Source organism: Nonomuraea sp. NPDC050643, from assembly GCF_040654715.1.
Classification (GTDB): domain Bacteria; phylum Actinomycetota; class Actinomycetes; order Streptosporangiales; family Streptosporangiaceae; genus Nonomuraea.
On record NZ_JBFAIM010000091.1, the window covers coordinates 1 to 52018 of the forward strand.

The following is a 52018-nucleotide window of genomic DNA, read 5'->3' on the forward strand; positions in this document are numbered from 1 at the left end:
AGTGGCGGCGCGAGGGCGAGCCGCACCTGTTCAACCCCGAGACGGTCTTCAAGCTCCAGCACGCCACCAGGACCCGCCGCTACGAGATCTTCAAGAGGCTTCGCCGCGGGCGGCCTCGCGCTCGGGGGCGCCGTCTCCGGTGGCCTGACCGGCCAGATCGACGCGCCACAGATCGTGGACATGGTCGCCCGGGTGGGCGGCGAGGGCGCCAGGCCCGTCGACTTCTTCGTCAACTTCCTGCTGTCCATGCTGGCCTGGATCGTCGCGGCGTACGGCATGGTGGCGGCGCTGCGGCTGCGCTCGGAGGAGTCGTCCGGGCGCGCCGACCTGGTGCTCGTGACCCCGGTGAGCCGCGCCCGCTGGGCGCTCGGCCATCTGGTCATCGCCGCCGCGGGCTCTGCGGTCGTCCTGGCCGCGCTCGGCGCGGCCACCGGCGTGGGGTACGCCCTGAGCACCGGCGATCTGGGCGGTCTCCCGCGGGTCCTCGGAGGAGCGCTGGCCTACCTGCCCGCCGTGTGGGTGATGACCGGGATCGCGGCGGCCCTGGCCGGCCTGCTGCCCCGCCTCGCGATCGCGGCCTGGGGCGTCTGGACGGTGTTCATCCTGCTCGACGTGTTCGGCATGCTCGGGCAGGTCGACGAGACGCTGCTGAACGTCATCCCGTTCGTGCACGTGCCCTGGGTCGTGCTGGGGCAGACGGCGGCGGTCCCCCTGGCGGGGCTGACCGCCGTCGCGGCCGCGCTGGCCGCGCTCGGTGTCGCCGGGCTGCGCCGGCGCGACCTCGTCATCTGATCAGCCGCCGCTGGCGGACGCGTCCGCCTCCTGGAGTGGTCAGCCGTCGTTGGCGGGCGCGTCCGGCTCCGGGAGCGGTCAGCCGTCCTTCGAGGGCGCGTTCAGTTCCTGCCACTTGTGCATCAGCCGCGGCACCTCGTCGCGCAGGAAGGCGAAGAAGCGCTCGATCTCCTCCAGCCGCGCGCCGGCCGGCGTCTCGGGGCCGAACACCGCCAGCCCGTCGTGCGCGCCCTCCTCGAAGCGGCGGTACACCTCATCGCTCGACAGGGCGGCCTTGTACCAGGCGGCCTGGTCGACGCGGTAGTGGTCGCGGCGCCGGCCCGGATCCCGCTCGCGGGTGATCATTCCGACCCGCATCAGGTATTTCACCGCCCCGGAGATCGCCGGAGGCCCGACCCGCAGTTGCTCGACCAGCTCGGTGGCGGTGCGCCTGCCCTCCTCGGAGACCAGGATCGCGGCGAACACCCGGGCCGCCATCCGGGGATAGCCGGAATCCGACATGATCATGGCGAAGCGCTCCAGGAACCGCGTGGCCGCGCTCTCCTGATCTCCCCCGGTCTCGACTGTCTCCGCCATCTCCGCCCTCTCCGCGCCCGCCGTTCGGTCCGATCGAGTTTACACAGTATCCATAGTTCACAAATTTCATGAATAATAAAAAACTGCTCGCTTGTGAGGAAAAATACATGGTCACCGGCCGGAGCGGTGGTGATGATCGGAGCGCCGGAAACTCCGAACGCGGCTGGAGGTGTCGTGTCCTGGCGTCCGCTCACCCTGACCGCGGTCCTGCTCCTGGCGCTGTCCGTGCCGGGCGTCGCCGCCGCCGGCCCGCCGCCCGAGGTGGAACCGCGAGCGGGTACGCAGGCGCCCGCCCAGGTCAGCGGCCTGTCGGAGCCCGCGCAGTCGGGTGATCCCGTCGCGGCGGCCAAGGCGCACCTGGCCCACCCGCGTTACCACCTCGACCCGGCGGACCTCGTCCCGCGGCGGACGGTCGTGGACGGGCGGGACGAGACGGTCAGGTTCGCCCAGCGCCACCGGGGGCTGCCCGCCTTCGGCGCTCAATACCTCGTGCGCTTCCGGGACAACGGCGGCCGTCGCGAGGTCGTCGGCGCGGGCGGTCGCTTCCCGACCGGGCTGAGCGTCGGCACCGCCCCCGCCGTCAGCAAGGAGATGGCCGAGACGATCGCCCGCGTCCGGGCGCCGGGCGACCGCCTCACGCGCGAGCGGGCCACGGCGCGGGCGGGCTGGTCGTGGCGCCACCGCCACGTGCTGGTCGGCGACATCACCGACCCGGGCGCGGTCCCGGACATGGCCGGCGACCGGTACGTGGTGTCCGACTCCACGCCCGACGGCGCCACGCCGCCCGCGATCATCACCGGACGACCGCACGGGGGCCGTACGGTGACGCTGTCGGAGGGCGGGCGAGCCGACCACTCGCCCGCCACGGACGGCAGGCAGGCGGTCTGGGCGTCGGCCGACCCCGCAGGCGGCTCGCGTACCTGCGGGTCCGGGACGAGGGCGGCGTGCCGCACGCCACGCCTGTCGTCCATGACCTGGCCACCGGCACCGAGGTCGTGATCCCCGAGCCGCCCGGCACGGGCACGCCGCCGCCGGAACCGCTGCCGACCAACGCCACCGCGCCCAAGCCGTTCCAGGTCACGGTCACGGGCGGCCCGTTGCGGCGCTATTCGTGCAACCGGGGCGAGCAGTCGTTCTTCGCCGCCGGGGAGGGCGCCGCCCTCGTCTGGCTCGACGGCACCGCCACCGACACCGACCTGGTCACCCGCGACGGCCCCGCCCACCCCTGCTGAACGACCGCTCGCGTGAGCGGCGCGCTCGCGAGCCGAGTGCCCGGTCAGCGGTAGGAGCCGATGAGCCGGGCGAGGTGCCTGCCGGCGATCTCCAGGGGCGCCTCGCTCTGCGACACCTGGGCGGACAGCTCCGCGCCCTCCAGCGTGTTGATCACCGTGTGGGCGAGGTCGTGCGCGACGTCCTCGGCCAGGCCCGAGCGGCGGAGCCGGTCGCGGACCACGGTGCGCCAGTTCTCGTACGCCTCCTCGGCCGCCCGCTGGATCTCCGGAGCGCGGCCCACGCTCTCCAGCGCGGTGGTGGTGACGGGGCAACCGTCCAGCCAGCCGGAGTCGCGCAGGCCCGTGGCCAGGTCGCGGGCGCAGGCGACGATCGCCGCGGCCGGGTCGTCGACGCGGTCGAACGCGGCGGTCAGGAACTCGGCGAACTCCCTGTCGCCGTGGCGGACCGCCTCGACCGCCAGCTCCCGCTTCCCGCCGGGGAAGAAGTGGTAGACCGAGCCGAGCGTGGCCTGGGCCTCCTGGGAGATCTGTTTGAGCCCCGTCGCCTCGTAGCCCTGTCGCTGCATCAGGCGGGAGGTCGCCCGGACGATCCGCTCCCGGGTGCCGATCTCGTGCTGGGTCCTCATGGCCTCAGCATATTGGATAGAGCGTTCGTTCTAGTGGTGTGCTACGGTCCTCCTCTAAATAGAGCGTTCGTTCTAGAGATGAGGAGATCGAGGATGAAGTCCGTCACCGTGATCGGGCTGGGCCCCATGGGGCAGGCCATGGCCGGCGCGTACCTGCGGGCCGGCTACGAGGTGACCGTGTGGAGCCGTACGCCCGGCAGGGCCGCGGAGCTGGAGGCGCGAGGGGCCGCGCGGGCGCGCACGGTCGAGGAGGCCCTGACCGCGAACGAGCTCGTGGTGCTGAGCCTGATCGACTACGACGCCGTGCACGCCGTCCTGGCGCAGGCCCCGGAGGGCGCCCTGGCCGGTCGCGTCGTGGCCAACCTGACCTCCGACACCCCGGACAGGGCCCGTGAGACGGCCGCGTGGCTGGCCGCGCGGGGGGCGGTGCAGATCACCGGCGGTGTGCAGGTGCCGCCCCCGGCCATCGGCACGCCCGGGGCGATGACGTACTACAGCGGTCCCCTGGACGCCGTGGAGACGCACCGCAGCGCGCTGGAGGTGCTGACCGGGATCGACCACCTCGGCGAGGACCCCGGCCTGGCGGCGCTGTACTACCAGATCGGGATCGACATGTTCTGGACGGCGCTCGCCGGCTACCTGCACGGCCAGGCCGTGGCGGAGGCCAACGGGATCTCGGCGGAGCGGTTTCTGCCCCACGCCGTGAAGACCATGGACCTGGGCTATTTCCTGGAGTTCTACGCCCCCCGCATCGCCGCCGGCGACCACCGGGGGGACGTCGACCGGCTGTCCATGGGCGTCGCCAGCCTGGAACACGTCGCGCGCACCGCGCGGGCGTCCGGCGTGGACGCCTCCCTGCCGGACGCCGTCCTGGAGGTCTTCCGGCGGGGCGTCGCCGCGGGCCACGGCCAGGACAGCCTCACGAGCCTGATCGACGTGCTGAAGCGGCCCTGATCCCGGGCTCGCGGGCCCTGACGTCCCCCGCCTTCGGGCTCCCCGCCGGTCTGTGAGGGGGGTGTAGCTACCTCCACCCCCTTGTACGCCTGGATGCATTCTCCCGCCATGCCCCCAGCTTTAGCGTCATGAGTGCACATTTCAGGACTCATCACGAGGGGATCGAGGATCAGCATGAGCGAGGTCACACGTCGCGGGCTCCTCAGCGGCGCGGCGGCGGTCGGCGGGGTGGCCGTGGCGGCAGGGCTGACGCCGGCCATGGCCGGCGCGTCCGTCCAGGCGGACGTCCCCGAGTTCGGCCCGGTCGTCGTACGGCGCGGCGACCCCCGTTACGAGGACCTGGCGGTGCGCCGGACGAACCAGCGCTTCCGCGCCGAGCCCGACTACTTCTACGTCCCGGGCTCCACGGAGCAGGTCGTGGCCGCCGTCAATGAGGCGGTCCGCGCGGGCCGTCGCATCACCGTCCGCAGCGGCGGCCACTGCTACGAGAACTTCGTCGGCGACGGCGCGCAGGTGGTGATCGACCTGTGTCAGATGTCGGAGGTCTACTACGACGACAAGCGCCGCGCGTTCGCCATCGAGCCCGGTGCCACGCTCATGCAGGCCTACCGCACCCTCTACTTCGGCTGGGGCGTGACCATCCCCGGCGGCCAATGCGGGGGCGTGGCCGCCGGGGGGCACATCGCCGGAGGCGGGTACGGGCCGCTGTCGCGGCGCGACGGGCTCACCGTGGACTACCTGGACGCGGTCGAGGTCGTGGTGGTCGATCGTGGCGGCCGGGCCCGCGCGGTGGTGGCGACCAGGAACCCGGCCGACCCGAACCACGACCTGTGGTGGGCGCACACGGGCGGCGGGGGCGGGAACTTCGGCATCGTGACGCGCTACTGGATGCGCGATCCGAACGCCCGCGGCACCGACCCCGGCAAGCTGCTGCCCCGGCCGCCGGCCACCGTCCTGTCGGGCGTGGGGATCTGGTCCTGGAACGGCATGACCAAGGAGTCGTTCCGCCGGCTGCTGCGCAACTTCGCCGAGTGGCACGAGCGCAACAGCGTCCCCGGCAGCCCGCACGCCTCCCTGTGGGGCTCCCTGCTGGTGCCCGGCCGCCAGTCCGGCGCCGATCCGGGCGGGATCATCCTGCCCGCGCAGATCGACGCGGACGTGCCCGACGCCGAGCGGGTCCTGCGCGAGCACTTCGCCGCCGTGGGCGAGGGGGTCACGCCCGAGGTGTTCGTGCCGCCACTGCAGCGGGACCCGTGGTTCCAGGCGGTCCGTACGCTGTCGCTGGGCGCGGAGTCGGAGTCGGGCCGGTACAAGGGCAAGTCGGCCTACCTGCGCGCGGCGTTGACGGACGAGCAGGCGGACGTGGCGTACGAGGCCCTGGGCACCGCCGGGGAGATCTCCTCGACCGGGCTGCTCTGGCTCCTGTCGTACGGCGGGCAGGTCAACCGGGCACGGCCGGAGGCGACCGCGACCGTGGAGCGCCAGTCCGTGCTCAAGATGCTCCAACTGGTGACCTGGACGCCGGAACAGGACGGGGCCGCGCACCTGGAGTGGGTACGCCGGCTGCACCAGCGGACGTTCGCGGCCACGGGCGGCGTGCCGGTGCCGGGCGGGAACTGCGGTGGCGCGTACATCAACTATCCGGACTCCGACCACGCCGACCCTCGGTGGAACACCTCCGGCGTGCCCTGGTCGACCATCTACTACGGGGACAACTACGCGCGGCTGCAGCGGGTGAAGGCACGCTGGGACCCGCGCGACGTCTTCCGTCACGCCCTGTCGGTACGCGCCCAGGGCTCCTGACGGTACGGGGACGGCGACGTCCTGGCCGCCGCTCCCGCACCCCCCGGAATTGTCCTAGCCCTCCGTCATGATGGCCCCGCGTGTATCCGCTCACTGATCACGAAGGAGCCGTCATGGCCGCCAACGACACCCCCGGATGGTTCGACTTCGGAGGGCACTCCTGGAAAGACCTCGCCCTCGTCCGCGCCGGGCTCGACGCGGGCATCGACCCGGACGACGGCGACCACTGCCATCTGCGCCCGCTCCACGCCGCGGCCGAGCGCGGCTCGCCGGAGGTGGTCGCCGAGCTGGCCGGCCGGGTCGCTGACGTCGACGCGGAGTGCGAGGGCCGCACCGCACTGTGGGAGGCGGTCTTCAACAACCGGCCTGAGAACGCCCGTGCCCTGGTCGCGGCCGGGGCGGACCCGTGGCGGCCGATGATGGGCGGCTGGTCGCCCGGCCGCCTCAGCCTGGCGGGCCCCACCCCCGGCCTGTTCTTCCCGTTCCCGCCGGGTCACGCAGTCCTGACCGAGGCCGAGACCGCCGCCGTCGTGGACGCCGAACGCCTGATCGGCGCGATGGACGACGTCGAGGACGACGGTTTCAGCCTGGCGTGCGTCGGCGGCATCAGCGCCGCCGAGGCGGCACGGCGCCTGGCCGCCGAGCCCGCCGATGAGGAGGAGCTGGAGGAGGTCCTCGACGACCCCGCGGACGACGCGGCCCTGCAGTTCGTCGGCTTCACCGACGTGCCCGGCGGCTGCGTCGTCAGCCAGCAGTGGGGCTACATGGCCTCGACCCCCGTCGTCATGAAGGCCCTGTCGGCGGGCACGGTCGCCTACGGCATGTACGCCAACCCCAAGAGCGGCAACCAGGGCTGCGTCTACCGCGACGGCCAGGTCGTCGAGTGGGACACCCACCCGGGCGGGGGCGACGTCTCCGCCGCCGACTCGGCCGCGGAGATCCTGCTCCAATACCTGTACGCCGGCTACCCCGAGGCCTACTGCTACGCCGGCGCGGGCCTGCGGCCGACCCACATGAGCGCGTTCACCACGGCGGACACACACCTGCGCCTCCCCGACGGGGACTACTGGCAGTGACCCGAACGCTTTTCTTCGGCCCGGCGGCGATTCCCCGATGTTCATCGCATTTTTTTCGCTGGTGCGGCGCTCTGTCCGGCTGAGCAAAATGATCGCCGACCGGCGCCGAGCGGGGGCTCCGAAGCCGCGGGCCGGCGGTTCGCCATCGCATCGGGGGCTCGTCTCAGTGCGTTTCCGGCCGAAGAAGGGTGAAGAGTGAACGGTTTGTCCCGCCTGCTGGCGGTGGTCATGGCCATGGCCGTGACCCTGGTGGTAAATGACAGCGCGCCCGCCGCGGCCGATACGGCTCTGGCCGTCAACCCCACTGCCTGGGCCTCCATCTCGTCCAAGCACCCCCATCGGTCCCACTGGGTGAAATACGACCCGGTCGGGAACGAGGATGACGACGCGTCCGTCGGCCGTACCGACGCGCCGCGCGAGATCACGCGGTCGTTCTTCGAGCTGGACCTCTCCGCCTTCACGGGCAAGCGCGTCCTGAGGGCCAACTTCGTCCTGTACGTCCGGGAGAGCGCGGCGTGCGGGCCCGCCGTCGAGATGTGGGAGACCGGCGCCGTCTCCGCCAGGACGACGTGGAAGAGGCAGCCCCGGTGGCTGCGCAAGGTCTTCACCTCCGAGGCCGGTTGCGGGCAGAAGGGATGGCTCATCTCCGAGGCGGTCAAGGACGCGGTGGCCCGCGGCGACCAGGCCATCACCTTCGGCCTGAGATCCGCCGACGAGCGGACCGCCGGGCGGTTCCTGTTCCGGACCACGCCGTTCACGGGCAACATCGGGCCGAGCATGTCGGTCGCGTACAACACGGTGCCCGACGTCCCCACCGGCCTGGACGTCACGTCCGGAGACTGCTACGGCCCTGAGGCGGGGCCGTATCTCCGCACGACGACCCCGTCCCTCCGGGCCACGTTGACCGACCCCGACGGCGGGAGCGGTGAAATCCTGCGGGGCCGATTCGAGTGGGCCGACGCCGCCGGCGACACGCTCGGTGAGGCCGTGTCCGCCGAGCTGTCGTCGGGCCATCGGCACTGCGTCACCCTGCCGGAGGGGCACCTGACCGACGGCGGCTCCTACACCTGGCGGGTCCGCGCCGAGAACTCCTACCTCGTCGCAGGCCCCGACGGCTACGAGACCTTCTGGGACCTGGGCCAGTGGTCCCCTTGGGCGCCGCAGCTCCACATCGACCAGGTGCCGCCCGCCGCTCCCCCGGTCATCAGCTCCACCGACTTCCCCGAGAACCAGCCGGGCGGTCGCGTCGGACTGCCCGGCACCTTCACCCTCGCCCCGAACGGCGTGAGCGACGTCGCCTCCTACGACTACGACTTCGGTCCTGGCGTCAACCCCGTGCGGGCGGGGTCCGACGGGACGGCGACGGTGACGTTCACGCCCACCCACACGTTCCCCCAGCGGCTGACGGCCCGGTCCGTGGACCGGGCGGGCAACCGCGGCCCGGCCGTGACGTACGCCTTCCGCGCCACCGCCGCGCCTCCGCCCGACGCCACGGGAGGTGGGGCCGGATGAGTTCGTGTTCGGGACCAACGGCGTCTCGGACGCGGTCACGTTCGGCCATCAGGTGATCGGGCAGGTGATCGCGGACGGATCCGCCACGATGACCCTCGCCCCTCCCAGGCGAGGGCTCACCGGCTCAGCGTCACCATGCTGAACACGGCCGGATCGCGTCTGTCCTCGACGACGTGCAGGTTCACCGTCGGCGGCTGAACCCGCGCTCTCCTCATGGGTTCGCGCGGGGGCTCCTCAGGGCGTGGACCGGCGTGCGCGTACGACGTGGCCGGCGCGGACCTCCACCTCCAGGTAGGTCTCCTCGTCGAGGGGGCAGCGGAGCACGGCGGCGCCGTCCAGGAGGCCCTCCTGGCGCGCCCATTCCAGGCGGACCACGGCGTCGGCGGCCTGGGCGGGCGAGGTGAGGGTCCGGCCGAGCACCACCGGCGGGGCTCCCCAGGGGGCGTGGACTCCCTCGATCCGCTCCAGGTAGACGCGGTGGAGCCACGGCGGGGCGGCCAGCTCGGCGAGCACACCCAGCGCCGCCCGCTCGTCCGGGACCACCACGATCCCCTCGGGCAGGGCGGCGCCGAGAGCGCGTGCCGGAGCGCCGACCCGCACCACGATCCCGGTGCGACCGTCCTGCGCGGCAACCGCCAGCCGCCCGGAGGGACGCTCCAGGCCACCGAACAGCCCAAAGAACCCGAGCAGACCAGGCTCCCTGAACGGGCCAAACCGACCGCGCCCGCCAGGCTCGCCGAAAGAGCCAGGCCAACCGCGCCGACCTGGCCCGTCGAAAGGGCCAGGCCGACCTGGCTGGCCGGGCTCGCCGAACGGGCCAGGCCGACCGCGCCGGCCAGGCTCGTGGAAAGGGCCAAGCCAACCGGACTGGCCGGGCTCGCCGGGCTCGCCGGGCTCGTCGGGGCAGCCGAGCCTGCCGGGCTCACCGAGCTGGCCGAAGGGACCGGGCGAGCCGGGTGACGCGGCGCGGACCGCCGCGACGAGTTCGCCCAGCGTGGCGCAGACCGTTGAGCCACCGGTCGGGCGGGTGACGACCCACCCTCCGGCGGTGGTCGAGACCCGCACCGCGCCAACCGGCCGCACCCGCCCGGCGGCGGTGACCGCACTCACGGACAAGGCGCCGGCTGCGATCGCAGGTGCGGCGGAGGACACGGCGGCGCTCGCACGCGCGACGCTGGCTGCGCTGGCAGAAGCCGCAGTCGCGGAGGCCGCTGTGGTAGAGGCGGAGGAGGAGGTCGCAGGGACGGGCGCGGCGGTGGAGGCAGAGGCGGGGGTCGCAGAGGCGGGGGTCGCAGAGGCGGGGGTCGCGGTGGGGGCGGTGGGTGGGTGGGGGGTGGTGGTGGTGAGGGTGGTGCGGAGGGCGGTGGTGATCGCGGCGCGGGCGGCGGGGGTGGAAAGCCAGGGGCGCGACCAGTCGGCGCTTCCCCGCTCGCCGCAAGCACCGCACATCAGCGGCCACCTCCCCTGGCAAGGTCGCTCATGGCATGACGTCCCCCGAGTTGGGCCCCAGGGTCTGGCCGACGTACAGGTTCCCGCCGGGGTCGGCGGCGAGCAGGACGGCCGTGGGCGCGACCTCCTCGGGACGCCCGAACCGCCCCAGGGGAAGCTCGGCCCGCTTGGCGCTCTTCCAGTCCTCGGTGATCCCGGCCACCATCGGGCTCTCCACCGGGCCGGGCGCGATCGCGTTGACCAGCACGTTGTGCTCGGCGACCTCCAAGGCCAGGGACTTCGTGAACCCGATGACCCCGGCCTTGGCGGCGGCGTAGTGGCAGAGCGAGCGGCCGCCCTTGATGCCGAGCTGGGAGGCGATGTTGACGACCCGCCCCCAGCGCCGCTCGATCATCCCCGGTACGACGTACCGGCAGCTCAGGAAGACCCCTGTGAGGTCCACCGCGATCGTCTCGGACCACATCGCCGGGTCCATCTCGGCCAGCGGCGCCTCGGTGAGGATACCGGCCGAGTTGACGAGGATGTCGATCCGGCCGAGCAGGCCGGTGGCGGTGGCGACGGCGGACTGGACGGAGGCCGGGTCGCTCACGTCCAGGGCGACGTGGCCGGCGGCCCCGGGGACGGTGGCGGAAATGTCGAGGTCGGCGACGACGACCCGCGCTCCCTCCCGCAGGTACGCCTCCGCGATCGCGCGGCCGATCCCGCCGGTGCCGCCGGTGATCAGGGCGGTCCGGTTCTCCAGGGCGGGCATGGTTCCTCCAGGCAGGACGGGAGAGGCGGTCAGGCGGGCATGCGGACGGTGAGCCCGCCGTCCACGACGAGGGACTGGCCGGTGACGTATTCCGCGTCGTCCGAGGTCAGGAACCGGATGACGGAGGCCACCTCGCCGGGCTCCCCCACCCGGCCCCAGGGGATGTCGTTCCCGGCGCGGGCCAGGCCGTCGGGGCCGAGGGAGTTCACCGGGTCGGACGACTGCGGGGTGACGATGAGGCCGGGGATCACGGAGTTGACCCGGATCGCCCGGGGGGCGAGTTCGACGGCCAGGCTGCGGCACAGGCCGATGACCCCCGCCTTGGCGGCGGCGTAGTGGGCGTGCTCGCCCCAGCCGTACACGCCGCCGGCGATGGACGACACGGCCACCATGGCGCCCGCGCCGCTCATGCGTGCGGCGGCCGAGCGCAGGGTGCGCAGCACGCCGGTGAGGTCCACCTGCAGCATGTCGTCCCAGGCCGCGTCGGTGAGGTCGGCGAGCGCCGCCCGGCGCAGCACCCCGGCGTTGGCCACGGCGATGTCGAGGCGGCCCCACTCGTCGATCGCGCGCTGGGCGAACGCCTCGACCTGCGCGGCGTCGCGTACGTCCACCTCATGGACCACGCCGGTGCCGCCGGCCCGCTCGACCTGCGCGAGGGTCTCGGCGGGGTCGTGCGGGTCACCGGGGTAGGCGCCGATGACCGTGTGCACGCCGTGGGCGGCGTACGAGACGGCGAGCGCGCGCCCGATGCCGCTGGCGGCCCCCGTGATGACGGCCACCCTGCCATGAAATGTCATGAGAAATCTCCCTCAGATCAGCCGGCCAGCGCGGGCATCTTGCGCGCCCCGAACATCACGAACCCGGACAGGAACGTTCCCAGCGCCCCCACGATCAGCGCGCCCTGGCCCCAGTCCGCGCCCGCGACGAGCATCGCCGTGATGATCGCCCCGGCCGCGATGGCGCCCGGCTGGCTGATGGCGTTGATGAACGAGGTCCCCGTGGCCCGGCAGCGGGTGTCGTAGCACTCGCCCATGTAGAACAGCATCGCCGAGTACGGCCCCACCAGGAAGAACATCCCCAGCGAGTACAGCGCCACCACCGCGAAGGTCCCCTCGGCGGCCAGCAGCATGGCGGCGAAGATCACGCCCGAGGCCATCCAGCCGAACCCGATCACGTTGCGCCGCCCCCAGCGGTCCCCGGCCCAGCCGTGGAAGACGTATCCGAGGTAGCCGACCGCGTTGATCACGATGAACATCAGCAGGGAGTTGGTGAACCCGACGCCCTTGCCCTCGGTGAGCACCGTCGTCCCTAGCACGCTGAACACCTGGATGCCGAACCAGTTGACGAACCAGGCGAACCCGAGGACGAGCGTGTTGCGCAGCGCCGGCCCGCGGAAGATCTCCGCGAAGGGGGCCGCCTCGCTCTCGGACACGCCGTACTCGCGGGCGAGCCGGCCGGCCTCCTCGCGCCGCCCCTCCTTGCGCAGCCGTTCCATCCGCTGCTGCAGCTCGAACTGCGGCGTCTCGCGCAGGCCGCGCCGCAGGAGCGCGATCACGATGGCGGGGAACGTCGCCAGCAGGAAGCAGCCGCGCCAGCCGACCAACGGCAGGAAGACGGCGATGAACGCGGCGGCCAGCAGCGTCCCCAGCGGCCAGCCGCCCTGGACGAGGCTGTAGATCAGTCCTCGCCTCTTCTTGATCTTCTCGTCGTCGGTGACGGCGTAGACCTCGTTCAGGTACGTCGCGTTGACCGACTGCTCGGCGAGCCCGAGCCCGCCGATGGAGCGGACGCCGATCAGGTACGCGGCGTTCATGGTGGCGGCCGACACCGCCGAGGCCAGCGCCGTGCCCGACACCGTGATGATCATGCCCTTGCGCCGCCCCAGCCGGTCGACCAGCGGCCCCACCCCGAGCACGACGATCGCGGTCCCCACCGAGATGAGCGTGGAGTACAGCGAGGCCTCGGCCGCGCCCCAGCCGAAGTGGCCGGAGATCTCCGGGAGCAGCGTCCCGAACATGATGTAGTCGTAGACCGCGAAGATCCACGCGAACAGCGCGATCACGGTCGCCTTGCGCGTTTCCCGCACCCCGAAGCGCGGCAGGCGCCCGGTGCCGGCACCGCTTCCCGGGACGTTCGGCGAGGTCGTTGTCATGAAGCTGCCCTTTCGAAAGAGCGGGTGGGGGGAGTAGGGCGCGTCAGCGCGGAGAGCGGGCCTTGAAGTCGTCGGCGATCTCGTCGAAGGTCGCCCAGCGCACGCCCTCGTGGCCGCTGATGTACTCGATGAGGCGCTCGTGCATGAGCAGGCTCTGCGGGCGGCCCGAGACGTCGGGGTGAATGGTCATGGTGAACACCGCGTAGTCCGACTCGCGGTAGACCCAGTCGAACTGGTCGCGCCACATCTCCTCGAGGTGGCGGGGGCTGACGAAGCCGTGGCTGTTCGGGCTGGCCTTGACGAACATCATCGGGGGGAGGTCGTCGAGGTACCAGTTGGCGGGGATCTCGATCAGATCGGTCTCCTCGCCGCGCACCAGCGGCTTCATCCACTCCGCCGCCGGGAGCGAGTAGTCGATCTTCGTCCAGGAGTCGCCGACGCGGACGTAGTAGGGGGTGAAGTCCCGGTGCATGAGCGAGTGGTCGTACTTGATGCCCCGCTCCAGCAGCAGTTCGTTGGTGACGGGCGAGAACTCCCACCAGGGGGCGACGTAGCCGGTGGGCCTGCGGCCCGCGTACCTCTCGACCAGGTCGATGCTGTGGTCGAGGACGGCGCTCTCCTGCTCGCGGCTCATCGCGATGGGGTTCTCGTGCGAGTAGCCGTGCACGCCGACCTCGTGGCCGCCGTCGACCACCATGCGGGTCTGGTCGGGGAAGGTTTCGATGGAGTGGCCAGGGATGAACCAGGTGGTGCGCAGGTCGTACTTCTCGAACAGGCGCAGCAGGCGCGGGGTGCCGACCTCGCCGGCGAACAGGCCGCGCGAGATGTCACACGGCGAGTCCTCGCCGCCGTACGAGCCCAGCCACCCCGCGACGGCGTCGACGTCCACGCCGTACGCCACGAGAATCTCCTTGGGCATGATCACTTCGTCCTTTCGGTTGGAGACGTCCGCGCGCGCAGTTCCTCGCGCACGCGGGCCGGGTCACGATGGCCGCCGAGCAGCGCGCTGAGCAGTACGCGGGCCTGCGGCGGGCGGAGGGTTCCGGTGGGTACGGCGCCGGCCTCGACGAGGTCCGCCCCTCCCCCGTTGCCGTAGAGGGCGGCGACGGGGCCGGCGTCGACCCGGGTGGACAGGGCCACGACGACACCCGACCCGGTCAGCCGGGCCACCTCGTCCCTGATCATCGGGTTGGCGTTGCCGGCGCCGAGCGCCTGGAGCACGATCCCGGTGGCGCCCGCCTCGGCCGCGGCGCGCAGCACGGCCGCGTCGCAGCCGGGATACAGCGCGACGATGTCGGTGCGGACACCCTCGGGGTCGAAGGCGTCCAGGTCGAGCGGCTTGGCGCGGACGGGCGTCATGGCCAGGCTCACCCGTCCGTCGCGGACCCGCCCGAGCGGCCCGCCGTCGGGCGCGCTGAACGCGGCCATGGCCAGCGTGTGGGTCTTGCGGGTGCCCCCGGCGGCGAAGATCTGGCCGTCGAAGCAGATCAGCGCGCCCAGGTCGCGCGCCCGCCCCGAGGCCGCCACCGCGATGGCGTCGGCGAGGTTGCGCGGCCCGTCGCCGTCCGGCGCGTCAGCGGGGCGCTGCGCGCCGGTGAACACGACCGGTCGCGGGTCGGCGTGGAACAGGTCGGCCAGGTACGCCGTCTCCTCCATGCCGTCGGTGCCGTGGGTGACGACGACGCCGAGCACGTCGGGGCCGGCCAGGGCCTCGCGGATGCTCAGCGCGACCCGGCGCATGTCCGTGAGCGTGAACAGGTAGCTGCCCGCGCAGAGCACGTCCACCCCTTCGAGCGCCACGCCGAGGTCCTCAGGGAGACGCCCGAGCAGTTCGCCCGCCGAGTCCTTGGCGAGACCCACTCCCCGCACGTTCCTGCGGGTGGCGATGGTCCCTCCAGTGGACAGGACGATGACCTTGGACACGCGGCGGCCTCCTTGCGGCAACGGTTTACCCAAACGTTTGGGCCAAACGTTTGGTAGCATCTGACCTGCGACTACGGAATGTCAAGAACATCGCGTTAAAATCAGGTAAGCCGTCAAGCCGTGATCGCCGAAAGCCGAGGGACATGGGTGCCAAGAGGGCGCGTCCGGTGACGCTGCAGATGATCGCGGATCAGCTCGGGCTCCACGTCTCCACGGTGTCCCGGGTGCTGCACGCCAAGCCCGGCGAGGGGCTGCGCGCGGCGTCGAGCCCGACCGTCGAGCGGGTGCGCAGGCTCGCCGACGAGCTCGGCTACCAGCGCAACCCCCACGCGATGAGCCTGCGCACCCAGCGGAGCAACCTGATCGGCGTGCTGGTGCCCCGGCTGTCCGACGTGGTCCTGGCGACGATCTACGAGGGCGTCGAGGAGGCCGCCGCCGAGCACGGCCTGTCCACGTTCGTGGCCAACACCCGCGACATCCCCGAGGAGCAGCGCGCCCGCACCGAGATGGTCCTCGCCCGCCGGGTCGACGGCATCATCTTCGGCGACGCCCACTCCGACTCGGGCTTCCTCGACGAGGTGGCCGCGCGGGGCGTGCCGTTCGTGCTGGTCAACCGGCAGGCGGCGGGGCATGTGTCGGTGGTGTGCGACGACTACCTCGGCGGGCGGATGGTCGCCGAGCACCTGCTGGGGCTCGGGCACGAGGACGTCGCGGTGGTGGCCGGCGAGCCGTACGCGAGCACCGGCATCAACCGCACCGGCGGGTTCGCCGACCGCTTCCGGGAGGCCGGGCTGCCGATCCCCGAGCACCGGATCGTCCACTCGCGCTTCGACGCGCGCGGCGGCCGCGAGGGCACCGAGCGCGTGCTCAAGGCGGGCCCGCTGCCGTCGGCGCTGTTCGTGGTCAACGACTTCGGCGCCATCGGCGCGCTCGGCGCGCTGCGCGACCACGGGTTGCGCGTGGGCGTCGACCTCGCGGTCGTGGGCTTCAACGACACGCCGCTGGTCGCCGAGCTGCCGGTGCCGCTCACGACGGTCCGCTCCCCCATGCACGAGATGGGGCGGCGAGGGCTGCGCAAGCTCGTACGCGTCCTGGAGGGCAGGCGCGCCGAGACCGAGCTGCTGCGCCCGGAGCTCGTGGTGCGGGCCTCCAGCGACCCGGAGCAGTACGCCGCCCTCATGAAGATCACTCCCGCCGAGGCGGTCCGGCACCGCTGATCCCACGCCTGACCCCACGCCTGGGCCCCGCCGCCGGCGTTTCGGCCGGTGGCGGGGCCCAGGGAGTCAGGTGCGGGGTCAGACCGGGCAGTTCGCCATCTTCTTGGTGATGACGACCTTGGCCGGGTTGGAGTTGCCGATCTTCTTCTTCCCGCTGGTCCGCGGGTTGACCGAGAAGCACTTCCAGAAGTAGTCGTGGTTCGACTTGACGAACTTCAGCTCGATCCACCGCTTCTGGTTGCAGTGGTTGTTGAAGTACACGGTCGTGGAGACGTTCCCGTCGCCCCAGGAGATGTTGATCTTCTTTCCCCGCGGCGAGGTGCATGAGGCGGACTTCCGGTGAGCGCTCGACGCCTGGACCCCGGACGCGGATGACGCGGCGTACGAGGAAGTGGCGGAGGACTGGGTGGAGGCGGTCGCGGCGGACGGGATGGTCAGCATCGCGAAGGCGGCCCCGAGTCCGGCCACCGCGGGGACGAGTTTCGAGTACTTCATGATCCTCTTCCTGTCTCGGCGAACGCCCCGGACCGGCTTCGCCTGCCGCCCCCGACGGGCGGCGACCTCGGCGCCGGGGCTCGCCCACCACGCTGACCGGCGGCGCCGGCGGACGGCAAGGGATCTTCGTCCGGGGTCCGTCCAGCGAACTTTGGACGGACCCCGGACAATTCAACCGCCCAGGTCAGAGGCCCTGCGGCCGCTCCCCGTCCGGCGAGAAGCAGGGAGGATCAGTTGCCCTTCGGGTGGGTGCTCCAGTACTCGTCGGCGGCGGCCTGGATGTCGGACAGGACCTTCTGGTAGGTGTCCGGCTTGACGACGAAGGCGCTGAAACCGTCCAGCGCGGCGGTCAGCACCGGAGGCGGCGTGGCCTCGAAATAGCGGTTGACCAGACGGTGCTCCCCGCCGCTCGCGGCCTTGCCGACCTCCGCGATGGCCTGGTCGGCGATGGCGACCTTGGGGTTGGCCGAGACGTCTCCCCTGGCGGTGGCCCATTTCTCCTGGGCCTCGGAGCCCACCCACCACTTGAGGTACTTCATGCTGGCCTCGGGGTCGGGCGCCTTGGCCAGCGAGCAGAGCGGGCCGCTCTCGAAGATCATCGAGGTCTTGGGGAGGGCGGGGTTCACGTTCGGGATCACGAAGAAGCCGTAGTCGGTGCCCGCCTTCATGGCGCGCTGGGTCATGCTCGTGTTGAACCAGGTGCCGAACGACACCATCGCCGCCTTGCCGGTCTTCAGCACGTCGCCCGGGTCGGTCTTGTCACCGGGGTTGGTGAAGTACCCGGCGTCGATCATCGCCTTCCACCGCTCCATGACCTGGACCACGCCGGGGTCGGTGTACTTGGCCTGGCCGGTGGACAGGCGGTCGTACAGGTCGGGGTCGGTGCCGGCGAGGAGCTGCTCGAACCAGACGAAGGAGAACAGCACGCTGGTGTGGTAGAACGCCTTGACGTCGTTCTGCTTGAGCGTGTCGGCGATCTTGACGAGGTCGTCCCAGGTCTTCGGGGGCTGCAGCCCGTGCTGGTCGAAGATCTTCTTGTTGTAGAACATCCCCCAGTACGCCGCGTTGAGCGGCACGCAGTACTGCTTGCCGCCGACGGTGTAGTACTCGGCCAGGTCCGCCGACAGGTCGCCGTTCTTGATCGCCTCCTGCCAGAGCGCGGTGGTCTCCGCCACCTGCTTCTGCGCGACGATCTCCGCCAGCCGCCCGCCCGTCGTCCAGGTGAACAGGTCTGGTTTGACGTCGGTGCGGAACGACGCCTTGATGAACGCCTGGTAGGTGGGCTCGTCGGTGTAGCCGACCGGCTTCATCGACAGGCCGATCCGCTGCTTGGACAGGGCGCCCATCTCGTCGAAGTATTTGCTCCAGGCCCCCTTGTCGTTGTAGAGCTTCAGCTCGGTCTTGGCCTGCTGCCGCGCGGTGTCGCCGCCCGAGCCGCAGGCGGCGAGGACGAGGGAGACGGCGGCGGCGACAAGCAGTGGACGCGACCGGTTCATGCCCGGCCTCCTGTTCGCTCACAAATACTCACGGTGGGGGTGAAACGGGACCCGTGGCGAGTCATCTAATCACTTGATATCTTGGCTGTCCATAGCCGCGGGGACCACCGCCCGCCGCGCCGCCTCCCGATAGTCGCGCGGCGCCATCCCGTACCTGCGCTGGAAGAGCCGGCCGAAGTACGACTGGCCGGAGAACCCGCAGCGCTGGGCGATCGCCCCGATCCCCTCCATCGTGGTGGCCAGCAGCAGGGCGGCGTGCTCCAGCCGCCGCGCTGCCACGAACGCGACCGGCGTGCAGCCGTAGTGCCGGCCCATGGAGCGGGCCAGGTGGCCGGAGCTGACGGCGGCCAGCGCGAGCAGCCGGGGCAGCCCTTCGCGCAGGTTCTCCTCGCGGCTCATCGCCACACAGGCCGACACCAGCCAGCCCGGCCGCCCGTCCACCACCGTGCCGTCGGCCCGCTCCAGCGCCGGGACCACCGCCGTCCAGAGCCTGACCAGGTCGAGGACGCGCGGGGCGCCGGTATAGGCGGCCAGCACCCGGGCGAACTCGGCGGCGACCGGCCCGTCCAGGTCCGTACGGGCGATCGGCGGCAGCTCGCGCCGGTCCCAGTCCGCCGTGCCCGCCAGCCCGGCGAGGTCGGCGAAGGCGCGCCAGCGTTCGCTGGGGAAGGCGATGTTGACGAAGCGCATGCCGGCCGCCGTGGCGGCGAACTCGTGCCGGTCGGGCGGCCGCACCAGGAGCAGGTCGCCCGCGCGCAGCGGCATCTCGGCCTGGCCGACCCGCTGCGTGCCGGCCCCCGCCGTGACGAGGACGAGCTCGTGGAAGTCGGCGTGGGTGTGCGGTTCGGGCCGGTCGCGCCGGCCGCCGGTCACGGGCACGAGGGCGGCGTGGTACGGCAGCCCGGCGGCGAACTCGACCCAGCGCAGAATGGTCGACATGTCAGGAAATTAATAGTTATGGAGCGCCGATTACTAGTAACTCCGGCCACGGAGACCGAAGAATCCGGATCGACGCCTCCACCCACGGCCCCATGAGGAGCACATGGTGATCACGGAAGTCGACCGGACTCTCCAGGACTACGACCGCGACGGCTACACGATCTTCCGCAACGTCCTCGACCGCGACCTGATCGCCGAGGCGAGCGACCACGTCGCCTGGCTCCAGGCCAAGCACCCCGACCGGCTCGGCGAGGACCTGGGCACCGAACTGGTCGCCGGCGACCCCTTCTGGGTGCGCCTGGTCAGCGACGCACGGCTGCTGGACATCGCCGAGCTCTTCGTCGGCCCCGACATCGCGCTGTTCGCCTCGCACTACATCAGCAAGCCCCCGTTCGCCGGCAAACCGGTCCTGTGGCATCAGGACGGGGCGTACTGGCCGCTGGAGCCGATGCGGGTGGTCACGCTCTGGCTGGCCGTGGACGAGGCCACGACGGAGAACGGCTGCCTGCGGGTGATCCCCGGCTCCCACCGGGACGATCTGCACGCGCTGCGGCAGCGCGACGACGTGGACAACGTGCTGGGCTCGGAGAGCGCCGTGACCGTGGACGAGTCGAAGGCCGTGGACCTGGTGCTGTCGCCCGGCGACGTGGAGGTGCACCATCCGAACATCCTGCACGCCTCCAACGCCAACACCTCCCCCAGGCGCCGCTGCGGCCTGACGATCCGCTACATCCCGACCTCGACCCGGATCACCAGCGAGCAGCAGCCGTTCGTCTCCGCCCTGCTGCTGCGCGGCGACCCGGGCGTGAACGTCTACCAGCCGTTCCCCACGTACGCGCCGGGCGAGCACATGCCGTTCGCCGGAGCCTGAGGACCGCGCCACCCGAGAGCCCGCCGGAGTTCGAGCTCCGGACAGGAGCTTGATCGCCATACTGGGGCGCATGCGACTGATCCGCCCCACCGTGACGACCCTCGCCGGCCTCGCGATTCTGGCCGTGGTCGGGTGGCCGGGCGAGGCCGTCAGGCCGGGCGCGGGCGTTCCCGTCGAGCCCTGGCGGCCGCCCGGCCGTGGCACCGCGGCCATCGACGTCCTGGGTCCGGCGCCCCACCTCAGCGAGCTCTTCGGCGACGTGGCGGTGACCAGGCAAGGGCCGGGGTAGCCGCCGTACGGCTCGCGGACGGGGCCGACGCCTGGGTGTACCAGCGGCCGTGGAACGACCTGGTGGGCTGGGTCCGAGTGGACGACCGGCACCTCTCGGTCGTGTGGCGCGACGGGCGGGTCACGCTCATCGACGTGCCGACGGGGCGCATCGTCTGGAAGACCGGGCTCCCCGACGGGCCGGCCGCCGAGGCCGGCCGGGCCATGGACGGGGAGTGGCATGCGATGTGGGAGCTGTCCGTCGCCGGCTCCGGCATCATGGTGGTCCCGCACGACGGCCGTGTCGACGCACTGGACACCCGCACCGGCGCGACCGTCTGGTCCAGGTTCCAGAAGACGTCGTGCGGGCCCATCGACGGGGTCCGGGGCGTGGGCGAGGTCGTGGTGGTCAACCATCAATGCGGCAAGCCGCAGAGCTTCGCGCTCGGGGCCGGGGACCGGTCGCCGCGGTGGCGGGTGCCCATCGACCCTCTGGCGTACATCGCCCGCGACATCGGGCGCGGGCTGCTGGTGAACCTCGACGAATGGGGCGGCCCCGTCGTCCGCGGAACCGCGGACGGGAAGGTCATCTGGCGCGACCCGGCGGCCGGGCTTCGCGACGGCGTGGGCGTGGACTCCTTCGGCGTGACGGCCGAGCTGCTGCTGGTGGACACCCCGGCGGGGATCGTCGCCTACCGCGTCGCCGACGGAAGCATCGCCTGGCGTCGCCCGCTGGACCGGCCGGCCGGGACGTCGGACGCCGTGCTGACGGACGGCCGGGTCGCCTACGTCAGGGGGGACGAGCGGACGGTGGTCAAGCTCGACGCGCGCACCGGCGAGGTCATCGACCGGCGCCGATTCGAGGAGGAGGTCGGCCTGCGGGTGATGCGCGGCGATCTGGCCGTGGTGACCGTGGGGATCGGCGACGACCGGGTGGTCGGCTGAGGCGCTAGGGCCGCCCGGTCGAGCGGGCGCGCAGGTGGGCCCGCTCGCCCTGGTGGCCGAACAGGACGAGCAGCTCGACCGGCTCGGCGCCGTCGGCGCCCAGCCAGTGCGGGACGTGGGTGTCGAACTCCGCGACCTCGCCGGGCCTCAGGACGAGGTCCTGGTCGCCGAGGAGCAGGCGCAGCCGTCCGTTGAGGACGTAGAGCCACTCGTACCCTTCGTGCACCTTGAGGTCGGGGACGTCGCCCTCCCGGGCAGGGATGATCATCTTGTACGCCTGCATCCCCCCGGCCCGGCGCGTCAGCGGCATGAACGTCATCCCCTGGTGGCGTACCGGACGGAGGTGCACGCGCGGATCCCCGGTCGGCGGCGCGCCCACCAGCTCGTCGAGCGGGACGTCGTACACCCGGGCCAGCGGGAGCAGCAGCTCCAGGTTCGGGCGCCGCCCGCCGCTCTCCAGCCGCGACAGCGTGCTCTCGGAGATCCCGGTCTCCTCCGCCACGTCGGCCAGCGTGATGCCGCGCCGGCGGCGGAGTACGCGCAGGCGGGGCCCCACGGCGGCGAGTACGGCGGTCAGCTCGTCCATGCCGCTCACCTTGCCGAAACGGCATGAAAATGTGCAAGTCAGACGAGAGTCCATCAACCCCATTTGATGTATTCTCACGTCATGGCGTCGCCCCAGACCGCACCCGCCTTCGTCCGGCTGGCCGCCCACCCCCTGCGGTGGCGGCTGCTGACCGAGCTGGCCGCGAGCGACTACCGGGTCCGCGAGCTGGTGGAGCTGGTGGGCCAGCCGCAGAACCTCGTCTCCTACCATCTGCGGCTGCTGCGCGGCGGCGGCCTGGTCACCGCGCGGCGCAGCACGTACGACGCCCGCGACAGCTACTACCACCTCGACCTCGAACGCTGCGCCCAAGGGCTGACCGCCACCGGCACGTCCCTGCACCCCGCCCTGCGCCTCCAGCCGGTCCCGCCGGCCGCACCGGCGCCAGGGCGCCGGCCCGCGGTCCTGTTCACGTGCACCGGCAACAGCGCCCGCTCACCGATCGCCGAGGCCCTGCTCCGCCACCGCGCCGGCGGCCACGTCGAGGTGACCAGCGCGGGCAGCCACCCCAAGCAGGGGCCGCACCCCGACGCCGTACGGGTCCTGCGCGAGCGCTACGGCGTCGACCTGGCGGGCCGGCCGCGGCACCTGGACACCGTGGCCGGACACCGGTTCGACCACGTGATCAGCCTGTGCGACAAGGTCCGCGAGGTGTGCCCCGACTTCCCCGGCCGTCCGCGCCGGGCCCACTGGAGCATCCCCGATCCGGCCACGGACGCCTACCCGGCCTTCGCCCGCATGGCGGAGGAGATCGACACCCGCATCCACCACCTGCTGCCGCTCCTCACACCTCAGGAGGTCCGATCATGACCGCGTCCGACCAGCTCGCCGGTGTCCGCTACCTCGTCGACGACGTGAGCGCCGCCGTCGACTTCTACACCTCCCATCTCGGCTTCACCCTGCGGCTCGACGCCGCGCCCGCCTTCGCCGACGTCGTACGCGGGCCGCTGCGCCTCCTGCTGTCCGGCCCGGCCAGCTCCGGCGCCCGCGCGACCCCGCGGGGCACCGCCGCCGGCCGCAACCGCGTCCACCTCCTCGTCGGCGACCTCGACGCCGAGATCGCCCGGCTCCGCGACGCCGGCCTGTCCTTCCGCAGCGACGTGGTCGCCGGCCCCGGCGGACGCCAGATCCTGCTCACCGACCCCGCCGGCAACCTCGTCGAACTCTTCGAACCCGCCACCGCCTGACCCCGCGCTCCGGGGCGGGCCCCGGCGACATGGCCGAACGGCCGATCCGGGCCTACTGCCCAGGTCGGAGATCGCCGTCCGGCAATCAGGGTTTCCGTAGGTGATCCCTCCGATGTCCGACAGCCGTGTCAAGCCCGATCTTGATGTCGCGGGGCCCGAGAGCCGGGCCCCGCGAATCGGAGGGGCACGATGAAGGCAAGAGGCACCCGTACGGCGGTCGTGGCGGCTTTGACCCTGTCGATCCTGGCCGCGTCGGCCGCGGCCGACGCGGCTCCGGGCGGAGAGCCCGATTTTCAGGCGCTGCTGGACAGGGTCGTCGCCGGCGGCGCGGTGGCCGCGATCGCCGAGGTGCGCGATGGGGACAAGGTCTGGCGCGGCGCCAGCGGCAGGGCGAGGCTGGGCGCCGCCCGGCCGGCCCCGGTGGACGGGCGGTTCCGGATCGGGAGCGTGACCAAGTCGTTCACCGCGACCGTGGTGCTGCAACTCGTGGGCGAGGGGAGGCTGAGCCTGTCGGACAGCGTGGAGCGGTGGCTTCCCGGGCTCGTGGACCGGGGAGCCGGCATCACGGTCAGGCACCTGCTCCAGCACACCAGCGGCCTTCCCGAGTACACGACCGGCATGATGGACAGGTGGGGCGTCCCCCGGCAGCGCTACCGCACCTGGTCGGCCCGCGAACTGGTGGCCAGGGCGGAGGCCCTCCCCCGCAGGCTCGCGCCCGGGGCCGGGTTCGACTACTCCAACACGAACTACATCGTGCTCGGCCTGCTGATCGAGCGGGTCACCGGCGGCTCGTACGCGGCGGAGATCGGCAAGCGGATCCTGCGGCCGCTCGGCCTGCGGCACACCCACCTGCCCGGCGCCTCACCCGCCGTGCCCGGCCCGCACGCCCACGCGTATGTGCCGGTGACCAGGAAGGGCAAGGTCGTCCCCGTCGACCTCACCCGGTTCGACCCGACGATGGCGGGCGCGGCCGGGGAGATCATCTCCACCACCGCGGACCTCAATCGCTTCTACCGGGCGCTTTTCCAGGGCGGGCTGCTGCGCCCGGCGCAACTGAAGGAGATGAAGGACCTGGGCAGGACCGAGGAGTACGGGCTGGGGCTGGAGGCGGGACCCCTGCCGTGCGGCACCGCCTGGGGTCACGGCGGCGGCCCGTTCTACAAGACGGTGGCGTTCAGCTCGGCCGACGGTTCGCGACAGGTCGCGCTGTCGATGACGCCGCTCTCCGGCGACCCCGAGCAGGCCGCCCTGGCCCTGCTGACCGCCGCGCTGTGCCGTTAGCGGTGAAGGACGTCGAAAGGGTGGGGGCCGCCGTCGGCGGGCGGTGAGCCGAAGAGCCGGGCGGCCATCCGGAGCGAGTCGTCGATGGTGTCGAAGCCGCGCGGGAGCATGACCCGTTCGTAGGCGGCCACGGCGTCGGCGATCGACTGTTCGCCGCGCGCGGCGGCGAGCAGTTCGCCGGCCAGTGTCGCGGCGTCCTGCAGTGCGGTGTTGGCGCCGACGCCGCCGGTCGGCGGCATGGTGTGGACGGCGTCGCCGAGCAGCGTGACCGGGCCGGACCGCCACGACTCGACGCGCACACCGGCCCGGATCGTGATCGGGAAGAAGCCGTCCCGGTCGGCGCGGGCGAAGAGCTCCCGGACGCCGGGGTCCCACCCGGCGGTCAGGTCGGTGGTGAGCTTCCACAGGTCCTCCGGCGGCAGCCGGAACAGTTCCTCGTCCGGGCGGCCGAGACGTTCCGGGGTGGCCAGGAGGGTGATCATCAGGTAGTCCGGCACGTCCTGCGGGCGGGAGCGGAACCGCACGGGTGCGAACCCGGCGCCGCAGCCGGTGTCGTCGGAGAGCCAGGAGAAGCCGCGGCGGAGGACCTCCGGCACGAGGGCTTCGGTGCTCTCGGTGAGCGCCATCCGGCCGTAGACGCACCGGAGGCCGAGGTCTCGCACCGTGGCGTGCGGGAGCAGCCCGCGGCGTACGGCCGAGCCGACGCCGTCGGCGCCGACCAGCACGTCGCCCTCGTCGTGGCCGCCGTCGGCGAAGGCCACCCGCACCCGGCCGGCGTCGGTGATCCGGTAGCCGGTCACCGTCCGGCCGAAGTGGACGGTGCCGGGCAGGCCGGCGAGCAGGCCCTGCCGGAAGGTGTTCCGGTCCACGTTCGTGATCTCGTCGTCGTTGATCCCCGGGAACCTCTGCGCCATGACCGGCCGCAGGTGGTGGGTGTAGGCGGCCCACCACGCTGCCGCACGTCATCGAGGGCGTCTGCGGCACCGACCCCACCGCCCCCGACTTCGTCGCCCGCTTCGCCGACCAGGTCGCCCTCCTGGCCCGGCTCATCGGGCTCGAACCCGGCTCAGGGCAATAGCGCGCCGGCGCGCTTGACCGTGCGGATCACCGGCGCGGTCTCCACCTCGCGCACTCCGTCCAGCGGCGCCACCCGCTCGGTCAGGTAGCGGTAGAGGTCCCGGGTGTCGCGGCAGGTCACGCCGACCATGAGGTTGGCCGGCCCGGTGGTGGCGGCGACCACGTCGGCCTCGGCGTGCGCGGCCAGCGCCTCGCCGGTCGCGGCCAGGGCGCGCGGCTCCACCTTCATCCACAGCCAGGCCTCGGCCCGGTAGCCCAGCGCCGGCATGGGGATCTCGACGTCGAACCGCAGCGCGCCGCCGTCGCGCAACTGGTCCAGCCGCCGCCGTACGGTGGTCTGCGACCATCCGCAGGCCGCCGCCAGCTCGGCGTACCCGGCCCGGCCGTCGTGGGCCAGCACCCGCAGCATCGCGTGGTCCTCCGGGCTCACGGAGATCTCCCCCTCCCGCGCCCGAGCCGGGCTCAGCCGTGCGGCCTGCTCGTCGGAGAGCGCCGCCACCCGGCTGCGCCATCCGGCGAACAGGTGCAGCGTCGCGTGCGCGGACATGGAGACGACGCGCGGGGTCCGGGGCAGTCTCCGCAGCAGCGGCGCCTCTCCGTCCTCGTCGGCCTGGACGCCACAGGCGATCTCGGTGCCCCCGGACAGCAGGCGCACCCACGCGGTGTCGTCGCGGCGGGCCAGCGCCTCGGCCATCGGGACGGCCGCGTCCGGCACGCACACCAGGCGCACGGCCCACGAGGTGCGCCCCGACCGCAGGCCGTCGAGCAGGCCGACCACCCGCACCAGGCCGTCGGCGCGCAGCCTGCGGTAGCGGCGGGCGACCGTGTGCTCAGAGGTGCCGAGGACCTCGGCGATCGCACGGAAGGAGGCCCTGCCGTCGAGCTGGAGCGCGTGCGCCAGAGCGCGATCCGCCTCCCCCAGCACGCTGGTTTTCGCCATATCTCATGCTCTCATGCGATTTATCGCCGTTAAGTGCTCTCCGAGGGGCGGTTACCGCCGCCCAGGGGCGAGGGTCGGCGCATGAGCACATATCTGGTCTTCGGAGCCACCGGAAACGTCGGCAGGAGGGTGGTCGAGCGGCTGACCTGGGCCGGCGCCGCCGTACGGGCCACCAGCCGCACGCCGGAATCCGCCGGGCTCCCCGCCGGGGTCGAGGTCATCGCCTCCGGCCTGACCGCGCCCGGCGCCCTGGACGGCGTCGAGGCGGCGTTCCTCATGTGGCCCTTCCACTCGGCCGAACCGGCGCGGCCCCTCATCGACGCGCTCGCCCGCGCCACCCGTCGCGTCGTGTTCATGACCGGCGGCGGCGCCCTTCCCGGCGTGGCCCCGCAGGACCAGCCGAACCCGGTCGCCCGCTGGCACGCCACGGTGGAGCGCCTGATCGAGCGGTCGGGCCTGGAGTGGACGGTGCTGAGCCCCAGCACGTTCATGGCCAACACGTTGTGGTGGAGCGGGCAGATCAGGGCGGGCGACACCGTACGCGGGGCCTACGGGTCGCTGGTCATGACGCCGATCCACGAGGACGACATCGCGGCCGTGGCCGTCCGCGCGCTGACCGGGCCCGGACACGCCGGGCGCCGCTACACGCTCACCGGCCCCGACCGGCTCACCCAGGCCGAGCAGGTACGGGTGATCGGCGAGGCGATCGGGCGCCCTCTGCGCTGGCGGGAGCTGACCCGGGAGGAGGAGCGCGAGCGCCTGTCGGCCGACCCGGCCTTCCCGGACGACTTCGCCGACGACCTGCTCGACGGCTACGCCACCATGGCCGCCGCCCCGCCGCCCGCCCTCACCTCCTCGGTACGCGACCTCACCGGCGCCCCCGCCACGCCACTGTCGGTCTGGGCCGCCGAGCACGCCGCCGGCTTCGGCGGCCCGGTTCGCGCCGAGGGCGACGGCGCCGGGCGGGTCAGGAGGCGGCGGACAGCAGGGTGAGCGCGGCCTGGCGGGCGTGCTCGCCCGCCCCGGCGCCGTCGTGGTGCGCGGCGACGACGGTCGCGCCCTCGACCAGCATGAGGAGCTGCCGGGCGAGCAGGTGGGGATCGGCGGCTCCGGCGCGCTCGGCGATGCCGGTCAGCAGGTCGAGGTAGCGGCGGAGGTGACGCGCGGTGATGGCGCGGACGGTCTCGACGTGGTGCTGGGCGGCCGCGTTGAGCATCGCGCAGCCGCGGAAGACCGGGTCGTCGTACCACCGCTGGAGGGCGTCGAACACGGCGGTGAGCTGGTCGCGCGGGTCGTCGCCGGCGGCTTCGGCCGCCGCGGCCAGCCACTGCGTGACCCGGTCGCTGCGCTGCCGGAGCATGGCCTCGACGAGGCCCTCCTTGGTGCCGAAGTGCCGGTAGAGCGTCTCCTTGGAGACGCCGAGGCGGGTGCAGAGCTCGGCGACGCCGATGCCGTCGAGCCCGCGCTCGTAGAGCACCGCGGTGGCGGCCTCGAGGATGGTGGCGCGGGTGCGGGCCGGGTCGATCGTCGAGCCTTTGGCGACTGGCATGGATAGATGGTACCGCTCGGTTCGATCGACTGCTAACGTCTCAGATCGTACCGATCGGTTCGACCTTGGGAGCCTCGCCATGCCAGATCCGTTCGCCGCCGACCCGCCGCGCGACCCGGACTTCCCGGCCACCACGCCCGCGCTGACCTTCGACAGCGGGGGCGTGCCCCTGCACGGCGTCCTGCACGTGCCGGCGGGACGCGGGCCGCACCCGGTCGTCGTGCTGCTGCACGGATTTCCCGGCAACGAGCGCAACTTCGACCTGGCGCAGGTGCTGCGGCGCGCGGGTTACGCGTCGCTGGTGTTCCACTATCGCGGCTCGTGGGGCGTCGGCGGTTCGTGGTCATGGGGCCATGTGCTGGAGGACACGGCCGCGGTCGTGGCCGGGCTGCGCGACGAGGGGCTCGCGGCCGCCCATCGGCTCGATCCGCGGCGGCCGGTGCTGATCGGCCACAGTCTGGGCGGCTTCGCCGCGCTGATGACCGCGGCGGCCGAACCGTCCGTCGCGGCGGTCGCCTCGGTGGCCGGGTTCGACTTCGGCACGGTGGCCGCGCTCTGCCGGGCCGATCCGGGGGTCCGGGCGGGTTACGTCGAGGCGTTCGCCGGCGAGCTGGGCCCCCTTCGCGGCACCAGCGGGGAGGCACTGGTTGGCGAGATGGAGGCGGCCGGCGACTCGTGGCGGCTGGCCGGGTTCGCGCCGCTGCTGGCGGACCGCCCGGTGCTGCTGATCGGCACCGGTCTCGATGCCGTCACCCCGTACGACGTGCACCACGAACCGGTCGTCGCGGCGTACCGGGCGCAGCCCGTCGAGCACCTCGAACACCACCTCTTCCCGACCGACCACGCCTTGTCGGACCACCGCGTGACCCTGGCGCGCACGATCGTGGACTTCTTGGCACGGTGCCCATGAGACACGCCCAACGGCAGGCCCAGTGGCGGGCGCTGCGGCTGGCTCTGGGCACCGCTTCGGCGCTCGGGCTGGCGCGTTTCGCCTACGGGCTGCTGCTACCGGCCATGCGTGACGACCTGCGCTGGACCCTGGCCGAAGCCGGGACGATGAGCGCCGCCAACGGGCTCGGCTATCTTCTCGGCGCGCTGGCGACCCCCGTCGTGAGGCGGCGGCTGGGCACCGCCGCCACCTTCCGCTGGGGAATGGTCCTCACCGCGGTGGCGCTCGCCGCCACCCCGCTCAGCGGCGACTACGCGGCGCTGCTCAGCCTGCGGGCCGCCGCCGGGGCGGCCGGGGCCCTGGTGTTCGTCACGGGCGGGGTGATCGCGGCGCGCCTGGCCACCGACGTCTCCTCCGGCATGCCCATCGCCGTCTACTTCGCCGGGACCGGGCTGGGCATCGTGTTCAGCGGCGCGACCATCCCGGCCCTGGGGGATCGCTGGCAGCTCGCCTGGGGCGGCCTGGCCGTCGCCGCGGGGCTGGCGGCCCTGGCCAGTTGGAGCGCCGCGCGTACCGGCGCGGACCACGACGCCCCGGCCGCCGGCACGGGCCGGCCACCGATGCCGGTGCGCTCGCTGTGGCGGCCGGCGCTGGCCTACCTGCTGTTCGCCGCCGGTTACATCACCTACATCACCTTCCTGTCCGCCTACCTCGCGGACCGGGACGCGCCGGTCGCGCAGGTGACGTTCACCTGGACGGTGCTGGGGCTGGCCGTCATGGCGGCGCCGTTCCTGTGGAGCCGTCCCATCACCCACTGGCCCGGCGGCAGAGCCCTCGCCGCGCTGCTCGCCGTCCTGGCCGTCGGAGCGGCGCTCGCCCTCACCTCGCCGGCCCCGCCGATCATCCTGGCCTCCGCCATCGTGTACGGGGCGACGTTCATGGGCGTCCCCGCCGCGGTCACCGCGCTCATCAAGACCGCCACCCCACCCGCCGGCTGGACCTCGGCGCTGGCGGCCTTCACCACCTTGTTCGCCGCCGGGCAGACCGCCGGCCCGTGGCTGGCCGGGCTCCTCGCCGACCGCACCTCGACGACCGCGACCCTGGCCTGGACCGCGATCCTGTGCGCCGCGGCGGCGCTGATCGCCACCACCGCAAGCCGTTCCCCGAGCCGGGCGCCCGCCGAGGCTCCCGACCACACCCCACGATGAAGGAGCGAACGACCATGGCGACTTTCGTCCTGATCCCCGGCATGTGCCACGGCGGCTGGTGTTTCGACGAGCTGGCCGGGCGCCTGCGCGACCACGGGCACCGCGTCCTCCCGCTGACGCTGACCGGCCTCGGCGAACGCGGCCACCTGCTGTCCGGCGGGGTGAACCTCGACACCCACCTCCAGGACGTGACCGCCGTCCTCGAGGCCGAGGACGTCCACGACGCCGTCCTGGTCGGCCACAGCTACGGCGGAATGGTGATCACGGGGGTCGCCGACCGCCTGCCCGGCCGCGTGGCCGCCCTGGTCTACCTGGACGCGGTGGTGCCGGGCGACGGCGACTCGTGCTGGAGCCTGGTCTCCGACCGGGAGCGGCAGTGGTACACGGACGTGGTGGACAGCGGGTACGCGGTGCGCCCCCTGCCGTTCTTCGACGCCCGGGCCACACCCCACCCGATCGCCTCGCTGCTCCAGCCGCTCCGCCTCACCGGCGACCCGGCACGGGTCGGGCACCGGGTCTACGTGTACGCGGCGGGCTGGGACGGGGAGTCCCCCTTCACCCCCGTCTACCAGCGGCTGCGTGCGGACCCCGCGTGGGTGACGTACGCGCTGGACGGCGGGCACAACCTCATGCGGGACGCGCCCGGGGACCTGCTGAAGATCCTGCTCGAGGCCGCGGGATCGCGGCTCAGATCATCTTGAGATTGGTGTGCCAGACGTACCGGTCCTTGCCGTTGAAGCCGCGCCTGACCGGCGTCCACTTCGACACGGGCCCGCCGGCCCAGCAGTAGCCGTGGAAGACGGTGCCCTTCTTGACCCAGTAGGAGCTCGACCTGGTGGTCTTCTTCGAGAACACCTTACTGCGCCACCGCGTCTTGACCTTGCACGGCCACAACATCCCGGCCTCCGCGACCCGCGCGCCCACCCCGGCCGCGCCGGTCGCGGAGCGCGTCTCCGCGTTCGCCGCCCCGGCCAGGGCGCCCGAGGCGATCACGAGCGCCGTCGCCGTCGCGGCGGCGCGACCGATGATCCTGGTCGGCGTCATCTCATGCCCTCCCTTGTCGTCTTCCTGCGATGAGGGCAACGTAGGCGGCGCGATGTTGAGCCGATGTCGAGCTCCTGTTGAGCGACCGGCGCGCGGTCGGTCCGGGGATCGGTCCGGGGGTCAGTCCGGGGGCCAGGCGGACAGGGCGGTGTGGAGGACGTCCAGGATTCTGGACCAGGAGGCGTCCGTGCCGCGCACGTCGCTGGAGTGCCGGAAGGACTGCGCGCCCTCCAGGCTCACGAACCCGTGGAAGGTGCTGCCGAGCAGCCGGATCGCGTCGATGTGGTCGGACTCGGGGATGCGGTAGCCGCGCAGGATCGCCCGGGACATCTCCACGTGCCGCACGCCCGCGCTGGCCGCCGCGGCCTCCGGGTCGAGCGGGAACTGGGTGGCGGCGTAGCGCCCGGGGTGCTTCCTGGCGTAGTCGCGGTAGGCGTCGGCGAAGGCCACCAGGGCGTCCTTGCCCGAGCGCCCGGCCAGCGCGGCGCCGACCTCGTCGGCGAGCTCGGCCAGCGCGAACAGCGCCACCTTCACCCGCAGGTCCCGCATGTTCCTGACGTGGGAGTAGAGGCTGCCCTCCTTGACGCCGAAATGGCGGGCCAGCGCCGTGACGGTCACGTTGTCGAAGCCGATCTCGTCGGCCAGATCCGCCGCCACCTGTGTCAGGCGGTCGACGGTCACCCCCGCGCGGGCCATGGAGCGTCCTCCCCAAACCTAAACTCTTTATGTATTTGCATAATAGCCTTAGCTTTGACTAGCCTCGCCCTCATGAGAGCAATCACTGAGAGTGACATCCGCACGTCCTTCGTCAACTGCTCCAAAGGCGAGGCCAAGCGGCTCGGCCTGCCCAAGGATCTCGACGAGCAGCCATGGGAGGAGCTCGACTTCCTCGGGTGGCGAGATCCGGGCGCGCCCGAACGCACCTATCTGGTCAGCGAGCGGGACGGCCGGCTGGTCGGGATCGCGCTACGGGTGACCTCCGGCGGCGGGCGCGGGTTCACCTCGCGCAGCATGTGCTCGCTGTGCCTGACCACGCGCACCGGCGGCGGGGTGGCGCTGATGGCCGCCCGCCGCACCGGCGAGGCCGGCCGCCTGGGCAACACGGTGGGGCAATATCTCTGCAGCGACCTGCACTGCTCGCTCTACGTGCGGGGCACGAAGGAGTCCGTTGCCGGAGGGGGCCTGGAGGAGTCGCTGTCCCTGGAGGAGAAGGTGACCCGCCTGCACGCCAACCTGAACGCGTTCCTGGACAGGATCACCCAGTGAAGCACCGACGGTGAGGGCTCAGCCGGGCCAGTCGCCGATGCGCTCCCTGATCTCGGCGACGATCTCCTCCACCGAGCGGCCGTCGGTGCCGACACGCCACCGGCCCGCCCCGGCGCGGTCGAGCGCCTCGGCCTCACGGACGGCGCGTTCGGTGACGCGGTCGAGATCGGCCGCGCCGAGCCCTCTCAGCTCGTCGCCCGGTATCGCGGGCCCGCCTCCCCTGCCGCGCGCCGCGACGCGCTCGGCCAGTGCCGCGGGGCCGGCGTGCAGGCGGCAGACGGCCGGGGCCGCGCCGGGCAGCAGCTCGGCGTAGGCGCGGACGGTGTCGTCGGAGTCGGCCTCCCCGGAGACGATCAGACACCGGGCCCCTTCGGCGCGATATCCGGCCCACACGGCGGCGAGGTTGCGCATCTTCAGTGCGCCGTCCCCGGCGGCCGGGCGGAGGGCCGCGATCTGCTTCACGTCGGCGTAGGCCGCCCGTACGCCGCTCTGGCAGACCTGACGGAACAGCTCGTAACCGACCGTCGACTTCCCCGCCGCCGTCGCACCGGACACCCACAGCACGGGTCCGGGACCGGCCGGGGCCGGGGAGGTCAGGTCGCGCGGGCCGGCCGGAACGACGCCCGGCTCCCCGGTGGTCCGCTGCCGCACCAGCCGGGCCGCCTGCGCCACCGTCAGACCGCCGGTGTCCACGCACACCCCGGCGAAGCCGCTGCGGTCGAGCCCCTCCGCCTCGGCCACGGCCCCCTCGACCAGGTCCGGGCGCCAGCCCCGCGCGAGGAAGCGCCGCCTCAGCTCGGCGGTGCCGACGCGCAGCCGGCACACCGTGAACGCGGCGTCCGGAAGCAGGCCGGCGTACGCGCGAACCTCCTCCTCGGTGTCCACGAAACCGGCGAGGACCAGCGCGCGCATGCCCTCCTGCCGGAAGTTGCGCCACAGGGCGGCGAGGTTGCGGGCGCGCAGGCGATGGACGGCGTCCTCCGGCAGGGGGTGGCACAGGCCGATCTGGTCGGCGTCGAGGAAGGCCGTCGTGACGCCCTCGCCGCTGAGCTGAGCCAACACCTCCCAGCCGACCGTGGACTTGCCGACGCCCGAGGGACCGCACAACCAGAGCAGAGGCAGCCGATCGTCACCCATCCGCGCGACCCTAGCGGGCCGCCTCCGCCGGGGGCGAACCCTTTTCCGCGTCCTCGGGCCGGTGGTCGGTCCAGGCGGCCCAGTGGGTGGCGTACCTGCCGCCGGCCGCGCGCAGGTCGTCGTGGGAGCCGCGCTCCACCACACGGCCGTCCTCCATGACCACGACGTGGTCGGCGGAGGCCGCCTGGGTGAGACGGTGGGCCACGATCAGCGCGGTCCTGCCGTCGATGGCGCTCTCGATGGCCCGCTCCAGCACGCGGGCGCCGCTGCTGCCGGCCTCGGCCGTGGCCTCGTCGAGCACCGCCGCGGGCGGGTCGGCCAGGACGAGCCGGGCCAGCGCGAGCTGCTGGCGCTGCGCGCCGGTGAGCCGGTGACCGCCCTCGCCGACGACCGTCGCCAGGCCGTCGGGCAGCGCCTCCACCCAGGCGAGCGCGTCCACCGTGGCCAGGGCGGCGCGCAGGTCGTCGTCGGTGGCCCGCGGACGGGCCAGGCGCAGGTCGTCGGCGAGCGGCCCCGCGAAGACGTGCACCTCCTGGGTGACCATGGCGATGCCGGCGGGCACTTCGACGGTGCCGGTGGTGGGCTCGTGGATGCCGGCGATGAGCTTGGCCAGCGTGGTCTTGCCGGCGCCGCTCGCCCCCACCAGGGCGACGCGCTCGCCGGGCTTGATGTCGAGATCGACGCGGTGCAGCACCGGACGGCCGGGCTCGTAGGCGTGGCCGAGATCGCGTACGGTCACCCCGGAGTGCTCCCGCCCGATCCGCGCGCTCTCCCGCGTGGCCTCGTCGGCGACGCCGACCAGGCGTGACAGGCTCGCGTTCGCCGACTGGGCGTCGTCCAGCAGCGCCAGCGCGGTGTTGACCGGCCCGAACAGGTTGTGGAAGTACAGCGCCGCGGCGGTGGCGGTGCCGACGCTGGCCGCGCCGTCGCTCACCAGCCACACCCCGGCCGCGAGCACGGCGGCCAGTCCCACGTATTCGGCGATGTGCAGGCGGCTGTAGAAGCGCAGCACGAGCCGTACGCCGCGCATGGTCAGGTCGACCGCCGCGCGGGACCGGCGGGTGACCCGGTCCAGGTGCTCGGCCTCGGCGCGGTAGGCGCGCACGGTCGGCGCGCCGCCGATGGCGTCGAGCAGGTGCTGCTGCTGCTCCCCCGTCGCGACCCGCTGGGCGGCGTAGAGAGGCACGGCGTTGCGTACGTACCAGCGGGCGGTGTGCAACTGCACCGGCACGGCCAGCAGCGCCGCGACCAGGAACCGCCAGTCGAGCAGCGCCATCGCCACCAGCGTCAGCCCGATGGACAGCAGCGAGCGGGCCAGCGCGGGCAGCGCCGAACGGACGGCCTCGGCGACCTGCGCCACGTCGCGGGTCACGCGGGCGGTCAGGTCGCCCGAGCCGGCGCGCTCGACCCGCTCGAGCGGCAGGGCGAGAACCCGCTCGACGAATCGCTCACGCAGGTCCGCGAGCGCGGTCTCCCCCAGCCGGGACACCAGCACCAGCCCGTACGCCGTCAGCACCCCCTGCGCCGCCCCGACGAGCACCAGCAGCGTCACCGGCGTGGTCAGCTCGGCGGCCGGACGGCGGCCGGCGACCAGGTCCACCACCCAGCCGAGCAGGGGCTGGGTGAGCAGGCCGACGGAGGTGGCCACGACCAGCAGGCCGAGCGCGGCGGTGGCCGGCCCTCGATGCGGGCGGAGGATCCGCCACACCGCCGCCCGGGTGCGGGCCGGGGTCGCGGTGGGCAGCAGTTCGCGGGGCGCGCTCATGCGAGCACCGCCGTACGGTAGCCGGCGTTGCGCCGGAGCAGGTCCGCGTGCGGCGCGGCGTCGCTCACCCGTCCGCCGTCCAGCAGGAGCACCCGGTCCGCCACGGCGAGCAGCGCGGGGCTGGTGGTCACGACGATCGTGGTACGGCCGCGCCTGACCCGCCTGATGCCCTCGGCGATGCGTGACTCGGTGACGGCGTCCACGGCGGTGGTGGGGTCGTGTAACACCAGCACCGGCCGCCGGGCCGCCAGGGCCCTGGCCAGGGCGACGCGCTGGCGCTGCCCGCCCGACAGGGAGCCGCCGCGTTCGCTGACGGGGGTGTCCGCGCCTTCGGGCAGCTCGTCGGCGCAGGCAGCGCCCATCGCATCGGCCATCACGTCATCCATCGCACTGGCGGTCTCGTCGTCGGGGGCGGCGGCGACGTTCGTGCGGACCGTGCCCTCGAACAGGATCGCGTCGTGCTCGGCGACCAGGACGACCTCGCGCAGGCGCGCGGGGTCCAGCTCGCGCAGCGGCACGCCGTCGAGCTCGACCGTGCCGGACTCGGGGTCGGCCTGGCGGGCCAGGCAGCGCAGCAGCGCCGTGGCGGCGGCCGGGTCGGTGGCGGCCACGCCGACCAGCTCGCCGGGGGCGATGTCGGCGTCGAAGCCGCGCAGGCCGCCGTAGGTGAGGTCGCGCACCCGTACCGCGCCCTCGGGTTCGCCGGGCAGGTCGCGCCCGCCGCCGGTGACCGCGGGCGGCGCGGACAGCAGTGCCGCCACCCGGCCGGCGGAGGCGCGGCCCTGGGCGAGCTCGGCGTTGACCCAGGCCAGCAGCTCCAGCGGCCCTTGCAGGAACAGCGCCAGGCCGACGGCGGAGACGAGCTGGCCCAGGCTGATGCCGCCGTCGATCGCGAACCTGCCGCCGACCAGGGCGATCAGCGCGATGAACGCGCCGGTGAGGGCGAGCACGACGCCGTTCTGCGTCGCCTCGGCGCGGGCGGCGCGCAGGGTGGCCGACAGCGAGTCCCGGCTGGTACGCCGGTAGCGCTCGACGGCGGCGCCCTCGGCGTTGATGCCCTTGAGCACCCGCAGGCCCGCGACGAGGTCGGCGGCCATGCCGGAGGCGTGCGCGACGCGTTCCTGCTCGACCTCGCTGCGGCGTTCGAGCGGCTTGCTGAGCAGGTGTCCCAGCCACAGCAGCGCGGGGGTGCCGAGCAGCACGATCAGCCCGAGCGGGATCGACATGCGCAGCAGCACCACGGTGGACACGGCCAGGCCGGTGAGGGCGGCGACGCCGGCCAGCACGGCCATGGTGACGGCGCCGACCCGGCGCGCGTCCTCGGTGGCGATGCTGGTCAGCGCGCCGGGCAGGCGGCCTTCGTCGGCCCCGCCGCCGGGATGCAGCACGCGGGAGACCACGGCGAGGCGCAGGTCGTGCGCGGCCTCCTCGGCGGCGCGCTCACCGACGCGGATGCCGAAACGGTAGCTGAAGGACAGGCCCACGTAGACGACGGCGAGGACGGCCAGCCACAGGAGCAGCCGCCCCCAGTTCGCGCCGGCGACGGCCTGGTCGATGGCCACGCCGATGAGGACGGGGACGAGCGCCTCGCCCGCCTGATGGCCGGCGCCGAGCAGCGAACCGGCGGCGAGCCTGCGGCGCTGGCCTGCGATCGAACGGAGCAGTACGTCACGCCCGGACTCCAACCGGCGCTCCTTCCCACGAGATCACTTAGGGAAGGCTAACTTAACACTTGGGCGATTGGTCAGGGTTTGCGGGCCACGCCACCGAATTGGGACACTTCGCGATCGGTGTACTGCGTGTCGGACTCCGGCCGCCACTGCGGCAGCGCCACCACACCCGGCTCCAGCACCTCCATGCCCTCGAAGAAGCCTTCCAGCTCCTTCGGGCCGCGCAGCGTGATGGGGGTGCCGCCGCCCTCGTTCCACAGGGCCGCCGCCTGCTCCATGGCGGGGCTCTGGACGCTGCTGGCGATCGCCGGGAAGCTGCCGGAGGGCAGGGCCGTGGCAGGGTGCGCACGATCTCGTAGGCCCGGTCCAGCTCCGGGACGAACTCCAGGATGCCGAGCAGCAGCAGGCAGATGGGCCGGTCGAAGTCCAGCGTCTCGGCCGCGCCGCGCAGGACGTCCTCGGGGTGGCGCAGGTCCGCGTCCAGGTAGGCGGTCCTGCCCTCCGGCGTGCCGCGCAGCAGGGCGCGGGCATGGGTGAGCACGATCGGTCAACGGAACATCTGGGCATTCTCTGCGGCCGGCCGGCTCCCTGAGGGAGCGTTCCTAGGAGTGACGCCCCCACCCTGAACCGCACCGCGCGCCGCCCGCCGCGCCTAGCCTGGACTCATCATGGACGGCAAGAACGCACTCGGGGAGTTCCTGCGGGCCCGGCGCGAGCTGGTGCGGCCCGAAGACCTCGGCCTGCCCGCCGGCGGCCTGCGCCGGGTGGCGGGGCTGCGCCGCGAGGAGGTCGCCCTGCTGGCCGGGGTGAGCGCCGACTACTACGTACGGCTGGAGCAGGGCCGCGAGCGGCACCCGTCGGCGCAGGTCGTCGACGCGCTCGCCCGCGCCCTCACGCTGGAGGGGGACGCGACCGCGCACCTGCACGCGCTGGCGCGCGGCACCCCCGGCCGCCGCCGTCCGGCCCCGCGTCCCGAACGGGTCGGCCCGGGCCTGCTGCGCCTGATGGAGGGCTGGCCCACCACGCCGGCCGTGGTGCTGGGGCGCCGCCTGACCGTCCTGGCCGCCAACGCCCTGGGCCGTGCCCTGTTCGACGGCCACGTCCACAGCGACGACCTGGTCCGCCTCGTCTTCCTCGACCCGGACGCCCGCGACTTCTACCCCGACTGGGAACGCGTGGCGGTCAACACCGTCGCCGGGCTGCGGGCCGCCGCGGGGGCCGACCCCGACGACCCCCGGCTCATCGAGACGGTGGGCGAGCTGTCGGTCAGGAGCGAGGCGTTCCGCAGGCTCTGGGCCCGGCACGACATCCGGCAGAAGGCCCACGAGACCAAGCGCTTCCGGCACCGCCTGGTGGGCGAGCTGACGCTGACGTACGAGGCGTTCACCGTGAACAGCGCTCCCGGGCAGCAGCTCGTCGTCTACCAGGCCGACCCCGGCAGCCCGTCCGAACAGGCGCTGTCGCTGCTGGGCAGCCTGGGCACACCGTTCCACGCCACGCTGTAAGGCGTGCTGCCACCGCGCCCACCGCCGCGCGTCGAGCGGAGGGCCGCTCCGCCGGGTCTGAGCCGCCTCGCCCGGCCGGGCGAGCGATCGATGGCGGGCCGGGATCTAGGATCGGCCTCGTGGCGACCAAGAACGCGTACTGCTCCTTCTGCGGCACGGCCTTCCCCCAGGACCTGCCCTGGCCGCGTACGTGCGCGGCCTGCGGCCGTACCGGCTATCTCAACCCCCTGCCGGTCGCGGTGATGGTGCTGCCCGTGGACGACGGCGTGCTGGTGGTGCGGCGGGACGTCGAGCCGCACCGTGGCGGGCTGGCCCTGCCCGGCGGTTACGTCGACCTGGGCGAGTCGTGGCAGCAGGCCGCCGTCCGGGAGCTGCGGGAGGAGACCGGGGTGGTCGTCGAGGCGGACGCGGTGGGGCTGTTCGACGTGATCAGCGCCCCCGACGGGACCATTCTGATCTTCGCCCTCGGCCCGCGCGTGGCCCTGGACGGTCTCCCGCCGATGCGGGCCACGGCCGAGACGTCGGAGTGGCTGATCATCGACGGCCCCGCGGACCTGGCCTTCACCCTCCACTCCCAGGTCGTCGCGGCGTACTTCGGCCAGGCCGGCGCGCCACGCGCAGAGAAAGATCAAGCAATGCCCCGGAAGGGGCGATAACGTGGTTAATGCGACGAAGCCCGTGTTCCACCTATACGCGTTGGTGATGCTCCCTCATGCGTGACAACGACCCCGCGGCGGCCTTGGCCCGAATCGACACCACCGTGCCGCACTCCGCACGGGTCTGGAACTTCCTGCTCGACGGCAAGGACAACTTCCAGGTGGACCGCGAGGCGGGCGAGACCCTGCTGCGGCTGTTCCCCGACTTCGCGATGGTCGCGCGCCTGCAGCGCGAGTTCCTCATCCGCGCGGTCCGCTACCTGGTGCGCGAGGCCGGGATCCGGCAGTTCCTGGACATCGGCACCGGGCTTCCCACCGCGAACAACACGCACGAGGTCGCCCAGGGCCTCGCGCCGGAATCACGCGTCGTCTACGTCGACAACGACCCCATCGTGCTCGTCCACGCCCGCGCCCTGCTCACCAGCTCCCCCGAGGGCGCCACGGACTACATCGAGGCCGACGTGCGCCGCCCCGACCTCATCCTCCAAGGAGCGGCCAAGACGCTCGACCTCACCCGGCCGGTCGCGGTCATGATGCTGAGCATCGTCGGCCAGGTCACCGACGAGGACGATCCGCGGGGCATCATCTCCCAGTTGCTCGAACCGCTCGTACCGGGGAGCCACCTGGCGCTGAGCGACGGCACCAACACCAACCCCGCGCTGATGGAGGCGGTCAACGGCTACAACAAGAACGCCGCCAACACCTACCAGCTCCGCGGCCCCGAGCGCATCGCGGGCTTCTTCGCGGGGCTGGAGCTGGTGCATCCCGGCGTGGTGCCGACGCCGGAGTGGCGGCCCGACCCGGACCGGTGGGACGAGCCGCGCAACGTGGTGAGCGCCGTGTGCGGAGTGGCCCGCAAGCGCTGAGCCCGGAGATCTCTTTCGAGGCCGGGGACGGCGCCCGCGCGGATGATCACGGCGGAGGCCGGTCAGGCGAGCTCGACGTAGTCCAGTTCGGCCCAGCGGGTCTGATATTGGAAGCGCAGCACGTTCCAGCCGGCGTTCAGGGTGACGCCGGCCGAGACCTGGGTCCAGTTGTCCCAGCCGCGGTCGGGGTAGTTCAGGGTGGTCTGCGCCGAGCCGTTCACGGTCAGCCGGTGCTGCGCGTCGCCGAACCCGGCCGCGTAGGCGACGTGGGCGGTGTACGCCCCCGCGACCGGCGCGTACACGGTGACGTCCACCCAGCTGTCGGCGTAGTCGATCTTGGCGGCGACCGCGCCCTGGGAGGCGCCCGCCGCGCCGGTGCGCACCACGGCGTGGTTGAGCGCGCCGCGCTCGGCCTCGTAGCGGACCCGGCTGCCGCGGACCACCGGGTAGTCGTTGGCCCATCCCAGTTCGGCGCTGTACATCCAGCGCGCGTTGTTCACCCAGCCGTGGAAGAAGGCGCGGTCGCCGAGCACGTCGGTGCCGCCGGGCCCCTGGACGGCCCCGTCGAAACTGGCCGTCGTCATCAGCGGCCGGTACGCCTTGGTGTAGGGGCCGGTGAGCGAGGAGGACACGGCGTAACCGGTGAAGTAGCTGTTGCCGGTGTAGGAGCCGCCCGAGTAGAAGAGCACGTACTGGGAGGGCCGTTTGACCAGGACGGGAGCCTCGATGACCCCGGCCTCCTCGGGCCGGTCGTTGCGGATCAGCTCGGTGCGTCCGCCGATGAAGGTGACGCCGTCGGCGGCGACCTGCTGCAGCCAGATGATGGTGGGGCGGCCGACGGCGTTGCCGTCGTTCTTGTAGAGCAGATATCGCCGGCCGTCGGTGTCGACGAAGCTCGACGGGTCGATGTCGCCGCCCTCGCTCGCGTCGCAGACGAGCGGCCCGCTCCCGAGAGGCTGGAACGGGCCGAGCGGGGTGTCGGAGACCGCGGCGCCGAGGCACATCCGGCCGGTCGCGGTGCTGGGGGCGGTGAAGTACATGAGGTAGCGGCCGTCGGGGCGGCGTGAGACGTCGGGCGCCCAGAAGCCGCCGGTGCCCGCCCAGGACGGCTTGTTCGGCAGCGCGTCCCCGCGCCTGGTCCACGGACCCGTGGCGGACGGCGCGCTGGCGACGGGGATGCGCCCGGCCGAGCCGCTGGTGGAGTAGGCGTAGTACGTGGAGCCGGCCTGGATGACGTCGGGGTCGGGGAAGTCGGAGTTGATGAGCGCCGCCGGAGCCACGGCGGCCGCGGCCGAGGCGGCCGCCGGCAGCCAGGCCGCGACGGTGGTCAATACCAGAACGAGACGGCCCAAGTGCCGCATGGGTACCTCCGATCACCTTTACTACGTTGTAATCCATTTCGGCTCGGCGGGAAAGGGTCTCTCGGCGGGAATCCGTGCGCCCGGGACCCGGCTGGGCGGGCCCCGGGCGCGACGGCGTGCGTCAGAACGGATAGCGCGGCGGCTCTCCGCGCATCGTGATCCAGCGGGTCTCGGTGAACGCCTCGACGTTGGCCGCGGCGCCGCCGAAGCGCGAGCCGGTGCCGGAGGCGCGCACGCCGCCGAAGGGCGCGTTGGCCTCGTCGTTCACGGTCTGGTCGTTGATGTGCACGATGCCGGTCGGGATCCGCTCGGCGACGGCCAGGCCGCGCATGACGTCGCGGGTCACGATGCCGAGCGACAGGCCGTACTCACCGGCGGCGGCCAGCTCGACGGCCTCCTCGGCCGACGCGACGGAGGTGACCGGGGCGACGGGGCCGAAGACCTCCTCGACGAACGCGGGCGCGGTCAGGGGCACGTCGGCCAGCACCGTGGGCCGGTAGAAGAGCTGCTCGTACGTGCCGCCGGCCGCCAGCGTCGCCCCCTGTCCCACGCTCGCGGTGACCAGGCCGTGGATCTTGTCGCGCTGCCCGGCGTCGATGACGGGACCGAGCGCCACCTCGCCGGCGGCCGGGTCGCCGACCGGGAGCGCGGCGGCCTTGGCGGCGAGGCGTTCGACGAAGGCGTCGTACAGGTGGCCGGCGACCAGGTGGCGGCCGGCCGTCATGCAGATCTGGCCCTGGTGGAAGAACGAGCCCCACGCGGCCAGGTTCACCGCGTCGTCCACGTCGGCGTCGTCGAGGACGAGCAGCGCCGAGTTGCCGCCCAGTTCGAGGTGGGCGCGCTTGAGGTGGCGGCCGGCGAGCTCGCCGATGCGGCGGCCCACGGGGGTCGAGCCGGTGAACGACACGACCCGGACGGCCGGGTCGGTGATCAGGGCCTCGCCCACCTCGACGCCGCCGGGCAGCACCTGCAGCACGCCGGGCGGCAGGCCGGCCTCCTCGAACACGCGGGCCATGAGTGTGCCGCCGGTGACGGCGGTGCGCGGGTCGGGCTTGAGGAGGACGGCGTTGCCGAGCGCGAGCGCCGGGGCGACCGAGCGGATGCCGAGGATGATCGGCACGTTGAACGGCGAGATCACCGCGACCACGCCGGCCGGGATCCGCCGCGCCATCGACAGCCGGGGCTGCTCCGACGGCAGGACCTCGCCGATCGCCCGGCTGGGCAGGGAGGCCGCCTCGTAACACTCTTCGGCCGCCACGTGCAGTGCGAACCCGGCCATCCCGGGCACGGCGCCGACCTCGCGGACGTTCCAGCCGCTGATCTCCTCGGCGTGCCGCTGCCACAGGTCACCCGCCTTGCGCAGGACGGCGGCGCGCGCGGTGTGCGGCAGCGCCGCCCATTCCCGCTGGGCGCGCCGGGCGGCCACGCCCGCCTCGGCGACGTCCTCGGGGGTCGCCAGCCCCATCCGGCCGAGCTCCTTGCCGGTGGCCGGCTCGACGACCGCGTAGTGGCCGCCCCGCCCGGCGGTCCACTCGCCGTCCTTGAAGATCTTCGCTTGCCAGTCGACGCCGTCGAGAAGTCCCACAGCGAACGTCCTTTCCCTCGTTGTTCTCAATGCGCGGGCCGGGGCAGCGGGGGCATGAGGCACTCGACGAGCCGGGCCGCTTCCAGGACCACGTTGTCACGCCAGGCCGCCCCGGCGAGCTGCAGCCCGACGGGCAGGCCGCCGGCGAGCGCCACCGGCACCGACACCGCGGGCAGCCCGGCGGCGTTGTACGGCGACGTGAGCCGGGTCAGCACCAGCTCGACGGGCCACTCCCGCTCTCCCGCCACGACCGTCATCGCCCCGATGGGCGGCGCCACGATCGGCACGGTGGCCGAGGCCAGCACGTCGTACGACACCAGCGCCCGCCGCAGGGCGGCCACCATCCGGCCGGCGGCCGCCTCCCACCGCTCGACCTGCTCGGCGGCCGGCGGGGGCAGCCGCATCAGCTCGGCGAGGTCCGGCCCGAACAGCCCAGGCTGCCGTTCGAACGCGTCCCGGTGGTAGGCGCCCGCCTCCCGTACGACCCTGGCGAGCACCGCCTCCGGCATGAGCGGCTCGCCGGGCACGATGACGTCCTCCACGACCACGCCGTGCCCCTCCAGCCGGGCGCGGGTGACCGCGAGGGCCGCGCGCACCTCGGGGGCGAGCACGGCGTCGTACCAGCCGCCCAGCCAGCCCACCCGAGGCGCGGCCGGCGGCAGGGGCGGCAGCGGGGCGGCGAGGCCGCTCATCAGCAGGGCGGCGGCGTCCACCGTGGGCGCCAGCACTCCGAGGTGGTCCAGGGACGGCGCCAGCGGCAGCACGCCGTCCAGCGGGACGCGGCCACGGGTCGGCTTGAACCCGACGCAGCCGCTCAGCGCGGCGGGGATGCGCACGCTGCCGGCCGTGTCCGAGCCGAGTGCTCCCAGGCTGCTGCCGGCGGCGACGGAGGCCGCGGACCCGCCGGACGACCCGCCGGGGATGTGGCCCCGCCGGTAGGGGTTGTGGGTGGGCCCGAAGAACGCGCTGTCGGTCCGCCCGCCCCAGGCCAGCTCGTGCGTGGTGTGCTTGCCGAGGATCACGGCCCCCGCCGCCCGCAGCCGCCGTACGGCCTCCGCGTCCCGCTCCGGCACGTGGGCGGCGAACCTGGGCGAGCCGTAGGCGGTCCGGATCCCGGCCGTGTCGATCAGGTCCTTGATCCCGATCGGCAGGCCGTGCAGCGGCCCCCGCCACTCTCCCCTGGCCAGTTCGGCCGCCTGGGCGCGGGCCCGCTCGGCGGTCACCGTGGCGTAGGCGTTCAGGGTGGGCTCGGTGGCCTCGATCCTGGCCAGCATCCGCTCGATCAGCTCATCCGCCATCGGGCCTCCGTACGAGGTAGCCCACGGGGAACAGGCTCAGGCCGGTCCTGCCGCGCACCAGGCCCCACAGCCCGCCCGGCAGCCAGAGCGCGACCGCGATGCCGACCGCGCCGAGCAGCACCAGGTACCACGAGCCGTAGTCGGCCAGGAGCTGCTGCAGCCCGAAGAAGATCAACGCGCCCAGCAGCGGTCCCTCGATGAACCCGATGCCGCCGATGACCACGATGAAGATCATGTACGCCGACCACTGGACGCTGAAGATGGAGTCCGGGTTGACGCTGAGCGAGCTGATTGTGATCACCCCGCCCGCCGCGCCGCACCCGGCCGCCGCGACGAGGTACACCAGCCGCTTGGCCCGCCCCACGTCGATCCCGGCCGCCCCGGCCGCGGTCTCCTCGTCGCGCACCGCCATGAGCGACAGCCCGAGCCGGCCGCGCAGCAACAGGTAGCACCCGGCGATCGTGGCCAGCGCCAGCGCCAGCGCGACCCAGTACGTCAGCGCCCCGCGCAGCGTCTGGTCGATGCCGGACAGCCCGGTCAGCCCCTTGCCGCTGCCGCCGCCCACGCTGTCGATCCGGACGACGACCAGCCGGTAGACCTCGGCGATCACCCAGGTGCCGACGGCGAAGTAGTCGCCCCGCAGCCGGAAGGCCAGCCACGAGGTCGGCACCGCGAACACCGCGCAGGTCAGCGCCGCCAGCGGCACCGCCAGGTACGGCTGCACGCCCAGGTCGGCCAGGGCGATCACCGTGTAGGCGCCGATCCCGATGTAGGCCTGCTGCCCCACCGACACCAGCCCGCCGAACCCCGCGAGCAGGTTCCACATGCTCGCCAGCGCGATCAGCACGAACAGGTTGACCAGCGTGTCGGTGACCGTGCTGAACACCAGGAACGGCAGCGCCGCCAGCAGCGCGGCCCCGGCCGCCATGACCACGGCCGACACCTTCGACGACCGGCCCGCCCGGCTCACGCGCAGGGCCGCCGCCGCGCGTCCGGTCAGGGTCTCTGAGATCGTCATGCGGTCCGTCCGGCGAGCAGGCCCTGCGGCCGGAAGGCCAGCACGGCGAGGAAGACGAGGTGTCCGGCGAGCAGGGTCAGCGCGGGGTCGATCTGCGCGCCCAGCGACTGGGTGACGCCGAGGACCATGCCACCCAGCAGCGTGCCCCACAGAGAGCCCAGGCCGCCGATGACGACCGCCTCGAAGGCGAAGATCAGCCGCGAGGGCCCGATCGAGGGGTCGAACGACGAGCGCATGGCGAACATCAGGCCCGCGAGCGCGACGGTGGCGAAGGCGATGGCGGTGGCGACGCCGTACACGTGGCGGCTGTCGGCGCCCATCAGGCTCGCGGTCTCGCGGTCGTCGGAGGAGGCGCGCAGCATCCGGCCGAGGCCGGTGCGCGACAGGAACGCCTGGATGCCGATCAGCGCGGCGCAGGCCAGCAGGAACGTGGCCAGCGCGAGGTAGCCGACCGAGATCGAGCCGCTGAGCTCGAACGAGCCGGTGGCGAACGAGCCGCCGTCGAGGGTGCGGGTGTCGGCCGAGAAGAGCTCCAGCAACACGTTCTGCAGCACGATCGACAGGCCGAACGTGACCAGCAGCGTGGCCAGCGGCCCCGCCGACAGGCTGCGCTGCAGCAGCACCCGCTGGGTCAGGTAGCCGAGCACCGCGAACAGCGGCACGGTCACCACCAGCACGATCCACAGCGGCAGCCCGGTCCCGCCGACCAGGGCGAGCGCCAGGAACGACGCGACCACCGCGAGGTCGCCGTGGGCCAGGTTGACGATCCGCATGACGCCGAACATCAGCGACAGCCCGGTGGCGAACAGCGCGTAGAGGCCGCCGAGCAGCAGCCCCTGGACGACGGCGTTGAGCCAGCCCATGTCAGTCCCGCCCCTCTCGTACGGGCCCGATCCCGAAGTACGCGTGCTCGACCTGCTCCGCGGTCAGGTCCCGGGGCCGCCCCTGGAGCACGGACCGGCCTTCGAGCAGGCAGTGCACCCGGTCGGCGACCCGCATGGCCTGGGCCACGTCCTGCTCCACCAGCAGCGCCGTGGTGCCGGCGCCGACGATGCCGGGCAGCACCTCGTAGACGCGGCGCACGATCACCGGGGCCAGGCCCAGGGACAGCTCGTCGATGAGCAGCAGGTCGGGGTTGGACAGCAGCGCCCTGCCGATCGCCACCGACTGCTGCTCGCCGCCGGACAACTGCGCGGCGTTCTGGGTGCGCCGTCCGGGCATCCAGGGGAACAGCTCGTACACGCGGGCGAGCGTCCAGGGGCCGGGGCGTTTGCGGTAGGCGCCGGTCAGCAGGTTCTCCTCCACGGTGAGCGAGCGGAACAGCCGGCGGCCCTCCGGCACCAGCGCGATCCCCGCCGCCACCCGCCGGTGGGCGGGCAGGCGGGTGATGTCGCGCCCGGCGAAGTGGACGGAGCCGGACGTGGGGAGGTTGAGGCCGGCCAGGGCGCGCAGCAGCGTGGACTTGCCCGCGCCGTTGGCGCCGATGATCGCCAGCACCTCGCCCCGCTCGAGTTCGAGGCCGAGCCCGTCCACCGCGCGCAACTGGCCGTGGTGGACGGTGAGGTCGCGGATCGACAGCAACGTCATGGGACCTCTTCCTCGAGCACGACGCCCAGGTACAGCTCGCGCACCTTCTGATCCGCGAGCACCTCCAGAGGTTCGCCGTCGGCGACCACCTCGCCGCCCGCCAGGCACACCATCCGGCCGACCGTCTTGACCAGGGCGTGCACGACGTGCTCGATCCAGACGATGCCGAGGCCCTCGGCGTGCAGCCGGCGGACGACCTCGACGAGTTCGAGCACCTCCGGCTCGGTCAGCCCGCCCGCGACCTCGTCGAGCAGCAGCAGCCGGGGGCCGGTGCCCAGGGCGCGCGCCACCTCCAGGCGCTTGCGCTGCAGCAGGGTGAGCCGGCCCGCCGGGGTGTTGGCCAGGTCGGCGAGCCCGGTGCGCTCGAGCACCGCCATGGCGTGCGTCAGTGCCCGCCTGCCCGTGAGGGCCGCGCCCTGGTGGCCGCACACCAGCACGTTCTCGAACACGGTCAGGTGCTCGAACGGCCGCGGCACCTGGTAGGTACGGCCGATGCCGGCCCGCGTACGGACGTGCGGCGGGACGCGCGTGACGTCGCGCTCCTCCAGCCACACGGCGCCGGCGTCCGGGCGCAGATCGCCCGAGATCATGGCGAACAGACTGGACTTGCCGGCCCCGTTCGGCCCGACGATCCCGAGCGCCTCGCCCGGCCGGACGGAGAGCGTCAGCTCCTTGGCCACGCTCACCTTGCCGAAGCTCTTGGTGAGGCCGTCGAGACGCAGCAGCGGAGTCGTCATCAGGCGTTGGTGGGTCGGAGGTCGCCGCCCACGGGGACGTCCTTGTTGCCGGAGTTGTCGACGATCACCACGTCCCAGGGGAACCGCTCGCCCTTGCGCCACTGGCCGCCGACCGGGTGCTGGATCGCGATGCCCGGGTGCGGTCCCGTGGTGAAGTCGAGGTTCCCGCTCATGCAGCTGATCTTCATGGAGCGCAGCCTGGACGCCACCTCGTCGCGGTCCTTGGGGTCGCCCGCCTCCTTGAACGCCTGGATCGCGATCTCGAACAGCGAGTAGACCGAGCCGAGCGCCTGGGTCCACTGCTTGCCCGTGTCCGCGGCGAAGGCGTCGGCGAGCTGCCTGGCGCTCGTGCCGTCGAGCGTGGACTTGTACGGGTGCGCCGGCGTCCACCAGAAGTCGGTGGCGATGTCGGCGGCCAGCTCCCCCAGCGCCTCCGCCTCGGAGGGGAACAGCATGACCTTGGCCACGGTGGCGAGCTTGGGCTTGAACCCCTGCTGCCGCGCCTGCTTCCAGAACGTCTGGAAGTCCGGCGGGATGGGCGTGCAGGTGAACAGGTCCGCCTCCGACTCCTTGAACTTCGCGATCTGCGCGGTGAAGTCGGTCGCGCCGCCCTGGTAGGCGCCGCCGTCGACGGGCGTGTAGCCGGCCTTCTTCATCATCGGGCCGAGGCCCTGGCGGAAGGCGTTGGCGTCGGTGTCGTTGGGCCACAGCGCGGCCACGTTCTTGTTCGGCACGTCCATCCGCTGCCACATCGGGAAGAAGCACTCGGCGAACTCCCGCATCCCGAAGAAGAACAGGGTGGTGTAGGTGAAGCCCTGCCCCGCCTTGCCGCCGCGGCCGTGGAACCACGCCTCCCAGGGGGCGATCGTGGTGACGTTCGGGATGCCGTTGGCCTCGCACTGGTCGGCGACCGGGTTGGTGGTGTCGGGCGTGGAGGAGCCGACGATGAGGTCCACCTTGTCGCTGTTGATGAGCTGCCGGGTGACCTCGGTGGCGCGGTTCGGGTTGGACTGGGTGTCCTTGACGACGATCTCGATCCTGCGCTTCTTGCCGCCGGCGGTGAAGCCGTCGCGCATCGCCTCCTGGATGCGCTTGACCACGAAGTTGTCGGCGGTGGCGAAGCCGGCCAGCGGGCCCGTCTGGGGGCTGACGTAGCCGATCCTGAGCACGTCCGACGACGAGGCGCCGGTGCCCTTCAGGCCGCCGCAGGCGCTCACCAGGGATGCACCGCCGAGGGCGGCGGCCGCCCGCAGCAAGGAACGGCGGTTCAGGCCGTCCGAAGAGGTGTCGCTCACGCCAACTCCTTGTCGGCGGCATGCTGCGCACGCCGCCATCGCTCAGGGGGTGGGCCACCTCGTGGCCGGAGAGCGGCGCGAACCTCGGGTGGCCGGAAGTTGAGCCGACCGTACGGTTCCGTTAACACCTGGGCAACACATGGTTCCGGAGACTCGAACGCGATTTGTCTCCTTGGAACGCCTTACGTCCGCGGGCGGTGCCCGAGACGCCTGGAGATCTCCGCGGCGGTGCGCCGCAGTGCCGGTTCGACCCGCCCGGCCAGCGCCTCGACGCTGGTCGGCGAGATCGTCAGGTGCACGGCGATGTTGACCGCGGCGACGACCTCGCCCGAGCGGTCCCACACCGGCGCGGCGAACGAGCGCAGCCCCGGCGCGAGCTCCTCGTCGTTGACCGCGAGCGCGTGCTGGCGCACCTTGGCCAGCGCGGCGATGAGCTGCTCGCGGTTGGTGATCGTCTTGGGCCCGCGGCGGGCCATGTCGGTGCGGTCGAGGATCTGCCTGAGCGCCGCCGGGTCCTTGTACGCCAGCAGCACCTTGCCCATCGACGTGCAGTACGCCGGCAGCCGGGATCCCACGTGCAGGTTGAGGTCCATGGCCAGCGAGCTGCGCCGGCCGCTGCGCCTGCGGTCCACGTAGACCACGTCGGGCCCGTCGCACAGCCCCAGGCTGACCGTGAACCCGGTCTCGTCGGCCAGCGCCTGCAGCAGCGGCCCGGCGACCTTGGTGAGCTCCATGGAGTCGATCGCGGCGAACCCGAGGTCCACCACGCGCGGCCCGAGGAAGTACTTCTTGGTCTCCGGGTCCTGGCGGATGTAGTCGAGCTTGGTGAGGGTGGCGACGTAGCGGTACGTCGTGCTCTTGTTGAGCCCGACGGCCCGCGCCAGGTCGGCGATGCCCAGCACGGCGCGGTCCCCGCTGAAGGCGGACAGGATGCGCAGGCCGCGCTCCAGGGACACGGAGAAGGCGGCGTCGGCGCTCGTGCGGCCACGGGGGCGTGCGTCATCGGTCACGATCGTCAGGATACGGTCATACAGTTTCAGTGATTCGAACGCGAGTGGGATCGGGGACTCGATGGCAGGAGCCGGCTGGCGGGACGTGCGGCACTTCATCGGCGGTGACTGGGTGGAGGCCGGCTCAGGGCGTACGTATCCGAACCGGTCCCCCTGGTCCGGGGAGGTGCTGGGCGAGGTCGCCGCCGGGGACGCGGAGGACGCGGAGCGGGCGGTCGCCGCCGCGCACGAGGCGTTCGGCCGGTGGGCCCGTACGCTGCCCTGGGAGCGGCAGCGGATCTTCCTGCGCGCGGCCGACCTCCTGGAGGCCCGCCACGACGAGGTGCTGCGCGCCCTCGCGCTGGAGACCGGCTGCGGCCGGCACTTCGGCGGGGTGCAGATGGACTTCGCGCTCAAGCTGCTGCGTCAGGCCGCGCAACTCGCCTACCGGCCGGACGGGGAGCTGCTGCCGTCCGACGTCGAGGGCACGCGGGCCATGGCCGTGCGGCGTCCCGTGGGCGTGGTGGCGGGGATCGCGCCCTGGAACTCCTCGGTCGTGCTGGCCGGGCGGGCGAGCATCGGGCCGCTCGCGCTCGGCAACACGGTGGTGCTCAAGCCGTCGGAGGAGTCCCCGTACACGGGGGGCGGGCTCTGGGCGGAGATCCTCCACGAGGCCGGGCTGCCCGCCGGGGCGTTCAACGTCGTCACCCACGCCCCGGGCGAGGCCGGCGCCGTCGGCGACGCGCTGCTGGCGCACCCGCTCGTCAAGAGGATCAACTTCACCGGCTCCACCCCGACCGGCAGGCGGCTGGCCGAGAAGGCCGGCAGGCACCTCAAGCGCGTGGTGCTCCAGCTCAGCGGCCAGAACCCGCTCATCGTGGCGGGCGACGCCGACATCGCCTACGCCGTCGACGCCGCCGTCTACGGCGCCTTCGTGCACCAGGGCCAGGTGTGCATGTGCGCCCGGCGCGTCTACGTCGAGCGCCCGCTGGCGGAGGAGTTCGCCGAGCGGTTCGCGGCTCGGGCGGCGGCCCTGCCGACCGGCGACCCGCGCGATCCGGCGACCGTCGTGGGGCCGGTGATCAACGAATGGGCGCTGGCGCTGCTCGACCGCCGGGTCAAGGAGGCCGTCGGGCTCGGCGCCCGCGTTCTGGCCGGTGGCGTGCCCGAGCCTCCGTGCTACCCGGCCACCGTGCTCACCGACGTACCGGACGAGGCGGAGATCTCGCACGGCGAGACCTTCGGCGCGGTGGTGGTCCTGGAGGTGGTCGACTCGGCCGAGGAGGCGGTGGCCCGCGCCAACCGCTCGGACTTCGGCCTGGCCGCCTCGATCATCACCGGCGACACCCAGCGGGGCCTGCGGCTGGCCGCCCGGCTCGACGCCGGCATCGTGCACGTCAACGACCAGCCCGTCAACGACGAGCCGCAGATGCCGTTCGGCGGCGTCAAGGGCAGCGGGTGGGGCCGCTTCGGGCTGGGCTTCGCCGCCGAGGAGTTCTGCGAGCTGCAGTGGGTCACCGTACGCGACCAGAACCGCACCTTCCCCTTCTGACCCCCGCCCCCAGCTCGGTGGTCGCGCTGCCCGTGCTGGTCGGGGCCATGCGTGGGTGACGGGTCATTCGGTGCGTTCCAGCGTGCTCTCCCTGTCCACCCGGCCATCGGCCAGCTCCACCAGGCGTCCGGCGCAGCGGGTGGCCAGGTGGGGGTCATGGGTGACGAGCAGCAGGGTCTGGCCGATCTGGTTGAGGTCGATGAGCAGGTCCATCACCTGCTCGCCCGAGCGGCTGTCCAGGGCGCCGGTCGGCTCGTCGGCCAGCAGCAGGGCCGGGCGGTTCATGAGGGCGCGCGCCACGGCCACCCGCTGCCGTTCGCCCCCGCTCAGCACGGCCGGGTAGGCGTCCTTGCGGTCGGCGATGCCGAGCTCGTCGAGCAACTCCAGGGCGCGGCGGCGGGCCTGGCGGGCCGGGATGCCGAGGAGCTGGGCGGACAGGGTGACGTTGTCCAGCGCGGGCAGGTCGTCGATGAGGTTGAAGAACTGGAAGACCATGCCGATGTGCCGCCGCCGGAACAGCGCCAGCCCCGTCTCGTCGAGCCGGCCAAGGTCGTGGCCGTCGACCACGACCGTGCCCGCGGTCGGCCGGTCGAGGCCGGCGATCATGTTGAGCAGGGTCGACTTGCCGCAGCCGGAGGGCCCCATCACGGCGACGGCCTCCCCCGCGCGGATCTCCAGGGACACGCCGTCGAGGGCCGTGGTCCCGCCGTACTCCTTGCGCACCCCGTCCAGATGTACGACGACCTGTCCCGTCCTGTCATCACTGTTCACGGGCAGCACGCTAGTGCCGTAGCAGATTGGGTTTGCCCTGTTTGTGGTGACACGCCGATCAAGGTCCCACCTCGGCGGTCGTGATCGCTTCAGACTCTGCTCGTG

The 52018-nt window shown here is 72.9% G+C and carries 53 protein-coding genes and 2 pseudogenes; 24 read left to right on the forward strand and 31 right to left on the reverse strand.

Annotated features, from left to right (window positions below):
- Positions 1–792, forward strand: a pseudogene (locus AB0I15_RS59725) (hypothetical protein); the annotation flags it as partial.
- Positions 793–870: 78 nt separating this feature from the next.
- Here AB0I15_RS59725 and AB0I15_RS59730 read toward each other — a convergent pair.
- On the reverse strand, positions 871–1368 hold the full coding sequence (locus tag AB0I15_RS59730; protein WP_358118139.1) for a MarR family transcriptional regulator: 498 nt from the start codon (positions 1366–1368) through the stop codon (positions 871–873).
- A 174-nt stretch (positions 1369–1542) separates the two neighbouring features.
- Here AB0I15_RS59730 and AB0I15_RS59735 point away from each other — a divergent pair, with 174 nt between their 5' ends.
- Positions 1543–2367, forward strand: coding sequence for a hypothetical protein (locus AB0I15_RS59735; RefSeq protein ID WP_358118141.1), 825 nt, complete (start codon positions 1543–1545; stop codon positions 2365–2367).
- On the forward strand, positions 2313–2600 hold the full coding sequence (locus tag AB0I15_RS59740; RefSeq protein ID WP_358118143.1) for a hypothetical protein: 288 nt from the start codon (positions 2313–2315) through the stop codon (positions 2598–2600). The genes AB0I15_RS59735 and AB0I15_RS59740 overlap by 55 nt, the downstream gene beginning before the upstream one ends.
- A gap of 44 nt (positions 2601–2644) precedes the next feature.
- Here the strand turns inward: AB0I15_RS59740 and AB0I15_RS59745 are convergent, their stop codons facing one another.
- Positions 2645–3226 (reverse strand): TetR/AcrR family transcriptional regulator, encoded by a 582-nt coding sequence (locus tag AB0I15_RS59745; RefSeq protein ID WP_358118145.1) that lies wholly within the window; start codon positions 3224–3226, stop codon positions 2645–2647.
- Positions 3227–3319: 93 nt separating this feature from the next.
- On the opposite strand from AB0I15_RS59745, the gene AB0I15_RS59750 reads away from it, so the two are divergent.
- From AB0I15_RS59750 to AB0I15_RS59765, 4 genes are all read left to right on the forward strand, one after another.
- Positions 3320–4180, forward strand: coding sequence for an NAD(P)-binding domain-containing protein (locus AB0I15_RS59750; protein ID WP_358118147.1), 861 nt, complete (start codon positions 3320–3322; stop codon positions 4178–4180).
- 174 nt (positions 4181–4354) lie between these two features.
- Positions 4355–5983: an FAD-binding protein gene (locus AB0I15_RS59755; RefSeq protein ID WP_358118149.1), complete on the forward strand. Its 1629-nt coding sequence runs from the start codon at positions 4355–4357 to the stop codon at positions 5981–5983.
- Between the two features lie 113 nt (positions 5984–6096).
- Entirely contained in the window at positions 6097–7059 is a 963-nt protein-coding gene (locus tag AB0I15_RS59760) for an ankyrin repeat domain-containing protein (RefSeq protein ID WP_358118151.1), read from the forward strand.
- A gap of 195 nt (positions 7060–7254) precedes the next feature.
- Positions 7255–8571 (forward strand): hypothetical protein, encoded by a 1317-nt coding sequence (locus tag AB0I15_RS59765; RefSeq protein ID WP_358118152.1) that lies wholly within the window; start codon positions 7255–7257, stop codon positions 8569–8571.
- A 234-nt stretch (positions 8572–8805) separates the two neighbouring features.
- On the opposite strand, the gene AB0I15_RS59770 is transcribed toward AB0I15_RS59765, so the two are convergent.
- Positions 8806–9084 (reverse strand): hypothetical protein, encoded by a 279-nt coding sequence (locus AB0I15_RS59770; RefSeq protein ID WP_358118154.1) that lies wholly within the window; start codon positions 9082–9084, stop codon positions 8806–8808.
- Between AB0I15_RS59770 and AB0I15_RS59775 the strand changes: the two genes are divergently transcribed.
- A complete protein-coding gene (locus AB0I15_RS59775) occupies positions 9049–9531 on the forward strand; it encodes a hypothetical protein (protein WP_358118155.1) in 483 nt (160 codons plus the stop codon). The two genes, AB0I15_RS59770 and AB0I15_RS59775, sit on opposite strands and share 36 nt — an antisense overlap.
- 517 nt (positions 9532–10048) lie before the next feature.
- Here the strand turns inward: AB0I15_RS59775 and AB0I15_RS59780 are convergent.
- The 5 genes from AB0I15_RS59780 to AB0I15_RS59800 are packed head-to-tail and all read right to left on the reverse strand — an operon-like array spanning position 10049 to position 14846.
- A complete protein-coding gene (locus AB0I15_RS59780) occupies positions 10049–10771 on the reverse strand; it encodes an SDR family NAD(P)-dependent oxidoreductase (protein WP_358118157.1) in 723 nt (240 codons plus the stop codon).
- A gap of 29 nt (positions 10772–10800) precedes the next feature.
- Positions 10801–11568: an SDR family NAD(P)-dependent oxidoreductase gene (locus AB0I15_RS59785; RefSeq protein ID WP_358118159.1), complete on the reverse strand. Its 768-nt coding sequence runs from the start codon at positions 11566–11568 to the stop codon at positions 10801–10803.
- A 17-nt stretch (positions 11569–11585) separates the two neighbouring features.
- Positions 11586–12923, reverse strand: coding sequence for an MFS transporter (locus AB0I15_RS59790; protein ID WP_358118161.1), 1338 nt, complete (start codon positions 12921–12923; stop codon positions 11586–11588).
- 43 nt (positions 12924–12966) lie between these two features.
- Positions 12967–13842, reverse strand: a complete 876-nt coding sequence (locus tag AB0I15_RS59795) for a polysaccharide deacetylase (protein WP_358118163.1) — start codon at positions 13840–13842, stop codon at positions 12967–12969.
- A gap of 2 nt (positions 13843–13844) precedes the next feature.
- A complete protein-coding gene (locus AB0I15_RS59800) occupies positions 13845–14846 on the reverse strand; it encodes an asparaginase (protein WP_358118164.1) in 1002 nt (333 codons plus the stop codon).
- A gap of 167 nt (positions 14847–15013) precedes the next feature.
- On the opposite strand from AB0I15_RS59800, the gene AB0I15_RS59805 reads away from it, so the two are divergent.
- A complete protein-coding gene (locus tag AB0I15_RS59805; RefSeq protein ID WP_358118165.1) occupies positions 15014–16063 on the forward strand; it encodes a substrate-binding domain-containing protein in 1050 nt (349 codons plus the stop codon).
- A gap of 78 nt (positions 16064–16141) precedes the next feature.
- Here AB0I15_RS59805 and AB0I15_RS59810 read toward each other — a convergent pair whose 3' ends face one another.
- The 3 genes from AB0I15_RS59810 to AB0I15_RS59820 all read right to left on the reverse strand — a co-directional run bounded on the left by AB0I15_RS59810 (position 16142) and on the right by AB0I15_RS59820 (position 18993).
- On the reverse strand, positions 16142–16558 hold the full coding sequence (locus AB0I15_RS59810; protein WP_358118167.1) for a hypothetical protein: 417 nt from the start codon (positions 16556–16558) through the stop codon (positions 16142–16144).
- A gap of 230 nt (positions 16559–16788) precedes the next feature.
- A complete protein-coding gene (locus tag AB0I15_RS59815; RefSeq protein WP_358118169.1) occupies positions 16789–18054 on the reverse strand; it encodes an ABC transporter substrate-binding protein in 1266 nt (421 codons plus the stop codon).
- A gap of 69 nt (positions 18055–18123) precedes the next feature.
- Positions 18124–18993, reverse strand: a complete 870-nt coding sequence (locus AB0I15_RS59820) for an AraC family transcriptional regulator (RefSeq protein WP_358118171.1) — start codon at positions 18991–18993, stop codon at positions 18124–18126.
- A 103-nt stretch (positions 18994–19096) separates the two neighbouring features.
- On the opposite strand from AB0I15_RS59820, the gene AB0I15_RS59825 reads away from it, so the two are divergent.
- From AB0I15_RS59825 to AB0I15_RS59835, 3 genes are all read left to right on the forward strand, one after another.
- A complete protein-coding gene (locus AB0I15_RS59825; protein WP_358118173.1) occupies positions 19097–19864 on the forward strand; it encodes a phytanoyl-CoA dioxygenase family protein in 768 nt (255 codons plus the stop codon).
- Between the two features lie 70 nt (positions 19865–19934).
- Complete coding sequence (locus AB0I15_RS59830; protein WP_358118175.1) at positions 19935–20153, forward strand: hypothetical protein; 219 nt, start codon at positions 19935–19937, stop codon at positions 20151–20153.
- A gap of 35 nt (positions 20154–20188) precedes the next feature.
- Positions 20189–21076: a PQQ-binding-like beta-propeller repeat protein gene (locus AB0I15_RS59835; protein ID WP_358118177.1), complete on the forward strand. Its 888-nt coding sequence runs from the start codon at positions 20189–20191 to the stop codon at positions 21074–21076.
- A 4-nt stretch (positions 21077–21080) separates the two neighbouring features.
- Here the strand turns inward: AB0I15_RS59835 and AB0I15_RS59840 are convergent, their stop codons facing one another.
- Complete coding sequence (locus tag AB0I15_RS59840; protein ID WP_358118179.1) at positions 21081–21662, reverse strand: XRE family transcriptional regulator; 582 nt, start codon at positions 21660–21662, stop codon at positions 21081–21083.
- 81 nt (positions 21663–21743) lie between these two features.
- Here AB0I15_RS59840 and AB0I15_RS59845 point away from each other — a divergent pair, with 81 nt between their 5' ends.
- The 3 genes from AB0I15_RS59845 to AB0I15_RS59855 all read left to right on the forward strand — a co-directional run bounded on the left by AB0I15_RS59845 (position 21744) and on the right by AB0I15_RS59855 (position 24148).
- Positions 21744–22490 (forward strand): ArsR family transcriptional regulator, encoded by a 747-nt coding sequence (locus AB0I15_RS59845; RefSeq protein WP_358118181.1) that lies wholly within the window; start codon positions 21744–21746, stop codon positions 22488–22490.
- A complete protein-coding gene (locus AB0I15_RS59850; RefSeq protein WP_358118182.1) occupies positions 22487–22867 on the forward strand; it encodes a VOC family protein in 381 nt (126 codons plus the stop codon). The genes AB0I15_RS59845 and AB0I15_RS59850 overlap by 4 nt, the downstream gene beginning before the upstream one ends.
- 189 nt (positions 22868–23056) lie before the next feature.
- Positions 23057–24148 carry a serine hydrolase domain-containing protein gene (locus tag AB0I15_RS59855; RefSeq protein WP_358118184.1) on the forward strand — a complete coding sequence of 364 codons (1092 nt, stop codon included), beginning with the start codon at positions 23057–23059 and terminating at the stop codon, positions 24146–24148.
- Here the strand turns inward: AB0I15_RS59855 and AB0I15_RS59860 are convergent.
- Positions 24145–25062: an FAD-dependent monooxygenase gene (locus tag AB0I15_RS59860; protein WP_358118185.1), complete on the reverse strand. Its 918-nt coding sequence runs from the start codon at positions 25060–25062 to the stop codon at positions 24145–24147. The two genes, AB0I15_RS59855 and AB0I15_RS59860, sit on opposite strands and share 4 nt — an antisense overlap.
- 152 nt (positions 25063–25214) lie before the next feature.
- Positions 25215–26165 (reverse strand): AsnC family transcriptional regulator, encoded by a 951-nt coding sequence (locus AB0I15_RS59865; RefSeq protein ID WP_358118187.1) that lies wholly within the window; start codon positions 26163–26165, stop codon positions 25215–25217.
- A gap of 81 nt (positions 26166–26246) precedes the next feature.
- Here AB0I15_RS59865 and AB0I15_RS59870 point away from each other — a divergent pair, with 81 nt between their 5' ends.
- Positions 26247–27158, forward strand: coding sequence for an NAD(P)H-binding protein (locus tag AB0I15_RS59870; RefSeq protein WP_358118188.1), 912 nt, complete (start codon positions 26247–26249; stop codon positions 27156–27158).
- On the opposite strand, the gene AB0I15_RS59875 is transcribed toward AB0I15_RS59870, so the two are convergent.
- Entirely contained in the window at positions 27133–27714 is a 582-nt protein-coding gene (locus tag AB0I15_RS59875; RefSeq protein WP_358118190.1) for a TetR/AcrR family transcriptional regulator, read from the reverse strand. The two genes, AB0I15_RS59870 and AB0I15_RS59875, sit on opposite strands and share 26 nt — an antisense overlap.
- A gap of 79 nt (positions 27715–27793) precedes the next feature.
- Between AB0I15_RS59875 and AB0I15_RS59880 the strand changes: the two genes are divergently transcribed.
- The 3 genes from AB0I15_RS59880 to AB0I15_RS59890 are packed head-to-tail and all read left to right on the forward strand — an operon-like array spanning position 27794 to position 30512.
- Complete coding sequence (locus AB0I15_RS59880; protein ID WP_358118191.1) at positions 27794–28624, forward strand: alpha/beta fold hydrolase; 831 nt, start codon at positions 27794–27796, stop codon at positions 28622–28624.
- Positions 28621–29811, forward strand: coding sequence for a YbfB/YjiJ family MFS transporter (locus AB0I15_RS59885; protein ID WP_358118193.1), 1191 nt, complete (start codon positions 28621–28623; stop codon positions 29809–29811). Before AB0I15_RS59880 ends, AB0I15_RS59885 begins: the two co-directional genes overlap by 4 nt.
- Before the next feature lie 14 nt (positions 29812–29825).
- Positions 29826–30512: an alpha/beta fold hydrolase gene (locus tag AB0I15_RS59890; RefSeq protein ID WP_358118195.1), complete on the forward strand. Its 687-nt coding sequence runs from the start codon at positions 29826–29828 to the stop codon at positions 30510–30512.
- Here the strand turns inward: AB0I15_RS59890 and AB0I15_RS59895 are convergent.
- Complete coding sequence (locus AB0I15_RS59895) at positions 30499–30855, reverse strand: hypothetical protein (protein WP_358118197.1); 357 nt, start codon at positions 30853–30855, stop codon at positions 30499–30501. The genes AB0I15_RS59890 and AB0I15_RS59895 overlap by 14 nt on opposite strands.
- Before the next feature lie 120 nt (positions 30856–30975).
- The gene (locus tag AB0I15_RS59900) at positions 30976–31551 is read right to left on the reverse strand and encodes a WHG domain-containing protein (protein ID WP_358118199.1); all 576 of its coding nucleotides are present in this window, start codon (positions 31549–31551) and stop codon (positions 30976–30978) included.
- A 72-nt stretch (positions 31552–31623) separates the two neighbouring features.
- Here AB0I15_RS59900 and AB0I15_RS59905 point away from each other — a divergent pair, with 72 nt between their 5' ends.
- The gene (locus AB0I15_RS59905) at positions 31624–32121 is read left to right on the forward strand and encodes an FBP domain-containing protein (protein WP_358118200.1); all 498 of its coding nucleotides are present in this window, start codon (positions 31624–31626) and stop codon (positions 32119–32121) included.
- Between the two features lie 18 nt (positions 32122–32139).
- On the opposite strand, the gene AB0I15_RS59910 is transcribed toward AB0I15_RS59905, so the two are convergent.
- The 4 genes and pseudogenes from AB0I15_RS59910 to AB0I15_RS59925 form a co-directional block, all read right to left on the reverse strand.
- Positions 32140–33258 (reverse strand): adenylyl-sulfate kinase, encoded by a 1119-nt coding sequence (locus AB0I15_RS59910; protein WP_358118202.1) that lies wholly within the window; start codon positions 33256–33258, stop codon positions 32140–32142.
- Positions 33259–33268: 10 nt separating this feature from the next.
- Positions 33269–35023 (reverse strand): ABC transporter ATP-binding protein, encoded by a 1755-nt coding sequence (locus tag AB0I15_RS59915; protein ID WP_358118204.1) that lies wholly within the window; start codon positions 35021–35023, stop codon positions 33269–33271.
- A complete protein-coding gene (locus tag AB0I15_RS59920; protein ID WP_358118206.1) occupies positions 35020–36708 on the reverse strand; it encodes an ABC transporter ATP-binding protein in 1689 nt (562 codons plus the stop codon). Before AB0I15_RS59920 ends, AB0I15_RS59915 begins: the two co-directional genes overlap by 4 nt.
- A 59-nt stretch (positions 36709–36767) precedes the next feature.
- Positions 36768–37234 (reverse strand): annotated as a pseudogene (locus tag AB0I15_RS59925) (SAM-dependent methyltransferase).
- A 127-nt stretch (positions 37235–37361) separates the two neighbouring features.
- Here AB0I15_RS59925 and AB0I15_RS59930 point away from each other — a divergent pair.
- The 3 genes from AB0I15_RS59930 (at position 37362) to AB0I15_RS59940 (ending at position 39720) form a co-directional block, all read left to right on the forward strand.
- A complete protein-coding gene (locus AB0I15_RS59930) occupies positions 37362–38198 on the forward strand; it encodes a helix-turn-helix transcriptional regulator (RefSeq protein WP_358118208.1) in 837 nt (278 codons plus the stop codon).
- Positions 38199–38317: 119 nt separating this feature from the next.
- The gene (locus tag AB0I15_RS59935; protein ID WP_358118210.1) at positions 38318–38854 is read left to right on the forward strand and encodes an NUDIX domain-containing protein; all 537 of its coding nucleotides are present in this window, start codon (positions 38318–38320) and stop codon (positions 38852–38854) included.
- Positions 38855–38910: 56 nt separating this feature from the next.
- Positions 38911–39720 (forward strand): SAM-dependent methyltransferase, encoded by an 810-nt coding sequence (locus AB0I15_RS59940; protein ID WP_358118212.1) that lies wholly within the window; start codon positions 38911–38913, stop codon positions 39718–39720.
- 62 nt (positions 39721–39782) lie between these two features.
- Here the strand turns inward: AB0I15_RS59940 and AB0I15_RS59945 are convergent, their stop codons facing one another.
- The 9 genes from AB0I15_RS59945 to AB0I15_RS59985 all read right to left on the reverse strand — a co-directional run bounded on the left by AB0I15_RS59945 (position 39783) and on the right by AB0I15_RS59985 (position 49611).
- Entirely contained in the window at positions 39783–41051 is a 1269-nt protein-coding gene (locus AB0I15_RS59945; RefSeq protein ID WP_358118214.1) for a family 43 glycosylhydrolase, read from the reverse strand.
- Positions 41052–41202: 151 nt separating this feature from the next.
- Complete coding sequence (locus AB0I15_RS59950; protein ID WP_358118216.1) at positions 41203–42666, reverse strand: aldehyde dehydrogenase family protein; 1464 nt, start codon at positions 42664–42666, stop codon at positions 41203–41205.
- A gap of 26 nt (positions 42667–42692) precedes the next feature.
- Entirely contained in the window at positions 42693–43964 is a 1272-nt protein-coding gene (locus tag AB0I15_RS59955; RefSeq protein WP_358118218.1) for an amidase, read from the reverse strand.
- On the reverse strand, positions 43954–44982 hold the full coding sequence (locus AB0I15_RS59960; protein ID WP_358118220.1) for a branched-chain amino acid ABC transporter permease: 1029 nt from the start codon (positions 44980–44982) through the stop codon (positions 43954–43956). Before AB0I15_RS59960 ends, AB0I15_RS59955 begins: the two co-directional genes overlap by 11 nt.
- Entirely contained in the window at positions 44979–45845 is an 867-nt protein-coding gene (locus tag AB0I15_RS59965; RefSeq protein WP_358118222.1) for a branched-chain amino acid ABC transporter permease, read from the reverse strand. The genes AB0I15_RS59960 and AB0I15_RS59965 overlap by 4 nt, the downstream gene beginning before the upstream one ends.
- Position 45846: 1 nt before the next feature.
- Complete coding sequence (locus AB0I15_RS59970; RefSeq protein ID WP_358118224.1) at positions 45847–46569, reverse strand: ABC transporter ATP-binding protein; 723 nt, start codon at positions 46567–46569, stop codon at positions 45847–45849.
- Positions 46566–47306 carry an ABC transporter ATP-binding protein gene (locus AB0I15_RS59975; protein ID WP_358118226.1) on the reverse strand — a complete coding sequence of 247 codons (741 nt, stop codon included), beginning with the start codon at positions 47304–47306 and terminating at the stop codon, positions 46566–46568. The genes AB0I15_RS59970 and AB0I15_RS59975 overlap by 4 nt, the downstream gene beginning before the upstream one ends.
- Positions 47306–48601: an ABC transporter substrate-binding protein gene (locus AB0I15_RS59980; RefSeq protein WP_358118228.1), complete on the reverse strand. Its 1296-nt coding sequence runs from the start codon at positions 48599–48601 to the stop codon at positions 47306–47308. The genes AB0I15_RS59975 and AB0I15_RS59980 overlap by 1 nt, the downstream gene beginning before the upstream one ends.
- 182 nt (positions 48602–48783) lie before the next feature.
- Complete coding sequence (locus tag AB0I15_RS59985) at positions 48784–49611, reverse strand: IclR family transcriptional regulator (protein WP_358118230.1); 828 nt, start codon at positions 49609–49611, stop codon at positions 48784–48786.
- 61 nt (positions 49612–49672) lie between these two features.
- Here AB0I15_RS59985 and AB0I15_RS59990 point away from each other — a divergent pair, with 61 nt between their 5' ends.
- Positions 49673–51142 carry an aldehyde dehydrogenase family protein gene (locus tag AB0I15_RS59990; RefSeq protein WP_358118232.1) on the forward strand — a complete coding sequence of 490 codons (1470 nt, stop codon included), beginning with the start codon at positions 49673–49675 and terminating at the stop codon, positions 51140–51142.
- A 63-nt stretch (positions 51143–51205) separates the two neighbouring features.
- Here the strand turns inward: AB0I15_RS59990 and AB0I15_RS59995 are convergent, their stop codons facing one another.
- Complete coding sequence (locus AB0I15_RS59995) at positions 51206–51913, reverse strand: ABC transporter ATP-binding protein (protein ID WP_358118234.1); 708 nt, start codon at positions 51911–51913, stop codon at positions 51206–51208.
- Positions 51914–52018: the final 105 nt, after the last annotated feature.

What these genes read in the sequence shown, in the direction of transcription:
- AB0I15_RS59730 (WP_358118139.1), bottom strand. Translation starts at nt 1,368, where the DNA reads ATGGCGGAGACAGTCGAGACCGGGGGAGATCAGGAGAGCGCGGCCACG.
- AB0I15_RS59745 (WP_358118145.1), bottom strand. Translation starts at nt 3,226, where the DNA reads ATGAGGACCCAGCACGAGATCGGCACCCGGGAGCGGATCGTCCGGGCG.
- AB0I15_RS59750 (WP_358118147.1), top strand. Translation starts at nt 3,320, where the DNA reads ATGAAGTCCGTCACCGTGATCGGGCTGGGCCCCATGGGGCAGGCCATG.
- AB0I15_RS59755 (WP_358118149.1), top strand. Translation starts at nt 4,355, where the DNA reads ATGAGCGAGGTCACACGTCGCGGGCTCCTCAGCGGCGCGGCGGCGGTC.
- AB0I15_RS59760 (WP_358118151.1), top strand. Translation starts at nt 6,097, where the DNA reads ATGGCCGCCAACGACACCCCCGGATGGTTCGACTTCGGAGGGCACTCC.
- AB0I15_RS59780 (WP_358118157.1), bottom strand. Translation starts at nt 10,771, where the DNA reads ATGCCCGCCCTGGAGAACCGGACCGCCCTGATCACCGGCGGCACCGGC.
- AB0I15_RS59785 (WP_358118159.1), bottom strand. Translation starts at nt 11,568, where the DNA reads ATGACATTTCATGGCAGGGTGGCCGTCATCACGGGGGCCGCCAGCGGC.
- AB0I15_RS59790 (WP_358118161.1), bottom strand. Translation starts at nt 12,923, where the DNA reads ATGACAACGACCTCGCCGAACGTCCCGGGAAGCGGTGCCGGCACCGGG.
- AB0I15_RS59795 (WP_358118163.1), bottom strand. Translation starts at nt 13,842, where the DNA reads ATGCCCAAGGAGATTCTCGTGGCGTACGGCGTGGACGTCGACGCCGTC.
- AB0I15_RS59810 (WP_358118167.1), bottom strand. Translation starts at nt 16,558, where the DNA reads ATGAAGTACTCGAAACTCGTCCCCGCGGTGGCCGGACTCGGGGCCGCC.
- AB0I15_RS59815 (WP_358118169.1), bottom strand. Translation starts at nt 18,054, where the DNA reads ATGAACCGGTCGCGTCCACTGCTTGTCGCCGCCGCCGTCTCCCTCGTC.
- AB0I15_RS59820 (WP_358118171.1), bottom strand. Translation starts at nt 18,993, where the DNA reads ATGTCGACCATTCTGCGCTGGGTCGAGTTCGCCGCCGGGCTGCCGTAC.
- AB0I15_RS59825 (WP_358118173.1), top strand. Translation starts at nt 19,097, where the DNA reads ATGGTGATCACGGAAGTCGACCGGACTCTCCAGGACTACGACCGCGAC.
- AB0I15_RS59830 (WP_358118175.1), top strand. Translation starts at nt 19,935, where the DNA reads ATGCGACTGATCCGCCCCACCGTGACGACCCTCGCCGGCCTCGCGATT.
- AB0I15_RS59840 (WP_358118179.1), bottom strand. Translation starts at nt 21,662, where the DNA reads ATGGACGAGCTGACCGCCGTACTCGCCGCCGTGGGGCCCCGCCTGCGC.
- AB0I15_RS59845 (WP_358118181.1), top strand. Translation starts at nt 21,744, where the DNA reads ATGGCGTCGCCCCAGACCGCACCCGCCTTCGTCCGGCTGGCCGCCCAC.
- AB0I15_RS59850 (WP_358118182.1), top strand. Translation starts at nt 22,487, where the DNA reads ATGACCGCGTCCGACCAGCTCGCCGGTGTCCGCTACCTCGTCGACGAC.
- AB0I15_RS59855 (WP_358118184.1), top strand. Translation starts at nt 23,057, where the DNA reads ATGAAGGCAAGAGGCACCCGTACGGCGGTCGTGGCGGCTTTGACCCTG.
- AB0I15_RS59860 (WP_358118185.1), bottom strand. Translation starts at nt 25,062, where the DNA reads ATGGCGCAGAGGTTCCCGGGGATCAACGACGACGAGATCACGAACGTG.
- AB0I15_RS59865 (WP_358118187.1), bottom strand. Translation starts at nt 26,165, where the DNA reads ATGGCGAAAACCAGCGTGCTGGGGGAGGCGGATCGCGCTCTGGCGCAC.
- AB0I15_RS59870 (WP_358118188.1), top strand. Translation starts at nt 26,247, where the DNA reads ATGAGCACATATCTGGTCTTCGGAGCCACCGGAAACGTCGGCAGGAGG.
- AB0I15_RS59875 (WP_358118190.1), bottom strand. Translation starts at nt 27,714, where the DNA reads ATGCCAGTCGCCAAAGGCTCGACGATCGACCCGGCCCGCACCCGCGCC.
- AB0I15_RS59880 (WP_358118191.1), top strand. Translation starts at nt 27,794, where the DNA reads ATGCCAGATCCGTTCGCCGCCGACCCGCCGCGCGACCCGGACTTCCCG.
- AB0I15_RS59885 (WP_358118193.1), top strand. Translation starts at nt 28,621, where the DNA reads ATGAGACACGCCCAACGGCAGGCCCAGTGGCGGGCGCTGCGGCTGGCT.
- AB0I15_RS59890 (WP_358118195.1), top strand. Translation starts at nt 29,826, where the DNA reads ATGGCGACTTTCGTCCTGATCCCCGGCATGTGCCACGGCGGCTGGTGT.
- AB0I15_RS59895 (WP_358118197.1), bottom strand. Translation starts at nt 30,855, where the DNA reads ATGACGCCGACCAGGATCATCGGTCGCGCCGCCGCGACGGCGACGGCG.
- AB0I15_RS59900 (WP_358118199.1), bottom strand. Translation starts at nt 31,551, where the DNA reads ATGGCCCGCGCGGGGGTGACCGTCGACCGCCTGACACAGGTGGCGGCG.
- AB0I15_RS59905 (WP_358118200.1), top strand. Translation starts at nt 31,624, where the DNA reads ATGAGAGCAATCACTGAGAGTGACATCCGCACGTCCTTCGTCAACTGC.
- AB0I15_RS59910 (WP_358118202.1), bottom strand. Translation starts at nt 33,258, where the DNA reads ATGGGTGACGATCGGCTGCCTCTGCTCTGGTTGTGCGGTCCCTCGGGC.
- AB0I15_RS59915 (WP_358118204.1), bottom strand. Translation starts at nt 35,023, where the DNA reads ATGAGCGCGCCCCGCGAACTGCTGCCCACCGCGACCCCGGCCCGCACC.
- AB0I15_RS59930 (WP_358118208.1), top strand. Translation starts at nt 37,362, where the DNA reads ATGGACGGCAAGAACGCACTCGGGGAGTTCCTGCGGGCCCGGCGCGAG.
- AB0I15_RS59940 (WP_358118212.1), top strand. Translation starts at nt 38,911, where the DNA reads ATGCGTGACAACGACCCCGCGGCGGCCTTGGCCCGAATCGACACCACC.
- AB0I15_RS59955 (WP_358118218.1), bottom strand. Translation starts at nt 43,964, where the DNA reads ATGGCGGATGAGCTGATCGAGCGGATGCTGGCCAGGATCGAGGCCACC.
- AB0I15_RS59960 (WP_358118220.1), bottom strand. Translation starts at nt 44,982, where the DNA reads ATGACGATCTCAGAGACCCTGACCGGACGCGCGGCGGCGGCCCTGCGC.
- AB0I15_RS59965 (WP_358118222.1), bottom strand. Translation starts at nt 45,845, where the DNA reads ATGGGCTGGCTCAACGCCGTCGTCCAGGGGCTGCTGCTCGGCGGCCTC.
- AB0I15_RS59970 (WP_358118224.1), bottom strand. Translation starts at nt 46,569, where the DNA reads ATGACGTTGCTGTCGATCCGCGACCTCACCGTCCACCACGGCCAGTTG.
- AB0I15_RS59975 (WP_358118226.1), bottom strand. Translation starts at nt 47,306, where the DNA reads ATGACGACTCCGCTGCTGCGTCTCGACGGCCTCACCAAGAGCTTCGGC.
- AB0I15_RS59990 (WP_358118232.1), top strand. Translation starts at nt 49,673, where the DNA reads ATGGCAGGAGCCGGCTGGCGGGACGTGCGGCACTTCATCGGCGGTGAC.